The sequence below is a fragment of the Actinoplanes awajinensis subsp. mycoplanecinus genome, assembly GCF_001509495.1.
GTDB classification, from domain to species: Bacteria; Actinomycetota; Actinomycetes; order Mycobacteriales; family Micromonosporaceae; genus Actinoplanes; species Actinoplanes palleronii.
The window spans coordinates 230686-287520 of the sequence record NZ_LLZH01000085.1; the positions used below are offsets into that span (position 1 = coordinate 230686).

The 56835-nt window shown below is 70.2% G+C and carries 51 protein-coding genes, 1 tRNA gene and 1 other RNA gene (2 of these 53 cut by a window edge); 32 read left to right on the forward strand and 21 right to left on the reverse strand.

What is annotated here, in order from left to right:
* The 9 genes from ADL15_RS12895 to hpf form a co-directional block, all read left to right on the forward strand.
* Positions 1-412, forward strand: partial view of a cation diffusion facilitator family transporter gene (locus tag ADL15_RS12895; protein WP_067688928.1) — the 3' end only. 551 nt of this gene lie to the left of the window's left edge; only the last 412 of its 963 coding nucleotides appear in the window; its start codon lies beyond the left edge, outside the window; its stop codon occupies positions 410-412.
* 27 nt (positions 413-439) lie between these two features.
* Positions 440-1618: a mannose-6-phosphate isomerase, class I gene (gene manA / locus ADL15_RS12900; protein ID WP_157441343.1), complete on the forward strand. Its 1179-nt coding sequence runs from the start codon at positions 440-442 to the stop codon at positions 1616-1618.
* A gap of 1459 nt (positions 1619-3077) precedes the next feature.
* Positions 3078-3929 carry a helix-turn-helix domain-containing protein gene (locus tag ADL15_RS12905; RefSeq protein WP_067688935.1) on the forward strand — a complete coding sequence of 284 codons (852 nt, stop codon included), beginning with the start codon at positions 3078-3080 and terminating at the stop codon, positions 3927-3929.
* Positions 3930-3981: 52 nt separating this feature from the next.
* Positions 3982-4185: a DUF397 domain-containing protein gene (locus ADL15_RS12910; protein WP_067689107.1), complete on the forward strand. Its 204-nt coding sequence runs from the start codon at positions 3982-3984 to the stop codon at positions 4183-4185.
* Between the two features lie 184 nt (positions 4186-4369).
* The gene (gene mtrA / locus ADL15_RS12915) at positions 4370-5059 is read left to right on the forward strand and encodes an MtrAB system response regulator MtrA (protein ID WP_067688939.1); all 690 of its coding nucleotides are present in this window, start codon (positions 4370-4372) and stop codon (positions 5057-5059) included.
* 29 nt (positions 5060-5088) lie between these two features.
* Entirely contained in the window at positions 5089-6747 is a 1659-nt protein-coding gene (mtrB, locus tag ADL15_RS12920) for an MtrAB system histidine kinase MtrB (RefSeq protein ID WP_083971192.1), read from the forward strand.
* Entirely contained in the window at positions 6747-8585 is a 1839-nt protein-coding gene (locus ADL15_RS12925) for an LpqB family beta-propeller domain-containing protein (RefSeq protein ID WP_067688942.1), read from the forward strand. Before mtrB ends, ADL15_RS12925 begins: the two co-directional genes overlap by 1 nt.
* A 22-nt stretch (positions 8586-8607) precedes the next feature.
* Positions 8608-9327, forward strand: coding sequence for a ComF family protein (locus tag ADL15_RS12930; RefSeq protein ID WP_067688945.1), 720 nt, complete (start codon positions 8608-8610; stop codon positions 9325-9327).
* Between the two features lie 291 nt (positions 9328-9618).
* Positions 9619-10239 (forward strand): ribosome hibernation-promoting factor, HPF/YfiA family, encoded by a 621-nt coding sequence (gene hpf / locus ADL15_RS12935; protein WP_067688948.1) that lies wholly within the window; start codon positions 9619-9621, stop codon positions 10237-10239.
* Here the strand turns inward: hpf and ADL15_RS12940 are convergent.
* Positions 10223-11314 carry a GNAT family N-acetyltransferase gene (locus ADL15_RS12940; RefSeq protein ID WP_067688951.1) on the reverse strand — a complete coding sequence of 364 codons (1092 nt, stop codon included), beginning with the start codon at positions 11312-11314 and terminating at the stop codon, positions 10223-10225. The two genes, hpf and ADL15_RS12940, sit on opposite strands and share 17 nt — an antisense overlap.
* Before the next feature lie 184 nt (positions 11315-11498).
* On the opposite strand from ADL15_RS12940, the gene secA reads away from it, so the two are divergent.
* Positions 11499-14387 (forward strand): preprotein translocase subunit SecA, encoded by a 2889-nt coding sequence (gene secA / locus ADL15_RS12945; protein WP_067688954.1) that lies wholly within the window; start codon positions 11499-11501, stop codon positions 14385-14387.
* Between the two features lie 437 nt (positions 14388-14824).
* Here the strand turns inward: secA and ADL15_RS12950 are convergent, their stop codons facing one another.
* Together ADL15_RS12950 and ADL15_RS12955 are read right to left on the reverse strand one after the other, a co-directional pair.
* Entirely contained in the window at positions 14825-15658 is an 834-nt protein-coding gene (locus tag ADL15_RS12950) for an Rv3235 family protein (protein WP_338025531.1), read from the reverse strand.
* 21 nt (positions 15659-15679) lie between these two features.
* On the reverse strand, positions 15680-15907 hold the full coding sequence (locus tag ADL15_RS12955) for a helix-turn-helix domain-containing protein (protein WP_067689115.1): 228 nt from the start codon (positions 15905-15907) through the stop codon (positions 15680-15682).
* Between the two features lie 173 nt (positions 15908-16080).
* On the opposite strand from ADL15_RS12955, the gene ADL15_RS12960 reads away from it, so the two are divergent.
* Complete coding sequence (locus tag ADL15_RS12960; protein WP_198170747.1) at positions 16081-16611, forward strand: DUF6912 family protein; 531 nt, start codon at positions 16081-16083, stop codon at positions 16609-16611.
* A 150-nt stretch (positions 16612-16761) separates the two neighbouring features.
* On the opposite strand, the gene ADL15_RS12965 is transcribed toward ADL15_RS12960, so the two are convergent.
* Positions 16762-17760 (reverse strand): hypothetical protein, encoded by a 999-nt coding sequence (locus ADL15_RS12965; RefSeq protein ID WP_067688957.1) that lies wholly within the window; start codon positions 17758-17760, stop codon positions 16762-16764.
* Between the two features lie 418 nt (positions 17761-18178).
* On the opposite strand from ADL15_RS12965, the gene ADL15_RS12970 reads away from it, so the two are divergent.
* The 8 genes from ADL15_RS12970 (at position 18179) to ssrA (ending at position 24722) form a co-directional block, all read left to right on the forward strand.
* On the forward strand, positions 18179-18703 hold the full coding sequence (locus ADL15_RS12970) for a PadR family transcriptional regulator (protein WP_067688960.1): 525 nt from the start codon (positions 18179-18181) through the stop codon (positions 18701-18703).
* A gap of 55 nt (positions 18704-18758) precedes the next feature.
* Positions 18759-19871: a peptide chain release factor 2 gene (prfB, locus tag ADL15_RS12975; RefSeq protein WP_067688962.1), complete on the forward strand. Its 1113-nt coding sequence runs from the start codon at positions 18759-18761 to the stop codon at positions 19869-19871.
* A gap of 140 nt (positions 19872-20011) precedes the next feature.
* On the forward strand, positions 20012-20692 hold the full coding sequence (ftsE, locus tag ADL15_RS12980) for a cell division ATP-binding protein FtsE (RefSeq protein WP_014688049.1): 681 nt from the start codon (positions 20012-20014) through the stop codon (positions 20690-20692).
* A 66-nt stretch (positions 20693-20758) separates the two neighbouring features.
* Positions 20759-21634 (forward strand): permease-like cell division protein FtsX, encoded by an 876-nt coding sequence (ftsX, locus tag ADL15_RS12985; protein WP_067688971.1) that lies wholly within the window; start codon positions 20759-20761, stop codon positions 21632-21634.
* A 114-nt stretch (positions 21635-21748) separates the two neighbouring features.
* Positions 21749-22993, forward strand: coding sequence for a M23 family metallopeptidase (locus ADL15_RS12990; protein WP_067688974.1), 1245 nt, complete (start codon positions 21749-21751; stop codon positions 22991-22993).
* 69 nt (positions 22994-23062) lie between these two features.
* Positions 23063-23539 (forward strand): SsrA-binding protein SmpB, encoded by a 477-nt coding sequence (gene smpB / locus ADL15_RS12995; RefSeq protein WP_067688976.1) that lies wholly within the window; start codon positions 23063-23065, stop codon positions 23537-23539.
* 74 nt (positions 23540-23613) lie between these two features.
* The gene (locus ADL15_RS13000; protein ID WP_067688978.1) at positions 23614-24315 is read left to right on the forward strand and encodes a cellulose binding domain-containing protein; all 702 of its coding nucleotides are present in this window, start codon (positions 23614-23616) and stop codon (positions 24313-24315) included.
* Between the two features lie 25 nt (positions 24316-24340).
* Positions 24341-24722, forward strand: a transfer-messenger RNA (tmRNA) gene (ssrA, locus tag ADL15_RS13005).
* Positions 24723-24904: 182 nt separating this feature from the next.
* Here ssrA and ADL15_RS13010 read toward each other — a convergent pair.
* Positions 24905-27754 carry a M36 family metallopeptidase gene (locus tag ADL15_RS13010; protein WP_067688980.1) on the reverse strand — a complete coding sequence of 950 codons (2850 nt, stop codon included), beginning with the start codon at positions 27752-27754 and terminating at the stop codon, positions 24905-24907.
* Between the two features lie 602 nt (positions 27755-28356).
* Here ADL15_RS13010 and ADL15_RS13015 point away from each other — a divergent pair.
* A complete protein-coding gene (locus tag ADL15_RS13015; protein WP_067688983.1) occupies positions 28357-29886 on the forward strand; it encodes a Re/Si-specific NAD(P)(+) transhydrogenase subunit alpha in 1530 nt (509 codons plus the stop codon).
* Positions 29887-29892: 6 nt separating this feature from the next.
* Positions 29893-31311, forward strand: coding sequence for a Re/Si-specific NAD(P)(+) transhydrogenase subunit beta (pntB, locus tag ADL15_RS13020; RefSeq protein ID WP_067688985.1), 1419 nt, complete (start codon positions 29893-29895; stop codon positions 31309-31311).
* A gap of 12 nt (positions 31312-31323) precedes the next feature.
* Here the strand turns inward: pntB and ADL15_RS13025 are convergent, their stop codons facing one another.
* Complete coding sequence (locus tag ADL15_RS13025) at positions 31324-32154, reverse strand: metallophosphoesterase family protein (protein ID WP_067688987.1); 831 nt, start codon at positions 32152-32154, stop codon at positions 31324-31326.
* Positions 32155-32239: 85 nt separating this feature from the next.
* Between ADL15_RS13025 and ADL15_RS13030 the strand changes: the two genes are divergently transcribed.
* Positions 32240-33073 carry a hypothetical protein gene (locus ADL15_RS13030; RefSeq protein ID WP_157441339.1) on the forward strand — a complete coding sequence of 278 codons (834 nt, stop codon included), beginning with the start codon at positions 32240-32242 and terminating at the stop codon, positions 33071-33073.
* Between the two features lie 36 nt (positions 33074-33109).
* Here ADL15_RS13030 and ADL15_RS13035 read toward each other — a convergent pair whose 3' ends face one another.
* Positions 33110-33916, reverse strand: a complete 807-nt coding sequence (locus tag ADL15_RS13035; RefSeq protein ID WP_067688992.1) for an S-methyl-5'-thioadenosine phosphorylase — start codon at positions 33914-33916, stop codon at positions 33110-33112.
* A 127-nt stretch (positions 33917-34043) separates the two neighbouring features.
* Here ADL15_RS13035 and ADL15_RS13040 point away from each other — a divergent pair, with 127 nt between their 5' ends.
* From ADL15_RS13040 to hemC, 5 genes are all read left to right on the forward strand, one after another.
* Complete coding sequence (locus ADL15_RS13040) at positions 34044-34592, forward strand: YqgE/AlgH family protein (RefSeq protein WP_067688995.1); 549 nt, start codon at positions 34044-34046, stop codon at positions 34590-34592.
* 85 nt (positions 34593-34677) lie between these two features.
* Positions 34678-34750, forward strand: a tRNA-Ala gene (locus tag ADL15_RS13045).
* 109 nt (positions 34751-34859) lie between these two features.
* Positions 34860-35906: a type IV toxin-antitoxin system AbiEi family antitoxin gene (locus ADL15_RS13050; protein ID WP_232344050.1), complete on the forward strand. Its 1047-nt coding sequence runs from the start codon at positions 34860-34862 to the stop codon at positions 35904-35906.
* The gene (locus ADL15_RS13055) at positions 35884-36720 is read left to right on the forward strand and encodes a hypothetical protein (RefSeq protein ID WP_067688998.1); all 837 of its coding nucleotides are present in this window, start codon (positions 35884-35886) and stop codon (positions 36718-36720) included. The genes ADL15_RS13050 and ADL15_RS13055 overlap by 23 nt, the downstream gene beginning before the upstream one ends.
* Positions 36721-36837: 117 nt before the next feature.
* Complete coding sequence (hemC, locus tag ADL15_RS13060) at positions 36838-37755, forward strand: hydroxymethylbilane synthase (RefSeq protein ID WP_083971195.1); 918 nt, start codon at positions 36838-36840, stop codon at positions 37753-37755.
* Positions 37756-37868: 113 nt separating this feature from the next.
* Here hemC and ADL15_RS13065 read toward each other — a convergent pair whose 3' ends face one another.
* A complete protein-coding gene (locus ADL15_RS13065) occupies positions 37869-38339 on the reverse strand; it encodes a response regulator (RefSeq protein ID WP_232344051.1) in 471 nt (156 codons plus the stop codon).
* A 48-nt stretch (positions 38340-38387) separates the two neighbouring features.
* On the opposite strand from ADL15_RS13065, the gene ADL15_RS13070 reads away from it, so the two are divergent.
* The gene (locus tag ADL15_RS13070) at positions 38388-39230 is read left to right on the forward strand and encodes an LLM class flavin-dependent oxidoreductase (protein ID WP_067689003.1); all 843 of its coding nucleotides are present in this window, start codon (positions 38388-38390) and stop codon (positions 39228-39230) included.
* Between the two features lie 40 nt (positions 39231-39270).
* Here ADL15_RS13070 and pilO read toward each other — a convergent pair whose 3' ends face one another.
* From pilO to ADL15_RS13115, 9 genes are all read right to left on the reverse strand, one after another.
* The gene (pilO, locus tag ADL15_RS13075) at positions 39271-39864 is read right to left on the reverse strand and encodes a type 4a pilus biogenesis protein PilO (RefSeq protein ID WP_067689006.1); all 594 of its coding nucleotides are present in this window, start codon (positions 39862-39864) and stop codon (positions 39271-39273) included.
* Entirely contained in the window at positions 39864-40568 is a 705-nt protein-coding gene (locus tag ADL15_RS13080; RefSeq protein ID WP_067689008.1) for a hypothetical protein, read from the reverse strand. Before ADL15_RS13080 ends, pilO begins: the two co-directional genes overlap by 1 nt.
* Positions 40565-41590, reverse strand: coding sequence for a type IV pilus assembly protein PilM (gene pilM / locus ADL15_RS13085; RefSeq protein ID WP_067689011.1), 1026 nt, complete (start codon positions 41588-41590; stop codon positions 40565-40567). Before pilM ends, ADL15_RS13080 begins: the two co-directional genes overlap by 4 nt.
* Before the next feature lie 40 nt (positions 41591-41630).
* A complete protein-coding gene (locus tag ADL15_RS13090; RefSeq protein ID WP_083971196.1) occupies positions 41631-42416 on the reverse strand; it encodes a prepilin peptidase in 786 nt (261 codons plus the stop codon).
* Positions 42417-42489: 73 nt separating this feature from the next.
* Complete coding sequence (locus ADL15_RS13095) at positions 42490-43014, reverse strand: prepilin-type N-terminal cleavage/methylation domain-containing protein (RefSeq protein ID WP_067689012.1); 525 nt, start codon at positions 43012-43014, stop codon at positions 42490-42492.
* Positions 43015-43144: 130 nt separating this feature from the next.
* Positions 43145-44377 (reverse strand): type II secretion system F family protein, encoded by a 1233-nt coding sequence (locus ADL15_RS13100; protein WP_067689013.1) that lies wholly within the window; start codon positions 44375-44377, stop codon positions 43145-43147.
* A 2-nt stretch (positions 44378-44379) separates the two neighbouring features.
* Positions 44380-45498, reverse strand: a complete 1119-nt coding sequence (locus ADL15_RS13105; protein WP_067689016.1) for a type IV pilus twitching motility protein PilT — start codon at positions 45496-45498, stop codon at positions 44380-44382.
* A gap of 81 nt (positions 45499-45579) precedes the next feature.
* Entirely contained in the window at positions 45580-47247 is a 1668-nt protein-coding gene (locus ADL15_RS13110) for a GspE/PulE family protein (RefSeq protein WP_067689019.1), read from the reverse strand.
* A 69-nt stretch (positions 47248-47316) separates the two neighbouring features.
* Positions 47317-48300 carry a GlxA family transcriptional regulator gene (locus ADL15_RS13115; RefSeq protein ID WP_067689025.1) on the reverse strand — a complete coding sequence of 328 codons (984 nt, stop codon included), beginning with the start codon at positions 48298-48300 and terminating at the stop codon, positions 47317-47319.
* A gap of 47 nt (positions 48301-48347) precedes the next feature.
* On the opposite strand from ADL15_RS13115, the gene ADL15_RS13120 reads away from it, so the two are divergent.
* Positions 48348-49637 (forward strand): MFS transporter, encoded by a 1290-nt coding sequence (locus ADL15_RS13120; RefSeq protein ID WP_067689027.1) that lies wholly within the window; start codon positions 48348-48350, stop codon positions 49635-49637.
* Between the two features lie 188 nt (positions 49638-49825).
* On the opposite strand, the gene ADL15_RS13125 is transcribed toward ADL15_RS13120, so the two are convergent.
* The gene (locus ADL15_RS13125; RefSeq protein WP_232344053.1) at positions 49826-50128 is read right to left on the reverse strand and encodes an STAS domain-containing protein; all 303 of its coding nucleotides are present in this window, start codon (positions 50126-50128) and stop codon (positions 49826-49828) included.
* A gap of 108 nt (positions 50129-50236) precedes the next feature.
* On the opposite strand from ADL15_RS13125, the gene fxsT reads away from it, so the two are divergent.
* The gene (fxsT, locus tag ADL15_RS13130) at positions 50237-52657 is read left to right on the forward strand and encodes an FxSxx-COOH system tetratricopeptide repeat protein (protein ID WP_067689033.1); all 2421 of its coding nucleotides are present in this window, start codon (positions 50237-50239) and stop codon (positions 52655-52657) included.
* A gap of 51 nt (positions 52658-52708) precedes the next feature.
* Here the strand turns inward: fxsT and ADL15_RS13135 are convergent, their stop codons facing one another.
* The 3 genes from ADL15_RS13135 to fxsA all read right to left on the reverse strand — a co-directional run bounded on the left by ADL15_RS13135 (position 52709) and on the right by fxsA (position 56189).
* A complete protein-coding gene (locus ADL15_RS13135; protein WP_067689036.1) occupies positions 52709-54388 on the reverse strand; it encodes a putative bifunctional diguanylate cyclase/phosphodiesterase in 1680 nt (559 codons plus the stop codon).
* Between the two features lie 164 nt (positions 54389-54552).
* On the reverse strand, positions 54553-55986 hold the full coding sequence (locus ADL15_RS13140) for an aKG-HExxH-type peptide beta-hydroxylase (protein WP_067689039.1): 1434 nt from the start codon (positions 55984-55986) through the stop codon (positions 54553-54555).
* Positions 55987-56000: 14 nt separating this feature from the next.
* On the reverse strand, positions 56001-56189 hold the full coding sequence (gene fxsA / locus ADL15_RS13145) for an FxSxx-COOH cyclophane-containing RiPP peptide (RefSeq protein ID WP_067689041.1): 189 nt from the start codon (positions 56187-56189) through the stop codon (positions 56001-56003).
* Positions 56190-56350: 161 nt separating this feature from the next.
* On the opposite strand from fxsA, the gene ADL15_RS13150 reads away from it, so the two are divergent.
* Both ADL15_RS13150 and ADL15_RS13155 read left to right on the forward strand, forming a co-directional pair.
* Positions 56351-56536 carry a hypothetical protein gene (locus tag ADL15_RS13150; RefSeq protein ID WP_067689045.1) on the forward strand — a complete coding sequence of 62 codons (186 nt, stop codon included), beginning with the start codon at positions 56351-56353 and terminating at the stop codon, positions 56534-56536.
* A protein-coding gene (locus tag ADL15_RS13155) for a hypothetical protein (RefSeq protein WP_232344054.1) crosses the window boundary here: on the forward strand, positions 56526-56835 show its 5' portion. 89 nt of this gene lie beyond the right edge of the window; 310 of the gene's 399 nt are visible here — the first part of the coding sequence; it begins with the start codon at positions 56526-56528; its stop codon lies off the right edge, out of view. The genes ADL15_RS13150 and ADL15_RS13155 overlap by 11 nt, the downstream gene beginning before the upstream one ends.

Below are 56835 nucleotides of genomic sequence, written 5' to 3' on the forward strand. Positions count from 1 at the left end.
GATCACCGGCAACGGTGTCTGGGACGGCATCGGCACCGGTGCGATCGGTGTCCTGCTGGTGGCGATCGCGGCCATCCTCGCGGTGGAGACCAAGAGCCTGCTGCTCGGTGAGGGCGCCAACCCGGAGACCGTCACCCAGATCGAGCGGGCCGTGCTCGCCGGCGACGGCATCGAGCGGATCATCCACATGAAGACGCTGCACCTCGGCCCGGAGGAGCTGCTCGTCGCCGTGAAGATCGCGGTGCCGCGGTCGGAGAACGCCGAAGAGGTGGCCCGGCACATCGACGAGACCGAGTCGAGGATCCGCGAGGCGGTCCCGATCGCCCGGGTGATCTACATCGAACCGGACATCTTCCGCACCCAGCGGACGTCGGACGAAGCGGTAACCGCAGCGCCACCCGCCACCACCTGACCAGCTGCTAATTTGCCGGGTATGACCGTGTACCCGCTGACCGGAGTGATCCGCCCGTACGCCTGGGGATCCCGGACCGCGATCGCCGAGCTGCAGGGCCGCCCCACCCCCGCCGAGGGGCCGGAGGCGGAACTGTGGCTCGGCGCGCATCCGGGTGACCCGTCCACTGTGCCGGGCCCGGACGGCCCGGTCACCCTGACCACTCTGATCGACGGCGACCCGGCCGCTCAGCTCGGCGCCGGTGTCGCGGAACGTTTCGGCGACCGCCTGCCGTACCTGATGAAGGTCCTGGCCGCCGGCGCCCCGCTCTCCCTGCAGGCGCACCCCGACCTGAAGTACGCCGGTGAGGCGTTCGCCCGCCAGGTCGCCGACCCGTCGCTGCCGAAGAACTACACGGACGCCAACCACAAGCCCGAGATGCTTGTCGCGCTGACCCCGTTCGACGCGCTCTGCGGTTTCCGCCCGGCCGAGGTCTCCGCCCTGGTGCTCACGGAGCTGAACCTGCCGCAGCTCGCCCCGGTGATCACCGTGCTGCGCTCCGGCGACCTCTCCGAAGCGGTCCGGCTGCTGCTCACCTGGCCGGCCGACGACCGCACCCCGCTGATCGACGCCGTGACGGCCGCGGCCGCCGCGATCCCGGTCGGCCACCAGCACGAGGAGTCCTTCCGGCTCGCGATCGACCTGGCCGGTCACTACCCCGGCGACCCCGGTGTGCTGGTCGCACTGCTGCTGAACCTGGTGCACCTGGCCCCCGGCGAGGCGATCTGGATGCCGGCCGGCAACCTGCACGCCTACCTGCACGGCCTGGGCGTCGAGTTGATGGCGGCCAGCGACAACGTGCTGCGCGGCGGGCTCACCCCGAAACGGGTCGACGTCGACGAGCTGCTCAAGGTGCTGCGCTTCGAGACGCTGGAAGACCCGCTGCTGCACGGCGCCGAGGTCGCGCCGGGCGTGACGTCGTGGCGGGTGCCGGTCCGGGACTTCGAGATGTACCGGGTGGAGCTCACCTCGAGCCGCCCGCCGGTGAAACTCCCCGGCACCGGCCCCCGGATCATCCTGGGCGTGTCCGGAGACGTTCACATCGGCGAGGAGCACGGCATCCCGGTGACCCTGTCTCCGGGGACGGCGGCCTACGCCCCGGCCGCTGGCGGCCCGCTGACCGCCGCGGGACTGGGCACCCTGTTCATCGCCGCAGTCCCCGACTGACCACTCCACCGAGGCGCGGACCGTCCCAACCCGGCCGGCCCGCGCCTCCCCCCGCCGCGTGCGTGTGAAGTCGCCGCCCGCTCCCCACCAAAAGCCCCCACGCAGCCCCCGCCGGGCCGTGTGTGAAGTTGCGGTCCGCTCCGCACCGAAAGTCCCCACGCAGTCTCTGCCGCGGCCGTGTGTGTGAAGTTGTGGTGCGGTGCGCGCCGAAAGTCCCCACGCAGTGTGTGCTGCGGCCGTGTGTGTGAAGTTGTGGTGCGGTGCGCGCCGAAAGTCCCCAGCAGTGTCTGCCGCGGCCGTGTGTGTGAAGTTGTGGTGGGCTGCGCACCGGAAGTGCCCACCGCGGCGGCGCGATGGGGTGGGCTGGGTGGTGTTCGGGAGGGTTCTGGACGCTCAGTGACACCAAGGTGAACGCAAAGTGCCCGAAATTTCGTGAAATGCCTTGACATGGGATGTGCGGAGTGTGAATCTATAACCACGCAGCGTCATTGGTGATCGGGGGGTCCCACGGACGCGCGCGGTACCAAACCGGGGGGATGAACGGGGCGGCGGGCTTAGGCCTGTCGCCCCGTTCGCTATCCGCGCCCAGTTCGAGCCGAGCCGAGCCGCGCAACGAGGACGCGCCGCACGACGCCACCCCGCCCCGCCGCGCCGCACGACGCGACGCCACGCCACGCCGCCGTGCGACGCCGCGCCGTGCGACGCCGGGCCGCGCCACCCCGCGCCGGCCTTCGCTCGACTCCCGCGAACGCCCATGCCGCTCCTGCTGATCCGTGCCGCAACCAGGTCGCTCGCTGTTCGATGGATCGGTGTCGTCGCCATTTCGGCCGGGATTGCATCGGGCTCGGCGGATGGGTTCGATAGCCGCCGAGAATCCGCGCCCCACCGTCACCGCCGGCCAATCCCGAAACGTGACTACCGGGCTGCCCACCCGTACCGAAGCGGTTGGTTGTGAATTGATTCCTGGCGGCCTCGCCGCCCTTTCCCGGAGCCTCCGGAAACTCCCGGCGCCGGGGCAGTGACCGCGACCACACCGCGGACCCGCCGCGAGACCGCGATCGTGGCCCCGGACCGCCGCCCGGTTCCAGAACCGCCATGAACCGGGCCTACCGGATCAACCTCGCCACCCGCCCGCCGGAGTCGGCTTTCGGGGCGGTGACCCGGCGGAGTCGGGCGGTCACCTATACGTGTGACTACTCCGACACTGGATCATCCCGCGACCGACCCTCGCCGCCCCCGGCGACATTCGGTCAGAAGTCGCGCCCGACGACCGCCCGCGAGCCCCCCACCTGCACCGATATTGCGGAAAGGCGGCGCCCGTCACCTCGGAACGAGGACGGTCGTCACCGCGGAAACACGTGTGGCTGCGGAAGAGCCGGAACGGACAAGTCGAGTGCTTTCCTTACCGATCCGCGTTGCAAGTTGCAATCGGCCATTGATACGCCGATATGGTGGCTCCGTGGCGAGGCCGACATCGACAGCACGCCGGGAACTCGGCGGCGAATTGCGCCGGCTCCGTGGCGAGCGCCGTGCGGTGGATGTGGCCACCGCACTGGGCTGGTCCGAGTCGAAGCTGAGCCGGATCGAGACGGCGCACACCGGGATCACCGAGGCGGACCTGGACCGCCTGCTCACCCTGTACGGGGTCCGCGTCGAGGAACGCGGCCGCCTGCGCGACCTGGCCCACCAGGGCCGGGCCCGGGCCTGGTGGGCCCCTTACCGGTCATCCGTGCCGGACCCCTACGACGAATACCTGGCGCTGGAGGCGGACGCCACCCTGATCTCCGAGTGGGAGGCCCAGGTGATGCCGGGTCTGCTGCAGACCGACGAGTACGCCCGTGCGGTGATCGAGACCGGAGCGGACATCGGCGACCGCGACGTCATCCAGCGGCGGCTCAGCGTGCGGACCGGGCGCCGGGAGCGGTTCTTCCTCAAGGACCCGGAGCCCCGCCTGGACATCGTCCTGGACCAGGGCGTCCTGTTGCGCGAGGTGGGTGGCCGGCAGGTGCTGATCCGGCAGCTGGAGCGGCTGCTCGACGGCGCCGAGCTGCCGGGCGTGGAAGTGCTGATCCTGCCGTTCGCGGCGGGGGCGCACGCCGGTCTGACTGAATCGTTTCTGGTGCTGGAGTTCGCGGAGGGTACCCGGAACCCGGTGGTCCACTCGGAAGGGCTGACCGGTGGTCACTTCCGAGTGAAGCCGGAGGAGCTCGAGGTATACCAAGACGCCTTCGATGACCTGCGGGAACGCGCTTTGTCGAAAGAAGCGAGCCGAACGGTCATCGCTGAGACGAGGGATCGATTGGCTCGGTGAGCCTCTGCTGTGGGGTCCAATGGTGATGCGAATTCCATTGGAAGGAGAAACCATGCAGGACGCCACGATCACTTGGCGTAAGAGCAGCCGGAGTGGCGCTGCTGGGCATTGTGTCGAGGTCGCCAACGCGCCGGCAGCGGTGCTGGTGCGCGACTCGAAGGACGCCACCGGACCCGTGCTCAGCTTCGACACGCGGGACTGGACCGGATTCATCGCCGGAGTTCGAGCAGGAGAGTTCGACCTGCCCAGCGCGTAACACCGGGTTGTCGCATGTGCGCGCCACGGGCGGTCCCGGACCGGGACCGCCCGTTTTCATGTCCTCACCGAGGGTTTTCCGGTCGTGACACCTTCTGGGTGGAGTGCCTTTTCGCGTAGGCTGCCGGGCAAGATCGCCCCCCGGGTGGCGCGGGGGCCGGGAGGACAGTGCAATATTGGACCGCATGAGAGCCCGGGTACTGGTCGTCGACGACGATCCCGCGTTGGCCGAGATGCTCGGCATCGTCCTGCGCAGTGAGGGATTCCTGCCCTCGTTCGTCGCGGACGGCGAACGCGCGCTCGCCGCTTTCCGGGAGAGCCGCCCGGACATCGTCCTGCTGGATCTGATGCTCCCAGGGATGAGCGGCATCGACGTCGCGCGCGCGATTCGCGCCGAGTCGGGGATTCCGATCGTCATGCTCACCGCGAAGAGCGACACCGTCGACGTGGTGCTGGGCCTGGAGTCCGGCGCCGACGACTACGTGGTCAAGCCGTTCAAGCCCAAGGAGCTGGTCGCCCGGATGCGGGCCCGCCTGCGCCGGGGCGAGGACGCCGCGCCGGAGACGCTCACCATCGGGCCGCCCGGCAACCAGATCAACATCGACGTGCCGGCGCACACCGTGTCCCGGGACGGCGAAGAGGTCAAGCTCACGCCGCTGGAGTTCGACCTGCTGGTGGCCCTGGCCCGCAAGCCGCGCCAGGTGTTCACCCGCGAGGTTCTGCTCGAGCAGGTCTGGGGTTACCGGCACGCCGCGGACACCCGGCTGGTCAACGTGCACGTCCAGCGACTGCGCGCGAAGATCGAGCCGGACCCGGAGCGACCGGAGATCATCCTGACGGTTCGTGGTGTCGGCTACAAGGCGGGCACCGGCTAGTCGCCGCCAGCGGCTAATGTTGCCGCGTTATGCGTGCTCCGGCTTGGCTTCCCCTGCCCGTGCGCCGCGCCCTGCGGGTGGTGCGGCGCTACTGGCGCGTGGTCGCGTTCCGGTTGGGGAAACACACCTCGCCGGTGCGCCGCTCCTGGCGCCGCTCGCTGCAGGTCCGGGTGGTGACGCTGACCCTCATCGCGTCCAGCCTGCTGGTCGGCACGTTCGGCTGGTTCATCGCCTGGCGCAGCGCCGACATCCTGCTGAACCGCGCGGAGGCCGAGGTCGCGGCGTCCCTGGAACGCAAGGTGGTCTGGGCGTCGCAGCAGCTCACGCTGTACCCGCAGGCGTACGACCCGCAGCTGCCCGGCACGATCAGCGAGACCATCAACGAGCTCTACGACGGTGACCAGGCCGGCGACGGCGGCACCCTGGTGTCGATGCGCGCCGAGCACTACGCCGCGCAGTACCCCGAGCTCGCCCCGCAGACCGTGCCCGCTGTCGACACCCGGCAGCTGATCACCCCGGAGCTGATCCACGAGGTCGCCGACAACGCGCGGGTGGCCCAGCAGATCCGGACCGCCGACATCGGTGGCACCACGGCGAAATACCTGGTCTACGGCTCGCCGGTGCCGTCCAAGTTCGGGCACGTCGAGCTCTACTACATGGTTCCGCTGACCACCGAGGTCAGCGCGGCCAACCAGATCCGGACCACCGTGCTGATCACCGGCTCGGCCCTGGTGATCCTGCTCGGCGTGGTGGCCGGGCTGGTCACCCGGCTGGTGGTCACCCCGGTCCGGGTGGCCGCGCGGACCGCCCAGCGGCTCTCGGCCGGTCTGCTGGACCAGCGGATGAAGGTGGAGGGCGAGGACGACCTGGCCCTGCTCGCCGCGGCGTTCAACCAGATGGCGGCGAACCTGCAGCGGCAGATCGTCCGGCTGGAGGAGATGTCCCGGCTGCAGCGGCGGTTCACCTCGGACGTCTCGCACGAGCTGCGCACCCCGCTGACCACGGTCCGGATGGCCGCCGACCTGATCTTCTCGGAGCGCGAGGACTTCGACCCGGCGGTGGCGCGCAGCGCCGAGCTGCTGCAGGCCGAGCTGGACCGGTTCGAGGACCTGCTCACCGACCTGCTGGAGATCAGCCGGTTCGACGCCGGGTTCGCCGCGCTGGACTCCGAGCACACCGACCTGGTCCCGATCGTGCAGCGGGTCGCCGAGCGGCTCACCGGGCTGGCCGAGCGGGTCGGCGTCACGCTCGAGCTGCGCCTGCCGGACTCGCCGGTGATCGCCGAGGTGGATCCGCGCCGGGTCGAGCGGGTGCTGCGCAACCTGGTCGGCAACGCGGTCGAGCACGGCGAGGCCAAGCCGGTGCAGATCACCATGACCACTGACGACGCCGCGGTCGCGATCACCGTGCGGGACCACGGCATCGGCCTCAAGCCCGGCGAGGAACGCCTGGTCTTCAACCGGTTCTGGCGGGCAGACCCGTCCCGGGCCCGGCAGACCGGCGGCACCGGCCTGGGCCTGTCGATCAGCGCGGAGGACGCCCGGCTGCACGGTGGCTGGCTGGAAGCGTGGGGCGCGCCCGGGGAGGGTGCCCAGTTCCGCCTCACCCTGCCGGTCCGGGCCGGTGACCGGCTGGTCGCCGCTCCGCTGCCGCTGATCCCCCGGGACCGTACTGCGGAGGTGAGCTGATGCGCCTACGGACCACCGGCCCGATCACACTGCCGGCCGTCGTCGCGCTGGTGGCGTTGCTGACCGCGGGCTGCGGGATACCGGACGCCACCGGGGTGAAGGACGTCGGGCCCGGCCCGTCGACCGGGATAAGTTCCGGTGACGACCGCGCACCGGGCGAGGTCAGCCGGGAGGACGTCCTCAACGACCGGGCGCTGTTCGTCGAGAACTATCTGAAGGCCGCGGCCGGGGATCCGGAGTCCGCGCTGGCCCGGGCCCGCAAGTTCATGACTCCCGAGGCGGCCCGCGCGTTCAAGCCCACCGGGACCGCGCTGCGGGTGATCCGCCTGGTGGAGACCCCGCTGAACACCCCGGGGCAGGACGTCGTCGGTCTGACCTACGAGCAGGTCGGCACGCTGGACAAGTTCGGCCTGCTGGAGCCGGCCACCGAGATCCGCCGGGACACCTACGAGATCCGGGTCGGCACGATGCCCGGCAAGGACGGCTACTTCATCACCGAGGCGCCGCCGGCCCTGTTGATCAGCGATGCCGCACTGGACCGCTTCTACGAGCAGCAGGCCATCTACTTCTGGAACACCGACTACACGGCGCTGGTGCCGGACGTGCGGTACATGCCGAAGGCGGTGCCGCCCGAGCAGCGGCCGAACGCGATCCTGACCTGGCTGCTGAACGGCCCGGCGCCCTGGCTGTCGGTCTCCGACCTGCCCGAGGGCACCGCGCTGAACGGCAAGGTGCCGGCGGTCAGCGAGAACCGGCTCCAGGTCAACCTGAGCGGGCCGCTGCCGTCCACCGACGCCGCGCTGGCCCTGGACCGGCTGCGCCGGCAGCTGCAGTGGTCGTTGCGGCCGCTGCTGCCCGGCGAGCTGGACCTGAAGATCGGCCACCAGGACTCCCAGGCGTATTCCGGCAACGACTACCTGTCGAGCAACCCCGCGGACCGGCTGGTCGCCGATCCGGAACGCTTCGTGATCTACGGCGGCAAGATCCGCCGGATCACCGGTACGCCCAAGTCGGTCGAGGCCGTGCCGGTGCTGGACCCGGACGAGAACAAGGACATCCAGTCCGCCGGGATCAGCACCTCGGCGCAGTACGCGTTCGCCGCCGTGGTCGTCAAGGACGGCAAGAACCAGGCGCTGCGGGTGGCCGGCGGCCCGCTCGGCCAGCAGGTCCCGCTGCAGCCGATCACCGGCCTGTCCGGCTCGCTCGGCCCGCCGACCTGGGCGATCACCGGGGACGCGGCGGACGACGCGATCGGGCTGATCGCCGCGAACGGCCACCTGTACTCGTTCCCGAGCGGCAAGGGCGCCGCGCAGCAGATCCCCTGGACCGGACCCGGCACCAAGATCACTTCGGTCGCGGTGGCGCCGGACGGCCGCCGGATGGCCCTGGTGGTCGACGGCAAGCTGTACCGCGCGTCGCTCAGCACCAGCGGGGACACCCCGGCGCTGGGCACACCGCAGCAGATCCGGCCGGCCGACCTGTCGTCGGTGACCGCTGTCGCCTTCAACAGCGAGGGCTGGCTGACCGTGGCCGGCCTGCGTTCCAAGGATCTCCGGGTGACGATCGTGGACGTGTCGATCGACGGCGCGCTGCAGTCGCCCCGGCTGTCCGACCTCGGCGACAAGCCGGTGACCGCGCTGAGCGTCTACCCGGCCAACCCGAAGGACGCGAGCCCGCTGACCGGGCGGGCGTTCTCCCTTGCGATCTCGTACACCGCCGAGGACAAGGCGTGGGAGGTGCTGTCGACGGCCGGACCGATCGGTGTCGACAAGCTGGCCGGGCCACCCGGCAACCAGCCCGCCGGGATGGTGCCGACCGCGCCCTTCTATCTGGAATGACGCCGGGAATGACCGGATCGGCATGACCAGTGTGTTCGGTGACCTCGCCGACCTGGTGCTGCCGGGCGCCTGCGTGGGCTGCGGCGCGGACCGGGTCCGGCTGCGCAACGGCGCCTGCCCGGCCTGCGTGGCCGAGCTGGAGGGCCTGCGACCGCACCGGGCGGCGCCGAGCCCGCCGCCGCCCGGGTTCCCGCCCTGCGTGGCGGTGGGCCCGTACGCGGGGGCGCTGCGCGGTGCGCTGCTCGCGTACAAGGAAAAGGGCCGGCATCGACTCGCGCGGCCTCTCGGCGCGTTGCTGGCCGGTGCGGTCGCGGCCCTCGCGCCGCCCGGCCGTCCGGTTCTGATCGTCCCGGTCCCGTCCACCCGCGCGGCCCGCCGGGAGCGGTACGGCGACCACATGACCCGACTGACCACCCACGCGGTCCAGCGGCTGCGCGCGGCCGGTTGGACGGCCTGGGCGGACCAGCCGTTGCGGGCGCTGCCGAGGCCTGACTCAACGTCACTGGACGCTGCCGCAAGGTCTACGGCGGCTGTCAATTCACTGCGAATCAATCCGGCTCGAATCAGCGTTCTGCGGCGCGGCGGCGCGCCGAGGAGCACGCTGGTGATAGCGGACGACATCGTCACCACGGGGGCCACGTTGGCCGCTGCGGTACGTCGTCTAGAGGAGGCGGACATGCAGGTCACCGGCGCCGCAGTCTTGGCAGCGACACAACTGCGCCGCATCTGTCCGGGGATTTGACTTCATGTCACCCCGGGACTGCCGATAGAGGCGAACGTCAGCCATCCGGGTTCCCCAACGAGGGGTGACGTGCAGGGATCTGCGGGTTAGCGTCTAGGTGACGAGGGTAGGGTTCATCAACTTACCCGCCACATCTGGTGATCGGGCTAGCGCTTTCCGCCGCACCGGAAAGGAGTCGTCTCACTACGTCTGTCGCGCCGTCCGTTCAGGGGCGCGGCGTCCTTCTCAAGCAGCACGATGCGCCGGCTAACCGGTGCCCCACCATGTTTGTCACGTTGGGGGAGGTCACGAGTGGACATTGTCGTCAAGGGCCGCAACGTAGAGGTTCCCGACCACTATCGCGAGCATGTCGCAGAGAAACTGAGCAAGGTCGAGCGGTACGACCAGAAGCTGATGAGGGTCGACGTAGAGCTGTTCCACGAACGGAACCCGCGTCAAGCAGACACCTGCCAGCGAGTCGAGATCACCGTCAGCACCAAGGGCCCGGTGGTCCGCGCCGAAGCTCAGGCACAGGATTTCTACGCAGCTCTGGACTGCGCCATAAACAAGCTGGACGCCCGGTTGCGCCGTTCCGCCGACCGGCGCCGCGTCCATCGAGGACGGCACGCACCGATCTCGGTCGCCGCCGCCACCGCGAACCTCCCCACCGACCTGACCAGGGGTGGAACCGCCACGCTGACCGCCGAGCCAGAGGTCGAGGAAAACCTGGCCGAGCACGATGAGAATCAGCCATGGGCCATCGTCCGCGAGAAGGAGCACTCCGGCGAGCCGATGACCGTCGACGACGCGCTCTTCCAGATGGAACTCGTGGGGCACGACTTCTACCTGTTCCAGGACAAGGAGAGCGGCCGCCCCAGCGTCGTCTACCGCCGTCGAGGCTACGACTACGGCATTCTCAGCCTGGCTGGGTGAGTTCCCCGCCGGAGGCCTGCGCGAGCAGGTCTTCGGCGAGCAACACGTACTGCAGGTCGTCGTGACGGGTGCCGGCCGCGCCGGGCAGCCGGGAGCGCAGCAATGCCTCCTGGTGGAAACCGGCCTTCTCCAGCACCCGTTGCGAGCCCAGGTTGTCCGGGAACGTGCCGGCGATCAACCGGGCGATGCCGGTCTCCGCGAAGGCCCACAGGCCGATCAGCTGCGCGGCCCGGGTCATCAGCCCGCGCCCGCGGTGTTCCGGCAGCATGCTGTACCCGATCATGGCCTGCCCGGTCGGCGGCTCCTGGTAGTACAGCGAGATCTCGCCGAGCGGCGCGCCGGTCACCGCGTCCGCCACGATCATGTCGGCCCGGCTGCCGGCCAGCCAGTGCGACGCCGCCCAGAAGCAGCGCCGGCGCACCTCCGCCGGGTGCGGCGGGGTGGGCGGCACGGCGGAGGCCATCACATCCGGCACATTGTGCAACTCGGTGTAGAACGGCACGTCGTCCTCGCCGAGCGGGCGCAGCGTCACCACGCCGTCGGTGAGCTCGCCGCCGGGCAGGTCGGGCAGCAGCCGTTCGGCCGGCTCGCCGGAGTCACCGGCCAGCCGGGAGTAGACCAGCACGTCGTCGAATCCGCCGGTCAGGTTCGGCAGCGCGCCACGCCGGTCGCCCTCCCGGGTGAAACCGGCGGCCAGCGCGACCCGCTGCGCCACCGGGTTGTCCCGGTGGATCAACAACTCGAGCCGCTGCAGCCGGGGCGTCCCGGGCGCGCCGGTGAAGACCCGCTCGCTCAGGGTGCGCAGCGCGGCGGTCGCGATCCCGCGGCGCCGATCCCGCGGGCCGACCCAGAACCGGGCCTCGGCAGTGCCACGACCAGGCAGAAGGTGGTCCAGATCGATGCCTCCGACCGGGTCGCCGGCGCCTCCGGCGACTATGGCGTACGCATAATCGCTGCTCGCGGCAGTCAGACGCGGCAGGAACCGGCGCCCGCGCTGATCGTCGCGTGCCGCGTCCACGATCGCCTCGTCCCGCGAGCCGCGGGCGCGCAGTGTCACCCCGTTGTCCTGTTCCACGGGAACATCCTTCCGCAGACTCGCCCGGGCGCGAAACGTGATTCGCGCGCCCGGGTGCTGCGCTGTCAGCGAACTTCCTGCACCGTTTCGAGTCTTTTGCGAGGTTCACGGGAGGCTCGGGTCACAGGCTCCGGGAGAAGGTGCCTACGATGGTTCGGCAGACTGTCTAGGGGAGCGCTGACCCGTGTCGATATTTGAAAAGATCCTCCGTGCCGGCGAAGGTCGCATGGTCCGCCGGCTCAAGGCGATCGCTGACGCGGTCAACTCGATCGAGAACGACTACGTCGATCTCACCGACGACGAGTTGCGCGAGTGCACCGAGCAGTTCAAGGAGCGTTATCAGGAGGGCGAGACACTCGACTCGCTGCTCCCCGAGGCGTTCGCGGTGGCCCGCGAGGGCGCGAAGCGCGTGCTCGGTCAGCGGGCGTACGACGTCCAGCTGATGGGCGGCGCCGCGCTGCACTTCGGCAACATCCCGGAGATGAAGACCGGTGAGGGCAAGACCCTGACCGGCGTGTTCCCCGCCTACCTCAACGCGTTGAGCGGCGAGGGCGTGCACATCATCACGGTGAACGACTACCTCGCCCAGCGTGACGCCGAGTGGGTGGGCCGGGTGCACGGCTTCCTCGGCCTGAGCGTGGGCGTGATCCTGCCGAACCGGCCGGCCGCCGAGCACCGCGCGGCCTACCAGTGCGACATCACGTACGGGACGAACAACGAGTTCGGCTTCGACTACCTGCGCGACAACATGGCGTGGTCGAGGGACGAGCTGGTGCAGCGCGGTCACAACTTCGCGATCGTCGACGAGGTGGACTCGATCCTCATCGACGAGGCACGGACCCCGCTGATCATCTCCGGCCCGGCCGAGCACTCCGCCCGGTGGTACGGCGAGTTCGCCGCGATCGTCAACCGCCTGCAGAAGGGCAAGGACGGCGAGGGCGACTACGAGGTCGACGAGGCCAAGCGCACCATCGCGATCAACGAGCGCGGTGTCAGCAAGGTCGAGGACCGGATCGGCATCGACAACCTGTACGAGTCGGTGAACACTCCGCTGGTCGGCTACCTGAACAACGCCGTCAAGGCCAAGGAGCTGTACAAGCGCGACAAGGACTACATCGTCAGCCCCGAGGGCGAAGTCCTGATCGTCGACGAGTTCACCGGCCGCATCCTGCACGGCCGGCGCTACAACGAGGGCATGCACCAGGCCATCGAGGCGAAGGAGGGCGTGGAGGTCAAGCAGGAGAACCAGACCCTGGCCACGGTCACCCTGCAGAACTTCTTCCGCCTGTACAAGAAGCTCGGCGGCATGACCGGTACGGCGCAGACCGAGGCCGGCGAGTTCAACAGCGTCTACAAGGTCGGCGTCGTGTCCATCCCGACGCACCGCCCGATGATCCGCATCGACCACCCGGACGTGATCTACAAGACCGAGAAGGCCAAGTTCGAGGCGGTCATCGAGGACATCGCCGAGCGGCACGCCACCGGCCAGCCGGTGCTGGTCGGCACGGTCTCGGTGGAGAACTCGGAGATCCTCTCCACCCTGCTGCGCCGCCGCGGCATCCCGCACAGCGTGCTGAACGCGAAGTTCCACGCGCAGGAAGCCACGATCATCGCGCAGGCCGGCCGCAAGGGCGGCGTCACGGTGGCCACCAACATGGCCGGCCGTGGCACCGACATCCTGCTCGGCGGCAACCCGGACTTCCTCGCCGCCTCCGAGCTGACCCAGCGCGGTCTCGACCCGGCGGAAAACCCGGAGGAGTACGCGAAGGCCCTCGAGGAGGTCATGCCGACCGTCAAGGAGGCCTGCGAGGCGGAAGCCGCCGAGGTGACGGCCGCCGGCGGTCTCTACGTCCTGGGCACCGAGCGGCACGACTCCCGCCGGATCGACAACCAGCTCCGCGGCCGGTCCGGCCGGCAGGGTGACCCGGGCGAGTCCCGGTTCTACCTCTCGCTGCAGGACGACCTGATGAAGCGGTTCCGCGCCGGTGCGGTCGAGGCGGTCATGGAGCGCTTCAACATCCCGGACGACGTGCCGATCGAGTCGAAGATGGTCAGCCGGCAGATCCGCAGCGCGCAGACCCAGATCGAGGCACAGAACGCCGAGATCCGGAAGAACGTGCTGAAGTACGACGAGGTGATGAACAAGCAGCGGCAGGTCGTCTACGCCGAGCGCAAGCGCGTGCTCGACGGGGAGGACATGCACGAGCAGGTCACCCACATGATCGACGACACGATCACGGACATCGTCACGGTCGCCACCGCCGACGGGTACGCCGAGGAGTGGGACCTCGAGCAGCTCTGGACCAACCTGAAGCGTCTCTTCCCGGTCACCCTGACCATCGAGGACGTGATCGAGGAGTCCGGCGGCGAGCGCAACGCGATCGACCAGGAATACCTCGTCGAGCAGCTCAAGAAGGACGCGCAGGCCGCCTACGCCTCCCGCGAGGAGGAGCTGGGCACCGAGGCGGTCCGGGAGCTGGAGCGGCAGGTGCTGCTCGCGGTGATCGACCGTAAGTGGCGCGAGCACCTCTACGAGATGGACTACCTGCAGGAGGGCATCAGCCTGCGGGCGTACGCGCAGCGCGACCCGGTGGTCGAGTACCAGCGCGAGGGCTTCGACATGTTCAACCAGATGATGGACGGCATCAAGGAGGAGGCCGTCGGCTTCGTCTTCAACCTGGAGGTTCAGGTCGAGGAGCAGCCCACCATCACCGTCGACCCGTCGCAGGCCTACGCGCTGCCCAAGGCCGACGAGGACGACGAGCCGCACGAGCACGTCGAGGTACGCGCCAAGGGCCTCGGTGGCGGCAACCGTCCGCAGAACCTGCAGTACACCGCGCCGGCCATCGACGGCGACGCGGGCGACGGCCCGGCGGTCCAGCAGCGTCCGGAGCCCCCGGTCGCGTTCGGCCCCGGCGGCACGCCGGTCCCGGCGAACCCGGCGCACACCAGCGCCGGCCGTGGCGCGTCGAGCCACGCCGCCGAGTCGAACGGCCCGTCCCGCAACGCGCCGTGCTACTGCGGCTCGGGCAAGAAGTACAAGCGCTGCCACGGCGCGCCCGGCACTCCCTGACCGTCAGCGGTCCTCACCGCCGCCCAGCCCACGGCCCAGCAATGGCCCGCGGCGCTGGGCGGCGCTGTTTCCCCGGCCGGCGCTGTTTCCCCGACCGGCGTGATGCCGTGCCGGCCCCGCCGGACCGCGGCACGGCACGGTCCCGTCGGGCCACGGCACGGTCCCGTCGGGCCACGGCACGGTCCCGCTGAGCCGCGACCGTGCCGTGCCCGCCGGGCCGCGATGGCCGGTGCCGACCGGGACGGGTGGAACCCAGGACGGCCACCGCCTGCGTTGCTCAGTGGACGCCCCGGGGCCGGCCCTGCGATCAGATGACACTGGGGTCAGGCTTCAGGCCCGTCTCCAGACCCTGGCCCCGGGTCAGGCTTCGGGCCGGGTCTCGGTCCGGCTTCGGGCCGGGCTTCGGGCCGGGCTTCGGTCCGGCTTCGGGCCGGGGTTCAGATCAGCCGGAGCGTGGTGGCGCACCAGGTGTCCTGATGCAACTCCAGGCGCAGCGCCATTGCCCAGGTGCGCTCCCCGGTGACCAGGGCGACCGCGACCTCGACCGCTCCGGATCGTGGCTCGCAGAGATACACCCGGCGCACGGCGACCGGCGTGGTGTGTTTGGGCCGCCGGTCACCGGGCCGGCGCGGGCGCCGCAGCTCGGCGATCCGGCGTGCGCCGACGAGCCCCTGGGCCACCACCTCGGCGGCGTCGGCCGGCCGTGCCAGCCGCCGCAGGTGCGCGGGCGGCCGATAGCCGTTGAACACCTCGACGCACAGGCGCAGGAACCGCTTCACCGCCAGCCTCGCGTCCCCGGAAGCCCCCGCCACCACCGGCGCCACAGCAGGCCCCGGGCCAGAAGCGCCGCCCGGCCTGCCGACCGAGCCGGACAAAGCAGCCGAGCCGGACAAAGTAGCCGAGCCGGCCGCGCCAGGCGCGCCGCCTCCGCCAGGTGGCGGGCCGCCACCCGGCAACCCCGGACCGCCCCGCCCCGCCGGAGAGCCCACCGGAGGGCCCGCTGGAGGGCCCGCTGACGGCTTCCGCACCGGCCGTGGCCACTCCAGGGCCAACTGCTGCTCCGGTGACCACAGCTGAGGCGTCAGCTCGTCGTCGAACGGAGGTTCATACCCGGGGATCGGCCGCAGGTGAATCGCCGGCCGGGACCCGGTGGGTGCACTGTCGACCGCCGATCGCATCTCCACCGCCAATCCTTGCGTTTGGCTTCGTTTGCCTTCGATAGCCTCAGTCTGGCTCCGCCCGCGGCCGGCGGTCAATCCCGATCGGAGCATCCGAGAAGAGGCACAAAAGGCTCACTCCGGCTCCCGCTCCGCGAGCGGGTTTTCCCGCACCCACGCGGCGGTCTCGGTGTACTTCCCCTGGATGTATTCCTCCAGCTTGGCCCGCTCGACCCGCCACTGACCGCGCCCGCCGATCTTGATTGCGGGCAGCTCGCCGCTGCGCACCATGTGATAGACCTGCGAGTCCGAGACGTTCAGCTCGGCCGCCACGTCGGACAGCAACAGGAACCTGGCCTCCACCGTCGCCACCCACTCTCGTTGATTACGGCAGCCTGAGTTTGCCACCGTTTGCCCCCGAAAGCCGAGCCCGGCACCACGAAAGCCCGGCCCGACGTAAGCCCGGCCCCACCCGATCCGGAGACGCCTGGTGGAATGGGCTTTTCCCGGGCCGCGGCGGCGGTGTACTGACCGGGATGGCAAAGCTGGAGGAAGACGTGCCGATCACCGACCTGGTCCGGGTATACGTGCCGGCCACCGTGCCGATGCTGGCGGACCTGCGGGCGAAGGGCCGGCTCGGTGACGAGGCGACGGCCGCGCACGCGGTGACCCCCGCGCTCCGCGAGTGGTATGCCGAGGGCGACGAGGAGGAGCTGGAGTACGTGGCCTTCACCCGGGCCGCCCAGGGCGCTCTGCGGCTGCTCCGGCAGGACGCCGAGGCGCCCCGCCGCCGGGTGGTGGTCTCCGCCGACGTGCCGGCGTCCGCGCTGGTCCGGGAGGACGTGGAGCTCGGTTCGAGCACGGTCCGGTTGCCCGAGCCGGTGCAGTTGTCGCAGGTGGCGAGCATCCACGTGGACGGCACCTCGGTCGCCGAGGAGATCGCGGCGGCGGCCGACGTGGTCGAGGAGGCGCTGGCCGGCGACCCGGACGCGCAGTTCACCGTCGACGGCGCGGAGGACCACGAACTCGAGTGGTACGCGGTCACCGAACTCGACGAACTTCTTTAAAATCAAAATCTAGATGTCGTGCGTCCGCCGGGGTGCGGATCGTCGCTCCCGCCGGGACCCCTGCGGGCTTCGCTGGCCGCTACGCGTCCAGAACGCGAAGCCCTCCGGGGCGACGTCCGCGGGTGGGCGCGGTCAGAGCAACGGCAAGACCTAGCTCGTCCGCTCCCCGGTCACGGGCTCCTCGGCGCCCGATAAGGAAGCCGGGGCCTCGTCCTCGTCCTCGTCGTCCGCGGCGGGGGAGAGGGTCCGTCCGACCGCGACCATCGCCGCGAACGCGCCGATGAAGAGCACGATCAGCGCGCTGTTGAGCCGGTTGGTGCTGAGGATCTGCTGCACCGACGTCTCCAGCTCGCTGACCTTGCCGGCCAGTTCGAGCACCTGGGCGCCGGCCGTCCGGGTCAGGATCTCGGAGATCACCAGCATGATGCCCGGCCCGGCCCCGGCGATCAGGTAGAACGGCCACCGCAGGCCCGGCCCGCCGTCGCCGTCGGCCGCCCGGCGCCCGGCCTGCCGTAGGACCGCGAAGGCGATCAGACCGGCGGCGAGCCCGCTGAGCGCCGACTGTCCGTACGAAAACATCTGGTTGGCATTGGCGGCCGCCTCGGTGGAACCGTTGCCGAGGAGGTCGAGCACCGGGCTCTGGACGTGCTTGTTGTTCAGCACGAAGCCGACCAGGAACGTGCCGAGCGTCGCCCAGCCGGCCGCGGCGACCACCGGTGGGATCCGGAAGCCGGCCAGCGCGCCGCCGATGGTGGCGGCCGCGGCCACCGTGCCACCGACCGCCGCGTAGATCGTGCCCTCGGTGTTGATCGTGACGATCGGCACCGCGCAGAGCACGCCGACCAGCAGGCCGCTGGCGGTGGCGACGGCGAACCGGACGGTCGCGCCGACCACCCGCCACCCGCTGAGCAGGGTGAGCGCCAGCAGGGCCACCACCGCGCCGGCCACCATGGCGGCGGAGACCGCACCGGGCATCGCGTACGCCGTGGACGTGACCTCCATCGCGACGTCCGCCCGGCCGGTGATGCTGGCCCGGGCCGACTGGAGCATCGCGGCCGTCCACGCGAGCGCGGCGACGGCCAGCAAGATCACGGTGAGCCGCGAGACCTCGCGGGTCTCCGGCGCGGACTGGCGCTCGGGGTCGGTCATGGCGTCAGGGTAACCGGCGAACCTGCGGGCCCCTGACCTGCCGTCGGTGGAGTGTGACGATGGACGGACGGGTGTTTCGGCACCACCGTGGAGTCGTCCGGCGGCGTCACCGGGTCACTCCACGCACGATCGAGGGGCGGGCCCCTGCCCCGGAAATGGGCCGCTGGGGTGGTTGTACGTGAATGTCCGAATACGCGTGGCGACTCGCCCAGTAATGGGCGTTTCCTGCCTCCGCCTGCCTGTCTGACCGATTGAGTGCTCCATTTTAGCTGGTCAACTACGTCGCGGGGCGCGAATCGCCCGAGCTGCGCGCTCGTTGTCGGACTGTCTGTGCGGGACAGTCGTTTGTGGAGGCGCAAACTGGACGGATCGTGCGAAATCCTGGACGCCGGACCGACAAAGTGGCAGCTTAGAAGGCATGCCCGACTTGCAAATCAATCCGACGGCTGCCGCCTTGCTCGGCCTGCTTCACGAGGGGCCGATGACCGGCGGACAGCTCATGGCGGCTGCCGAACGCCGCCTCGGGCCCTACTGGTCGATGACGCGGAGCCAGGTTTACCGCGAATTGCCGGTTCTGGCCGAGATGGGGTTCGTGCGCCTCGGGAAGCCGGGCCCGCGGTCCAGCCAGCCCTACGCGATCACCGCCTCCGGGAAGCGGGCCTTCAGTCGCTGGCTCACCGAGACGCCCGGTCGCGATGCGCTGCGTAATCCCGTCGCGCTGCGAGTCGCCTTCGGCCAGCAGCACAACCCGGACCAGTTGCAGACGCTCTACACCAACGCCAGCCAGTACCACGCGGAGGCGCTGGCAATGGTGAAGGAGCAGGCCAAGGAGGCTAAGAAGAACGACGACCCGTACGGCGCGGCCGCGCTGGAGTTCGCCGTGGCGTATCACAAGGCGGCGCTCAGCTGGCTGAAGACCGTCCCGGCCGAAGCGGCCAGATGACCAACTGTGACCTGCCCGGCCAGTATTCTGGCCGGGCGGCGTACTGTTGAGTGTCGTGACCGCTGCCGACTTCCCTGAGCAACTCAAAGCGCTCGACGCCACCCTTCGCAACATCGAGAATGTCCTGGACGTCGACAAGCTGCGCCGCGACAAGGCGGATCTCGAGGAGCAGGCTTCCGCTCCCGACCTCTGGGACGACCAGGCGCGGGCGCAGGACGTCAACAGCCGGTTGTCGTACGCCGCCGGTGAGATCTCCAAGATGGAACGCCTGCGCTCCCGGATCGACGACGCCGGCCTGCTGCTGGAGATGGCCGAGGCCGAAGGCGACGAGGGTTCGGTCGCCGAGGTCGCTGCCGAGATCGTCGCGCTCGGCAAGGCGATCGAGGAGGTCGAGGTCCGCACCCTGCTCTCCGGTGAGTACGACTCCCGTGAGGCGCTGGTGGCGATCCGGGCCGGCGCCGGTGGTGTGGACGCCGCCGACTTCGCCGAGATGCTGATGCGGATGTATTTGCGCTGGGCCGAGCGCCACGGATACCCCACCGAGGTCTACGACACGTCGTACGCCGAGGAGGCCGGGCTCAAGTCCACCACCTTCGCGGTCAAGGTGCCTTACGCGTACGGCACCTTGAGCGTCGAGTCGGGCACCCACCGGCTGGTCCGGATCAGCCCGTTCGACAACCAGGGCCGCCGGCAGACCAGCTTCGCCGGTGTCGAGGTGATGCCGGTCGTGGAGGCCATCGATCACATCGAGATTCCGGACAACGAGCTCAAGACCGACGTGTACCGGTCGTCCGGCCCGGGCGGGCAGAGCGTCAACACCACCGACTCGGCGGTGCGGCTCACCCACATCCCGACCGGCATCGTGGTGACGTGTCAGAACGAGAAGTCCCAGCTGCAGAACAAGGCGTCTGCGCTGCGGGTGCTCCAGGCCCGGCTGCTCGAGCGCCGGCGCCAGGAGGAGCGGACCAAGATGGCCGGTTTGAAGCAGGACACCACCGGTTCGTGGGGCGACCAGATGCGTTCGTACGTCCTGCACCCGTACCAAATGGTGAAGGATTTGCGCACTGAGTTCGAGGTGGGCAACCCGACGTCGGTCTTCGACGGCGATGTGGACGCCTTCATCGAGGCCGGTATCCGCTGGCGCAAGCAGAATCAGGTCTCGGCCTAGGCATATTCATCACGGTGAGCGACCCTGTCTGAACGCTCGGTCAGGCTCGGGTCGCTCCTTTTTGCCGTTCCCGCAGGTAGTCAAGATTCACGACCCCGGCGGGCTTGGCGTTTTCGTTACACCGCGTAGACTCCAGTCCCGTGATTCAGCTCGAGAACGTGACGAAGACGTATCCGAAGGCGTCTCGGCCGTCGTTGGACAATGTCAGCGTCGGGATCGAGAAGGGTGAGTTCGTCTTCTTCATCGGCCCCTCCGGTTCCGGTAAGTCGACGATCATCAAGCTGCTGTTGAAGGAGGTCCAGGCGACTCGCGGCAAAGTGGTCGTGAACGCCAAGGACGTCACCTCGCTGCGCTCGTGGAAGATCCCGCACTTCCGCCGCTCGATCGGTTGCGTCTTCCAGGACTTCCGCCTGCTGCCCAACCGCACCGCGTACGAGAACGTCGCGTTCGCTCTCGAGGTGATCGGCAAGACCAAGGCCGTCGCCCGGCGCGTCGTTCCCGAGGTGCTGGAGCTGGTCGGCCTCGGCGGCAAGGAACACCGTTACCCGCATGAGCTGTCGGGTGGTGAGCAGCAGCGTGTCGCAGTGGCCCGGGCCTTCGTGAACCGCCCGCTGATCCTGCTCGCCGACGAGCCCACCGGTAACCTCGACCCGGACACCTCGATCGAGATCATGCGACTGCTGGACCGGATCAACCGGACCGGCACGACCGTCGTGATGGTCACGCACGACTCCAACATCGTCAACCAGATGCGCCGCCGGGTCATCGAGATCGAAAGCGGACGAATCGTCCGTGACCAGGCCCGTGGTGTCTACGGCTGAGACTGGCTCCGCCCACCCGAGCAACGCTGAACCAGTGACACGCGGAGTCCCGGAAGGATCCCCCCGATGCGCGTGAAGTACGTCCTCAACGAGGTCCTGGTGGGCCTGTGGCGAAACGTCACGATGACGGTCGCCATGATCATCACCATGTCGGTCTCGTTGACCATGCTGGGCGCCAGCGTGCTGATGTACATGCAGGTCGACCGTATGAAGAACTTCTACTACGGAGAGATCGAGGTCTCGATCTTCCTGGCTGACAACGTCACTGACGGGCAGCGCCAGGCGATCAAGGCGAAGATTGACGAGAGCCCGCTGGTCAAGGAGAGCTCGTACGAGACGAAGGAGCAGGCTCTCGAGCGCTTCAAGGTGCTCTACGCCGACTCCCCGGACTTCGTGGCCGCGGTCAACGTGAGCAGCCTGCCGGAGTCGTACCGGGTGAAGCTGACGAATCCCGAGGATTACGACAAGTTCGCCAAGCAGATCGAGGGCGAGCCGGGAATCCAGCGGATCATCGACCAGCGCGAGTTGTTGCAGAAGGTCTTCAACATCTTCAACTCGGTCCAGTTGATGTCCCTGGTGGTCGCGGCGGTGATGGCCTTCGCCGCGTTGCTGCTGGTCGGCAACACCATCCAGGTGGCCGCGTACAGCAAGCGCCGAGAAGTCGCGGTGATGAAGCTGGTCGGCGCCTCGAACTGGTTCATCCAGGCACCATTCGTGCTGGAGGCGGTGGTCGCCGGCCTGATCGGCGCGCTGCTCGGGTTCGTCGCGCTGTTCATCGGGAAGATCGTCCTGCTGGACAACAAGCTGCAAGCCCTGACCGCGATCCTGACACCCGTGCCGACCGGCAACGTCTGGTTGATGTTGCCGCTGCTGGCCGGGGTCGGAGCACTCGTCAGCGCCGGAACCGCCTGGGTCACCCTGCGGTTCTACCTCAAGGTCTGACGCACTCCGAGACCTTTTCGTACCGTTGGCCGCGACCCTGCCGGGTCGCGGCCTTCGCTGCCTTCGGGCGGTTTACGGCTTTGAGGGCGTTTAGTCAGAGTACGGTGACTCCCCGTGAGGTACCGCCGACCGAACTCGCTGCTGTCCGCCTGTCTCTGTCTGCTCAGCGTCGCCGGGCTCGTCCTGGTCGCGCCGGCGCCGGCGACGGCCGACCGGAACGACGCCGCACGGGCCGCCGCAGCGGTACGCCGGGCCGAGGCGCTGCTGGAGAACGCCGGTGCCACCGCCAAGGCCGCTGCCCGCCGGCTCGCCCTGGCCTCGGCCGCCCTGCCGACCGCACAGCACCGGGTGGCCGCCGCCCGCGGCACCGTGATCGCCACCCGGGTCGAGGCGAGTTCCGCCCGCAGCCGGGCCGAGGCCGCCCGGCAGAGCTATCAGCGGATCTCCACGGACTGGGCGGCCGCCGAGGAACGGGTGGCCGGCGCCCGGCAGCGCGTCGAGGAGATCGCCCGCACCAGCTACATGGGCAGCCCGGTGACCCGCTTCAACCTGCTGGTCTCGGCGAGCGGCCCGGTCGACCTGATGGACCGGATGAGCCTGGTCGACGAGATGGTCCGGCAGGAGAACGACGACGTACGCCAGCTGATCGGCGCCCGGCGGACGGCCCGGATCGCGCAGGACCGGGCCGGTGTGGCGAAACGGTCCGCCGAGCTGGCCGAGGCCGAGGCGGCAGCCAAGCTCCAGGCCGCGCAGACCGCCCAGGTGGACGCGGTCCGGGCCCGCCGGGACGTCTACCAGCTGGTGCTGGCCCGGCGGACGGCGCTGAGCGCGGCGAACGCGCAACGAGCCACCGTGCTGGCCCAGTACCGGGTGGCGCTCATGGCCGAGCGCAAGACCCGTACCGTGCTGCGGACCCGGGAGACCCGGTCCGGCTACACCGGGCGGTACCACGGCCAGCTGCTGATGCCGGTGCACGGCTGGAAGAGCAGCGACTACGGCAACCGTTACGACCCGTACTACCGGGTCTGGCAGCTGCACGCCGGCACCGACTTCGCCGCCGGGTCGGGCACCCCGATCCGGGCCGCCGCGTCCGGGCGGGTGATCCAGGCCGGCTGGCGGGGTGGCTACGGCAACTACACCTGCGTCAGCCACGGGCGGGTCATGGGTACCAGCTTCTCCACCTGTTACGGCCATCAGTCCCGGATCTACGTCCACGTCGGCGAGTACGTCCGGCAGGGCGACATCATCGGTCTGGTCGGCAGCACCGGGGCCTCGACCGGTGCGCACCTGCACTTCGAGACCCGGTTCGCCGGCGCGCCGCGGAACCCGCTGAACTACCTGCCGCCCTGCCTCTGCTGAGCCTTTGCTCGGCGGGGGGATAGGATCGACCGGTCCCACCGCCCGGATCGTTGAAGGAGACCGCTGGTTATGCCACGCGAACAGGGGCGCAAGCTCGTCGCCTCGAACCGCAAGGCGTACCACGACTACGCGATCACGGACACCTACGAGGCAGGCATGGTGCTCACCGGCACCGAGGTCAAGTCGCTGCGCGCCGGGCGCTCCTCGCTGGTCGACGCTTTCGGCCACGAGAACAACGGCGAGATCTTCCTGCACGGCATGCACATCCCGGAGTACACGCAGGGCACCTGGACCAACCACGAGCCCCGCCGGGTCCGCAAGCTGCTGCTGAAGCGCGACGAGATCGCCAAGGTGATGGGCAAGCTGCGCGACGACGGCGTCACGCTCGTCCCGCTCTCGGTCTACTTCCACAACGGGTATGCGAAGGTCGAGCTCGGCGTCGCCAAGGGCAAGAAGAGCTACGACAAGCGCCAGGACCTGGCCGAGCGGGACGCCAAGCGGGAGATCAATCGCGCCATGGGCCGTCGCGCCAAAGGCATGGGCTGACGGGGTATCCTGCGCCGCCAAGCTTGTTGATCACTTCGCTTTCGCGCGACCTCTGCCCCCGAGGAGACCGGCCGTTGTCCAAGCACAGAGACCGCCAGTTCTTCATCGCCCGATCGGTGTTCGGCCTGGCCGCCGCGTTCCTGGTCGGCCTGGTGATGTGGATCGCGATCCGGGCCGGCGGTCCGGCCTCGGCTGACGAGAACCCGGTGATGGTGCAGCCCTCGGCCGGCCTGCGCGCCGCCGAGTCCACCACGCTGCCACTGGTCACCGGTCCGCCGTCGGCCGTCGCGTCGCCGTCGTCCTCGGTCTCGGTGTCACCCTCCGCGTCGCCGTCCACCTCGCCCTCGGCCTCCGCGGCGGCCTCGGCCACGCCGTCGAAGAGCGCCTCGCCGACCCCGTCCAAGACCTCGAAGAGCGCCTCGCCGACCCCGGCCCGGACCAGCCCCTCGCCGGCCGCCCCGAAGGATCTCAGTGCCACCTACGGCACCAGCGCCTCCTGGGCCGACGGCTTCATCGCCACGGTGAAGGTCACCAACACCGGCACGACGGCCCACGACTTCACCGTGACCCTGAGCTACCCGTCCGGCGCCGGCGTCAGCGTCCGCGGCGCCTGGAACGGTTCGGCCAGCGGCAGCGGCAACCAGATCACCTTGCGCGGAAACTCGCTGGCCCCCGGCCGCAGCATCACCGTAGGCTTCCAGGCCAGCAAGGGAGCAAAAGACCAGGTCAAGCCAAGTGGGTGCACGGTCGGTGGCGGAAGCTGCCAGGTGAGCTAAGATTGCCGAGCTGTCCACATATCCCGGGGGTGACTGGTTTCGACTTCGTACGTGGAGACAGGGGAAGCGAGCCGAGGAAGCCGACGTCGTCTCGAGAATCGGTCGTCGGAAACTTATAAGCGCCAACTCTAAGTTTGACGCTGACCAGTACGCTCTCGCCGCCTGAGGCGAGTAGCGTGGTCTGTCGGTCTGGGAGCGCCTCCGTCCCAGCTGCCGGCATCAGCTAGGAGGCTGGCCAACCGGTCCCGGTCGCGGGGACCGCACGGCGAGATTAATCTGCGACTGGGCCCATCGTCCGGACTTGCTCACGTGAGCCGGAGGGCCGAGTAGGGATGTAGTGAGCTGCGCTCGGAGAAGCCCTGACAAAGCAACGAAGGACCCGGGTTCGATTCCCGGCACCTCCACTGGTGTGACGGCCCCCGGTTCGCGGAGACGCGAACCGGGGGCCGTTTCGGTTTTCGGCCTGAGGGCGGAGGCACCCAGACCCCGCGTTACACGGGGCGCGGTCCGGAGACCGCCGAATTGCAGTTTTCCGGTAGAGAGCGACGGTGCCGGCTGCCCACCACGGGGCAACCGGCACCATCACTGGTCAGGCTGCTGGTCCGTAGACCGCCAGCTCGGTGGAGTCCATGAACCGGCAACCGTTCGCGGTGGCCGGCTGGCCGGCCGCGCAGAGCCCGGCATCCTGCGCCTGCGTGGTCAGCATCGTGTACCGAACGTACTCGATGGCGTCGCCGGTGCCCGCCGCGAGCGCGACCGTGGTGGACGAGACGGTGCCGGCCGGGAAGTCCCCGCTTGCGGCGAGGGTCCAGGTGGTGCCGTCCTTGGACGTCTCGATCCGGTAGCCGCCGGTCGAGGCCGTCGCGTCGTCACCACAGGTGGCTGACGGGTTGACTGCCAGCTGCGTGACGTTGACGACGCCGGACAGGTGGATCACGGCGTTCTGGCCTTCGGCCGCGACGTCGGAACCCCAGCCGGAGATCTGCGACTGGTCGAGCAGCTGACCCGGGCCACAGCCGTAGGCCGTGTAGTCCGGACCGGTGGCGCTGATGATGCCCGCGCCGCCGGAGGAAGCCGCCCAGTCGTAGCGGACCGCCCAGTTCTCCGCCTTGGTGCCCGAGCTGATCGACACCGTCCTGACGATCTGGTCGTAGCCGGCGCCCCGCGCGTACACCTTGGCGTACGTCCCCGGGATGATCCCGGAGATCTTGTAGGTGCCGTCCGCGGCGGTCGTGGCGCGGTAGTCACCGGCGAAGCCGGAGGCGTGCCCGCCGAAGGCGACGGTGAGGCCGGACACCGGGGCCTTGGTGTCCTGGTCGGTCACCTTGCCGGTGAGCGTGCCGCGCGGGGTGCTCGCGGCCGGCGGCGTCGAGAAGTCCTCGACCGGCTGGGCGTCGTCGCCGTCGATGGCGGCGGCGAAGTAGCCCATGCCCCGCTTGGCGAAGACCTTCCAGATGCTCTTGGCGTTCTTGCCCCGGTTGACCACCAGGTCGGCCGCGATGATGGAGTTCCGCATGTCCAGGAAGGACGGGTTGTCCGGTGACAGTTCCATGCCGCGGGTGACGATCGACTCGGCCTTCTTGCTGCCGATGGCGCGGCGCAGGTCCCACAGCGTCTGGGCCCAGATCTCGCCGTCCGCGTGCACCTCGGGGCCGCGCGACGAGACCTTGCCGAAGTCGCCGTACGTGTAACCGCCGGGGCCGGCCGCCGCGGTGCCGGGACAGGTCGGTGCGACGATACCGACGGTGCAGTCGAGACCCTCGCTGCGGATCGTGCCGCCGGCCGTCCAGTACTTGCCGATCAGCACGTCACCGGGCTTCGCGGTGTCCTTCTCGAGCCCCTTGGCGTGCAGGTAGTCCTCGGCGTACCAGTCGCTCCAGGCCTCGCCCATCGCGCCGCCCTGGATGTTGCTCAGGGTGGAGTTCCCGGCGGCGTCGATGACGAGCCGGTTCGACAGGCCGTGCGTGTACTCGTGGAACACGACGTCGGACTCGTCACCGGTGTTCGCGGCGACCGCGTCCGGGGCCGGGTTCAGCAGGTACATCTGCATGACCGGCGGGATGCCGTCCGGCGGGGTGTTCATGTTGGCGTTGTCGGTGTGGTCACCGTCGGGCAGACCGTTCAGGGTGTTGGCGCCGTCCATGGCCTGGCCCTGCACCGCGTCGCCGTCCTGCGCCTCGAAGTTGCCCGCCGCCCGGGTGAAGCCGATCGGCGAGGACTTGAGGTGGTCGTGGAAGGTGCCGAGGAACGTGAAGAGCTGCACCGCGTTCTGCTTGCGGTTGACCTGCCACGAGTTCGCCGTCTTCGGGTCCCACGAGCAGGGGTACGCGTCCGAGCAGAGGCCGCCCACCGTGTCGTTGAAGTCGACGAACGGGTAGTCCCACCGGTGCACGCCGCTCGGGCCGACCTCCTCGGTCGGGTCGGCCAGATTGTTGTCGTTCACGTCCGAGTAGACGTGCGCGACGTTGCCGGACAGCTGGCGCGCGTTGTTCGGCAGCCAGCCCTTGGCGGTCAGGTCGACCTTCTGCTGGACGCCGCCCTTGGGCGCGCCCGGATAGTTCTTCCACGCCTCGGCGCTGTCGTTCGCGATCGTGCTGTGGCGGTAGAGCACCTCGCCGCTGGCCGCGTCGATCACGTGCACGTAGCCCTCGTCGACAACGATCGTCTGCCAGGCCAGGCGCGGGCCCGAGACGGTCTGGAACCAGACCTTCTTGGCCGTGCCGTTGTCGCTGAAGGTGGTCGTGCCGGCCGCGGTCTTGGTGACCTTGGCGGGGGACGTGCCGAAGACGTCCTTGACCGCCGCGGCACGGGCGGCGGTGGCGGTCACCTTGGCGGCGCCCGCCGCGGAAGGCAGCGACTTGAGCGGCGACCCGTCCACCTGCACGAGGCGGCCGTCCTTGGTGACGTGCGCCTTCAGGCCGTTGCCGAACACCGGCACGCCGTCGGCCACCTGTACCCAGCTGAGGTGGTGGGTGCCCGCCACGTCGACATAGTCGCGGCGCAGCTCGAGCGTGGCGAGGTCGGCCGCGTCCAAGCCGAAGATCTCGGGGTGGGCCTTGATGTAGCCGAGCGCGACCGTGGTCGGCTTCTTGCGGCTCGGGCCGGTCAGGAAGCCGTCCAGCTTGGCCACCCGGCGTGGGGTGCCGGTCGCCCGATCGATGTCGACGATGCCCTGCACACCGAGCTGGTTGCGCATGGTCTGCACCGCCGAGGCCGACGGCGCGGGCGCGATGGCGCGGCTCGATGCGGCACTCTTCGGTGCGGCTGCCGGCGCTTGTGCTTCAGTTGCGGCGACCAGGTTCGCGCGGGAGTCGTAATCGGCTCGCCGCTGCGCCTTGCTGTCGGTGTCCGCGGTCACGGCGCCCGGTAGCGGCGCGGCCTGTGCCTGCTGCGGCAGTAACGCCGCGAGCAGAACGACACCGGCGGCTGCCGCTCCCACCCGCCGGGTTGCGGACGGTACGGATAACGGTCTCAATTCAGCCCCTCTCGACCGGGCTAAGTTGCGACCCGACTCCGGGGTAAACCGGCGCCGGCTCGCACCTCACTGGTGTGGCCCGTCGATGGGTGATGCTCTTGTCCATCGGTACACATAACTAGAGGTGCATTTGGATCTTTACCAATTCGAGATCACGTCGCGGAGAAAATCGGACACATATGCCGCCCCGTTCGCAGAAACGCGAACGGGAGGAAGTTTCGGTTTTCCGGCTTCCGGCGCCAAGTCCCGCCCACGGTGGATCTGGCGACGGCCGCTGATCGGATCGAAGGATTTCGGTACGTGTGACGTGTCCGAGCGGGTCGGACGGCTCCTGTGGGGTGGCGGCCCGGGCGGCAGGCTGGGTGGATGACGGATGATGGGGTTGTGGTCACTGAGGGTGATGTGACGTGATGGGGTGTGACAGGGGTCATGCCGAACGTTAAGCTACCGGCGAGTAACAAGCTCATTCCTTGAACGCGTTCATGGTCGGCATCCGTGAAGACACTCACCTTCACGTTTCCGCCGTAGGTCCGGCAACGTCGCTTGAACTGCTGGGGAGTCGATTAATGATCATTGGTGTCCTGGGGGAGTCCGGTTCAGGGGAAACGCGGGTGGCAGCCACGCCCGCGACCGTGGGCCAGTTGCTCAAACTCGGTTATGACGTAGTGGTGGAGCCCGGCGCCGGGCAGCGGTCGTCGTTCACCGACGAGGCGTACGCGGATGCCGGGGCGACCCTCGGCGATCCGTACCGGGCCGACGTGGTGTTCACGATCAACGCGCCGGAACCGGCTCGGCTCGATCGGCTCGCCGCCGGGGCGACCCTGATCGGCGTCTTCAACCCGCGGCTCAGCGCGGAACTCGTCGAGGAGTTCGCGCGCCGGCCGATCACCGTGCTGTCGATGGACGCGGTGCCGCGGATCTCGCGGGCGCAGTCCCTGGACGTGCTCTCCTCGATGGCGAACATCGCCGGATACCGTGCGGTCGTCGAGGCGGCGCACGCGTTCGGCCGGTTCTTCACCGGGCAGGTCACCGCGGCCGGCAAGGTCCCGCCGGCGAAGGTGCTGGTGGCCGGCGTCGGCGTGGCCGGGCTCGCGGCGATCGGCGCGGCCGGCAGCCTGGGCGCGATCGTCCGGGCCACCGACCCGCGGCCCGAGGTCGCCGACCAGGTCAAGTCGCTCGGCGGGGAGTACCTCGCGGTGCAGGCCGCGGACGTCGAGGTCTCGGCCACCGGGTACGCCAAGGAGATGTCCGACGACTACACCGAGCGGGCCGCCCGGCTCTATGCCGAGCAGGCCACCGATGTCGACATCGTGATCACCACGGCGCTGATCCCGGGACGGCCGGCGCCCCGGCTGATCACCGCGAAGATGGTGGCGAGCATGAAGCCGGGCAGCGTGATCGTCGACATGGCGGCCGCGAACGGCGGGAACGTCGAGGGCACCGTCGCCGGCGAGGTGGTCACCACGGCGAACGGGGTGACCATCATCGGCTACACCGATCTGGCCGGCCGGCTGCCCGCGCAGGCCTCCCAGTTGTACGCCACCAACCTGGTCAACCTGATGAAGCTGATGACGCCGGAACGCGACGGGCGGCTCGTGCTCGACTTCGAGGACGTCGTCCAGAGGTCGATCACCGTCGTACGCAATGGTGAACTGACCTGGCCGCCGCCTCCCGTGTCGGTGTCCGCGGCACCGGCCACAGCGGCGCCGGTGAATGTCGCGCCGCAGGCCGCGGCCCAGCCGCAGGCCGCGAAGAAGAACCGCGGCCTCGTCCTGACCGGTACCGGAGCGGGCGCGTTGTTCCTGCTCGCGGCGTTCGCGCCGCCCGCGCTGCGCGGACACCTGACGGTCTTCGCGCTGGCCATCGTGATCGGCTACTACGTGATCGGGCACGTGCACCACGCCCTGCACACGCCGCTGATGTCGGTGACCAACGCGATCTCCGGGATCATCGTGGTCGGTGCGCTGCTCCAGCTCGGACACGGCGGCGTCGCGGTGACCACGCTGTCGTTCATCGCCGTCCTGCTGGCCAGTATCAACGTCTTCGGTGGCTTCGCGGTGACCCGCCGCATGCTCGCCATGTTCACCAGGAGCTGACCGAAGATGACCATCGAAACGGCGGCCCAGTCGGCGTATCTCGTCGCGGCCCTGCTCTTCATCCTGGCGCTGGCCGGACTGTCCCGGCACGAGAGCGCGCGGTTCGGCAACTACTTCGGCATCGCCGGCATGGCCCTCGCGTTGGTCGCGACGGTCGCGCTGGCCCTGGTCGGCGACCTGAGCGGCACCGGGCTGGTGCTGCTGCTGGTGGCGACCGGCATCGGCGCGACGATCGGCCTGTACCGGGCCGCCAAGGTCGAGATGACCGGCATGCCGGAACTGATCGCGCTGCTGCACAGCTTCGTCGGCCTGGCCGCGGTGCTCGTCGGCTGGAACGGATACCTGCACGTCGAGGGTGACCCGGACGGCGCCGAGGCGGCCCTGCTGGGCGCGCAGGACCTGCTCGGGATCCACAGCGCCGAGGTGTTCATCGGCGTCTTCATCGGCGCGGTCACCTTCACCGGGTCGATCGTGGCCTTCCTGAAACTGTCCGCCCGGATGCCGTCGCGTCCGCTGATGCTTCCCGGCAAGAACCTGCTCAACGTGGGCGCGCTCGTCGCGTTCGTGCTGCTGACCGTGTGGTTCGTGATCGACCCGCACCTCTGGTTGCTGATCGTGGTGACCGCGGTGGCGCTGCTGCTGGGCTGGCACCTGGTCGCCTCGATCGGTGGCGGCGACATGCCGGTCGTGGTGTCCATGCTGAACAGCTACTCCGGCTGGGCGGCGGCGGCCTCCGGCTTCCTGCTCTCCAACGACCTGCTGATCGTCACCGGGGCGCTGGTCGGGTCGTCGGGTGCCTACCTGTCGTACATCATGTGCAAGGCGATGAACCGGTCGTTCCTGTCGGTGATCGCCGGTGGGTTCGGTGTCGAGGCCGGGCCGTCCGGCGACACCGACTACGGCGAGCACCGCGAGGTCCAGGCGGACGCGGTCGCGGAGCTGCTCAAGTCGGCCGAGTCGGTGATCATCACGCCGGGGTACGGGATGGCCGTCGCGCAGGCCCAGTACGGCGTCGCCGAGCTGACCCGCAAACTCCGTGACAAGGGCATCGACGTGCGGTTCGGCATCCACCCGGTGGCCGGCCGGCTGCCCGGGCACATGAACGTGCTGCTCGCCGAGGCGAAGGTGCCGTACGACGTGGTCCTCGAGATGGATGAGATCAACGACGACTTCGCGCGCACCTCGGTGGTGCTGGTGATCGGCGCCAACGACACGGTCAACCCGGCCGCCATGGACGACCCGTCCAGCCCGATCGCCGGCATGCCGGTCCTCAAGGTCTGGGAGGCGGCCGAAGTGATCGTGTTCAAACGCTCGATGGCCTCGGGGTACGCCGGCGTGCAGAACCCGCTGTTCTTCCGGGAGAACAGCGCGATGCTCTTCGGCGACGCCAAGGAGCGGGTGAACGACATCCTGCGAGCGTTCTGACGCGCCGGTCGGTCAGCCGGAGGATGGGAGAGAAGGTTCGAGCAGGATCGCCCGGGCGTCGACGTTCAGCACGTGACCGTCGCCGAGCCGGGCGACCGGCTGGTCCCAGTGCACGTGCCCGCACACGGTCAGGCCCGGCGGGCGGGACTCGAGCAGCTCGCGGATCAGCGGGTTGCCGCGCTGGGCCGGATCCGTACCGGTCGGGCCCTCGTGGAGCAGCAGCACGGCGGGCGGCGTCGCGGTGACCGCGCGGATCAGGCCGAGGAAATCCGGCTCGGGCCTGCGCATCGGCCGTTGCGGGTCGCCGGCCACCCCGCTCACCCCGGCGACCGTGCACCCGCCCCAGCCGGAGCGGTCGCCGTCGAGCAGGGTGACGGCCGGGCCGTACCCGGCGACCTCGGCGGCGTCCACCTCGTCGTGGTTGCCGGCCACCCCGGCCACGAACGGGCAGCCGGCCGCGGCGAAGGCCCGCCAGACCTCGGCGACCGGGCCGGAGGCGCCACGCTGATCGGCGCCCGGTGCGGAGAACAGGTCACCGGCGAGCAGCACGCCGAGCCGGTCCGGAGCGGGAAGCAGCTCCGACTGCGCCCAGATCTCCAGCTGTTCGGCGAACGCCTGGCCGAGCAGCACCGTCGCCCCGCTGAGCGGCGAGACCGCCACCCCCTGGAGGTCGCTGACGACGAGCACCGCGTCGCACCCGTCCGGCACCCGGTTCACCCGGAGCCGGTCGACCGGCAGCCGCAGGTGTTCGCTGCCGCCGCCGCGCCGCGCCGACCGATAGCCGAGCGAGGTGACCGGCTCGGTCTCCGTGCCGAGCAGGCGAAGCCAGGATTCCGTCGTCAACCGCCACCTCGTTCGAGTCGTGGTGCTTCTCGATACCACACCCGGACCAGCCCGGCGGGTTGCCGCAGGTCGGCACACTGAATGGATGTCGATCGATGCTAGGCGGCGATGGCGCCCGGTGGCCGGGGTGGTGGCGATCGCCGCGGTGCTCGTGACGGTCCTGATGGTCAACGGCGGGTACTTCGACCCGCAGTCAGGGGTGTGGACGTCCGTCGGGGTCGACGACCCGGCGTACGACTCCCGGACGGACGGCTCGCGGACGGTCGTCACGGTCGAGGCGATCACCACGCTGCGGCTGCCGGCGGGCCGGGCGGTCCCGTTCGCGCGTCAGGCCGCGAAGATCGCCTGGCGGGACTATCGCGGGCAGATCGACGTGCTCGAGGTGACCAGCGGGACGAAGGGCTCGCCGCCCACGCGGCAGAGCTGGCGGCGGGACGAGCTGGAACGGGCCTTCGGGTGGCGGCCGGACGGGCTCGACGAGGGGCGGGAGCCGCCGGGGCCGCCGACCGGCGCGGGCGGCGGGATGTACCGGAACACCACGGTGACGACCGTCCGGGAGGCCGAGGAACGGCTGCGGGAGCTGTTCACCGGGCTCGGGGAGGACGAACTCCAGATGGCCACGGTGACGCCGCAGGTCAAGGGTCGGTCGCCGTGCGACGGAGGAGCCTTCGACGCGTACGTCGTGCTCGACCTCACCCTGCCCGGGACCCGGGACGCGGAGGCGGCGCTGCCCGGTGTCGCGGAGTACCTGGCCGCCGCGGGACTGGACGTCGCCACCGGCGAACTCGACGCCGGGCTGCCGTCGGTGAGCGCGTCGTTCACCGACGGCGCGGTGGTGTCGGTGGTCGCGGCGGGCGGGGGCGAGCCGGATCCGCAGCATCTCCACTTCGGTGCCACCAGTGGGTGCCTCGGGGCGTGACTCAGGTCGTACCGAAAAAGGATTTTGACCTGGAGCTCACGGCAGGTCGAAGGGGAGCTTGATGCCCTGAAGGGCATCCTTGCAGCCGCAGGTGCGCGCGGCGGGCAGTTCGGTCACTGCTTTCAGGAGTACGTCGCGGAGCCGGGCGGTGTTCTCGCCGAAGACCCGGAACACCTCCTCGTGGGTGACGGCCTCGCCACCCTCGACACCGGCGTCCAGATCGGTCACCAACGCGATCGAGGTGTAGCAGAGGGCCAGCTCGCGAGCGAGCACCGCTTCCGGGTGACCGGTCATGTTCACGATCGTGCCGCCGATCGCGGTGAACCAGCGGGACTCGGCGCGGGTGGAGAACCGCGGTCCCTCCACGACGACCATGGTGCCGCCGTCGACCGCGTTCACCCCTGCGGCGGAATTCAGCACCGAGGCGCGCCCGGCCGGACAGTACGGATCGGCGAACGAGACGTGCACCGCGCCGGAGTCGTAATACGTCTGCTCGCGGCCGCTGGTCCGGTCGATCAGCTGGTCCGGCACCACGAACGTGCCCGGTCCCAGCTCCGGTCGCAGGCCACCGACCGCGCACGGCGCGATGATCTGGCGCACCCCCAGCGAGCGCAGCGCCCACAGATTCGCCCGGTAGGGGATCTTGTGGGGCGGGAACCGGTGGTCCCGGCCGTGCCGGGGCAGGAACGCCACCCGGCGGCCACCGACGGAGGCCACAGTGATCTTGTCGGATGGCAGACCGTACGGCGTCTCCACCTCGTGTTCAATGGCGCCGTCGAGTAGTGCGTACAGGCCGGATCCGCCGATGACGCCGATCTCTGCTGCCGGGGGTGACGGGTTCATGTGCAGACCTTATCCGCGGCCTGAATCGCAGGCTAATGTGCTGGCATGGCGTTGACGTCGGACGGGCGGCAGGCATCTCGTGTTCGGTGAGGGACAGCAGCGAATCGGAGGCCGGTCAGTGGAATCGATGACCGGTCAGCTGCTGGTCGCCACGCCCACCCTCAAAGATCCCAACTTCGACCGTACGGTCGTGCTGGTCGTCGCGCACGAGCAGGGCGGCGCCCTGGGCGTCGTGCTCAACCGGGCCACCGAGGTGCCGGTCGCCGAGGTGCTCGGCAACTGGGGCGAGCTGGCCGGCGACCCCGCCGTGCTCTTCGAGGGCGGCCCGGTGCAGCCCGAGTCGGCGATCTGCCTGGCACGCACCCGCCCCGAGGTGAAGAAGCGCGTGACCGGTTTTCATCCTGTCTCCGGTTCCCTCGGCACCCTCGACCTCTCCGCCGACCCGGAACGCCTCCGGGAGAACGTGGCCGGCATCCGGGTCTTCGCCGGTTATTCCGGCTGGTCCGCCGGACAGCTCGAGGAGGAGATCGCCTCCGGCTCCTGGTTCGTCTTCGACGCGCTGCCCGGCGACCCGTTCGTCGAACGACCAGACGACCTGTGGGCCATGGTCCTGCGCCGGCAGGGCGACATCCTCGCTGCTGTCGCCCACTTCCCTCCGGACGTGTCGCTGAACTGAGGGGGGTGCTGCGGGGTCCTCGCGGGGGTGTGTAATATTTCCAGCGTGCCCGGGGGAAACGCCGGGGACGCAAGCAGTACGGCAAGGGGCTGTGGCGCAGCTGGTAGCGCACCACACTGGCAGTGTGGGGGTCAGGGGTTCGAGTCCCCTCAGCTCCACCCTTGCGAAACGCCTGGACTCCGGTCCAGGCGTTTTTTGTTTGCCCGGGTTACCTGACTCGACGAACTTCTGTTCAGTTTTCGAGTGTGTTCAAATATGCTGAACAGCGTGCAACTTCGAACGTCGTCGGCGTCGGGAGACGTGGATCGCATCCTGGAGCTCGCCCGGCAGCGACTTCACGAGTTCGGCGTGGCTGTCGAGACTGAGCCGTCCGACCCGGACAGCGGCATCGACGCGACCATCGTCATGTCCCGGGGTGGCGTCCGGGCCGCCTACTCGGCACAGGTGAAGGCATCGATGACGCTGGCCTCCGCGGCCCGGATCGAACAGCCCGCCGGGTCGCCTCCGATGCTGCTCGTCGGCCGCCAGATCAACTCGCGGAGCGCTGCCGCGTTCCGCGACGCGCAGATCCAGTTCATCGACACCCTGGGAAACGCATACCTCAGCTTCGGCGAGGTCCTGATCGACGTACGGGGACGGACCGCGCCGGTCGGCGAGCAGCAGCCGCCGGTCCCGGCCGGGACCGGCCAGCGCCGGCCAGCCAACCTCTTCAGCCCCGGCCGGGCACAGGTCATCCTCGCCCTCCTCGCCTGGCCGGAACTCGTCGGTGAGAAGGTCCGGCAGGTCGCGAGCACTGCCGGAGTCTCGGTCGGCCAGGCCCACGACGCTCTGGGGCAACTCACCGAGGCCGGATTCCTGGTCCCCGGTTCATGGGGGCCGGTCAGGTTCGAGGAGCTCCTCGACTACTGGACCGCGGCCTATCCGACCGGCCTTGGCCGACGGCTCGAGGCAGCGCGATTCCACGGCGATCCGGCCCGGCCGATCAGCAGTGAACGTCCGGTCTATCTCAGCGGCGAGTCGGCGCAGGGCCTCGATATCGCACGACCCTCGACGCTCACTGTCTACCTCGCCTCGGTGGATTCCCGGCTGCCCGTGGCGAATCGCTGGAGCACGAACCCGGACCGTGCTCGCAATGTGTTCGTACGCCGGAAGTTCTGGGTCTCGCCGCGCCCGGATGAGGAGGATCCCGCGGTGCCAACGCAGAACGCCCCCTGGCCACTGGTCTACGCCGACCTGCTGGCCACCGGCGACGCCCGCCTCGCCGAGGTGGCCAGGACCTGGAAGGCAGGCCGTGTTCGACCTGACGAGAGCTGACCCGTCGCTGCTCCACCTGGTCGACGAGGTGGTTGCCGAACTCCTGGCGCGGTCGAGCCGGCTCTTACCGGACGAGGTGTTGCTGGTCGGCGCTCACTGCCGTGACATCTTGCAGAGCGCCTTCGGGCACGATTTCCTATTGCGCGTCACGTCCGACATCGACCTCGGCCTGGCGATGGCGAACTGGGCTGCCTACGACGAACTCGCCATGGCGTTCCCGTCGGCGGGCAATACCGGGATCCGTTTCCGGGTCGCGGACGTGACCGCCGACCTGCTGCCGTTCGGCCCGGTAGAGGATCCTCCCGGGACGGTCACCCCGGCATCTCGCCGGGAACCGATGAGCGTCTGGGGCTTCACCGAGGTCTTCGCTGCAGCGCCCTCGCTCAGGCTCCCCTCCGCCGGGACCATCCGGATGCCGACCGCGGCCGGGTACGCCGCACTGAAGCTGGCCGCGTGGCTGGACCGGAGCACCTACGGCGAGTACAAGGACGCTGCGGACATCGGCGCCGTCCTCTACTGGTACTCGAAGTCCCTCGACATCGAGAACCGCATCTACGAGACGAGTCGCGGTCAGGAACTCCTGGTCCAGGAGAAACTGGACAACGCCGCCGCGGCAGCCCGTGCACTCGGGAACGACATCGTGACCGTCATCGGCACGGACCGTCTGGCCGAGATCGCTGGGCGGTGGCTGACCTCGCCCAAACATCTCCTCGCGTACCACATGACGGTCTCGAACGCCCTGGACTGGCCCCATTCTCATGATCGCCGACTTGCGTTGATCTTGGCTTTGGAACGCGGCCTGGCCCTCAGCTGATCACGCACATGGCTGTCACCGGCTTGGCTGCTTGGCGGACCTTCGATCGTGCGGGGTCTTTCCGAAAGCGGGAAGGGAGGCGGCGGACGGGCGGGGCGCAGGGATACGCTGGCCGTCATGTCCGGATTCCGTAGCCTGCGTGTTGGCACACGCAACTCGCCGATGGCGCTCGCTCAAGTCGAACGTGTGCGGAAGATGCTGGCTGACCGGCATCCGCAGGTTTCTGTCGAGGTCGTGTCGATGACCACCTCCGGGGACCGGTGGCAGGGGCGGCTCGCCGACCTCGGCGGCAAGGGCGCGTTCACCAAGGAGGTCGACGCGGCGCTGCTCGCCGGGGACGTCGACGTGGTGGTGCACTGCGTGAAGGACGTGCCCGGTGACCGGCCGACGCCGGCCGGCACGGTGATGGCCGCCTACCTGCGGCGCGACGACGTCCGGGACTGCCTGGTGCATCCGGCCGGCACCCGGGTCGAGGAGCTGCCGCCCGGTGCCCGGATCGGCACCTCGGCGGTGCGCCGGGTCGCCCAGCTCGCGCTGCACTGGCCGGAGCTGACGCCGGTGCCGATCCGCGGCAACGCCAACACCCGGCTGGCCAAGCTCGACGCGGGGGAGTACGACGCGCTGATGCTGGCGGTCTCCGGGCTGGGCCGGATCGGTCAGCCACACCGGATCACGCAGATGTTCGACGTGGACGTCATGGTGCCGGCGGTCGGCTCGGGCACGCTGGTCCTGCAGTGCCGTGAGGACGACGTGGAGATCCGGGACCTGGTCGCCACGCTCGGCGACGACGCGGCCCGGCGGGAGACGCTCGCCGAGCGGACCATGCTGCACATCCTGCAGGGTTCCTGCGACTCGCCGATCGGCGGCTACGCGCGGACCGAACCGGACGGCCGGATCAGCCTGCGCGCCCGGGTCGCGTCGCTGGACGGCAAGACCGTGCTCGACGTGCACGAGTGGGCGACCGACCCGACGACTCTGGGCACCTCGGTGGCGGCCGCGCTGATGCGCCAGGGAGCCCTCGACCTGCTCCGCTGACGCGGCGAAGGAACGACGCGGCGAAGGAACGACGCGGCGAAGGAACGACGCGGGCGAAAGAGCGACGCGGGCGAAAGAGCGACGCGGGCGAAAGAGCGACGCGCGCGACAGAGCTAGGAGCGGATCCCCAGATGGCGGCGGCTGATCAGGGCCTGCAGCTCGGCGACCAGGGTGGTCGGGGTGAGTGGCTTGGTCAGGTAGCCGTCCGCGCCGGAGATCAGGCCGGCGTCCACGTCGTAGGCGTGGCCGTTGCCGGAGACCATCAGTATCGCCATGTCCCGGGTCGCCGGGGTGCTCCGGGCCAGCTGGCACAGCTCCATGCCGTTCATGGCCGGCATCCGGACGTCGGTGATCATGCCGATCGGCTGGGCCCGGGTGAGGATGCGGGCCGCGGCCTGGCCGTCCTTCGCGCCGAGCGCGCGGTATCCGGCTGACTCCAGACTGACCGTGAGCAGGTCCCGGACGTCGGCGTCGTCGTCGGCGATCAGGATCAGGTTCTGGTTCATGTAGGTCCTGATCGGCAAGTGTTTGCCGTGCAGCAGATATCTTCGGTTGCGGTCCGGTTGCGGGCCGCGGTCTGCCATCGGCAGAAGAATGCGGCGTACGACCGGACGGCTCGGCAGAATCCGCCCATGGCCACCTTCTCCCTGCAGGCACAGCCCACCGACGCCGCCGACTGGCTCGATCTGGCCCGGCGTGCCGAGGCCGCCGGCTTCCACACCCTCTACGTCGCCGACCACCCGGGCAGCTGCGCGGCGCCGTTCGTGGCGCTGGCCGCGGCCGCCGCCGTCACGAGCACGATCCGGCTCGGGTCGTACGTGGTGAACGCCGGCGTCCGGGAACCGATCCTGATCGCCGCGGACGTCGCCACCCTGGACGTGGTCTCCGATGGCCGGGCCGTGCTCGGGATCGGCGCCGGGCACACCCCGGCCGAGTGGACCGCCGTCGGGCGGGTGCGCCCCGGCGTGGCCGCGCGGGTGGACCACTGCATCGCGGTGGCCGAGGCGACCGTACGGATGCTGGCCGGTGACGGGCTGGCGAAGCCGCGCCCGGTGCAGGAGAAGGTGCCGCTGCTGTTCGGCGGCGGGAACACCCGGCTGCTGCGCTGGGCGGCCGGGCACGCCGACCTGATCGGGCTGTCCGGGCTGGGCCGCACCCTTGAGGACGGGCACATGCACACCGCGCGGTTCCGGCCGGACCAGGTGGACGCGCAGGTCGAGCTGGCCGGCGGGACTCCGGTGGAAGCGCTGGTGCACTACGTGGAGGTGACCGACGACGCCGGGGCGACGTACCAGAAATGGGCCGAAAGCGCGGAGATCAGTGAGGCGGAGATGGCCGCGACCCCCTATGCCCTGGCCGGGACGGAGAGTGAGATCCGGGCGAAGCTGGACCAGAGCGAACGCCGGTGGGGCCTGACCCGGTACGCGATCCGCCGCCCGGCCTTCGAGGCGTGCCCGGCGCTGCTCGCGATGTGAGGCCGGCCGGGCCGCCCCGTGGCGGCCCGGCCGCGCCGGTCTAGTTGGTGGTGGTCACCGCGGTGGTCGTGGTGGCGACGTTGCGGAAGACGGTCAGCGCGAGGGACAGCTCGCTGCCGGCAAACCCGTCCGCCTTGACACCGTTGACCGTCAGCGTCGCCGAGTTGATCAGCGCCGCCCGAGGTTGCGTGTTCTGCAGTTGCTTCACGAGCTTGCTGATGTTGTCGACCTCGCCGGTCGCGCTGAGCGCGATCGACAGCTCCTCGACTGTGGCCACTGCCTTGGACGTGCTCCGGCCCGAGGCCGTGTACGCGTTGACGTCGACGTGCAGCTCGGTGCCCATGGACTGCAGCTGCCGGAGGAACGCGGGAATGCTGTCGCTGGTCGGCAGCGCCTTGTTGTAGGTGTCCAGCGTCGCCTTGTAGTCGGGCAGGTTGGCGTTGTCCGCCTTCAGGTCGGCCAGCTGCTTCTTGAGCTTGGAGAGCTGGGTGGTGGTGTCCTCGGCCTGGCTGCGCACGTCGGACGCCTCGGCGTACTTCGGGTTGATCATCAGGAACCAGCCGGAGACGACCAGGAGCGCGATCAGGGCCAGGCCGCCGAACAGCCAGATACGGTCGGAGCGCAGCGCGCCCATCAGTTACCTCCGGCCGAGCACTTGATCTTGCTGAACTTGCCGCAGAGTGCCTTGTCGGTGATCGAGACGGTCAGCTCGAAGCTGACCGTGGACTTTCCGGACTCGTCCTCGGCGCTGTCGGTACCGGAGACGGAGGTGACGAACGGGTCGGCGATCCCGTCAGCCTTGAGCTTGGCGAGCAGCTCGATGTATTTGGCGACCGCCTTCTTGTCCGGCGCGTTGCCGCTGATGGAGAGGGTGCCGATCTCGTCGCCGCCGGTCGGGGTGGTCGACATCTCGCCGCCGATCTCGGTGGTCTGCGCCTCGGCCTCGGCCCCGGTCGAGCGCACCAGGTCGAGCAGGATCTGCCAGGAAAGATCGTTCGCCATCAGTTTGGCCAGCTGACCCGACATCACCGTGTTGCTGTTCTTCGTGGTGGTCAGGTTGGTGTACTGGTTCTGCTGCCGCTGCACCGCGGCCACCTGCCGGGTGGCGTCCTCGAACTCCGACTCGGCGTCCCGCTTCGTCGTTGTCGCGTTCCAGTACCAGCCACCGAGCATGGCCAGGACCAGAACGACCGCGATCAGCACGACGGTCCGGGTGCGCCGGGCCCGCCGGCCGTCGCTGATGTCGCGGGGCAGCAGGTTGGCCCGGATGGGCAGGATGCGGTTGGCATGCTGCGGTGAGGCCGCCGGGTCCACCGGCATCAGCGCGGTCGTGGTCATCGGGCGGCTCCCAGGGTCAGGCCGATCGATACGGCCGCCGACGGTACGAAACTGTCGAACCCGCGCTCCCGGGCCCGGCGGGTGTCGCGCAGCCGGGAGGTGCTGTCCGCGTACATCACCCCGATGCCGAGCTGCTCCTGCAGGTGCTCGGCGAGGCCGGGCATGAGCGCGCCGCCGCCGGACAGCGCCAGGCGGGTGACCTGCTTCTGCCGCTCGCCGGAGGCCAGGTAGGTGAACGAGCTGCGCAGTTCGCTGGCGAGCGGGCGGACCGCGTCGGCGATCGCGGCCACGCTGTCCGGGTTGCCGTCGCCGTGCAGGCCGTACCGGCACTTGAGCTCCTCGGCCTCGTTGGCCGGGACGCCGAGCCGGGTGGCGATGCTGTCGGTGATCTCCGAGCCGCCGCGCGGCAGGGTCCGGACGAACAGCGGCTCACCGTCGGCGTGCACCACCACGCTGGTGATGTCCGCCCCGATGTCGACGATCGCCTCGACCTGGGCGTCCAGCCGGGAGGCGGCGCGCAGCAGGGCGAACGACGCCAGGTCGACGCCGGTCACGTGCAGGCCGGCCTTCTCCACCGCCTGGACCAGGCCGAGCACCGCGTCCTTGGGCATGGCGATCAGCAGACCCCGGACGTTCGGGTTGTCGCCGGGCTGTTCCAGCGGGTAGAAGTCCAGCAGCGAGCGTTCGACCGCGAGCGGGAGCGCGTCCTTGACCTGGAACGGCAGGGCCTGGCGCATCTGGCTGGGCGGCAGGTTCGCGATCGACATCTCCCGGACCACCAGCTGCGGGTTGGTCACGCCGAGGGTGACCCGCTTGGTGCCGAACCGGGAGGCGGCCCAGAGCTGCTTGAGCGCGCTCGTCACGGCCGCCTGGTCCTGCACCACGCCGCCGTGCACAGTGCCCGGCTCGAGCGGGATCTGGCCGAAGTTGATCAGCGAGTAGTCGTCCTTGGTGCGACGGACCTCGACAGCCCGGATCGAGGACGAGCCGATGTCCAGCCCGATCGGTGTTGCGCCAGCCATCGGTTTCCCTTCGTGCCGCGGTTCTTACGGGGGCTATCGGTCAGTACGAGGAGGCGCTGAGCAACGTGCCGTACCAGTCACTGATCGGCACCGCGGCGAAGACCGCGAGGAAAGCGCCGGCCAGCATGTACGGCCCGAACGGGATCCGGCTCTTTCGCCCGGCGGACCGGGTGAGCAGCAGGACCGCGCCGGCCAGGCCACCGAGCAGGAAGCCGGCGAACGCGCCGATCGCCACCGCGCCCCAGCCGAGCCAGCCGAGGTAGAAGCCGAGCAGCGGGGCGAGTTTCACGTCGCCGCCGCCCATGCCCCACGCGCCGAGAAGGCGATAGAGCAGGTAGAGCAGGACCGCCGCGACCGCGCCGCGGAGCAACGCGCCCGGATCGCCGGTGAGCAGCGCGGCCGGGACGAGCAGGGCGACGGCCACCGGGTACGAGGGGAGGACGATCTTGTTCGGGAGCCGCATCACGTCCAGGTCGATCAGCGCCAGGGCGATCGCGATGGCCGCGAGGTAGAGGTAACCGGGCAGTTCCCAGGACCAGCCGAACCGGGCTGCCACCGCGACGAACAACACGGCGGTGCCGGCCTCCACCAGGGGATACCGGGCGCTGATCGGCGTTGTGCAGTCCGCGCACCGGCCGCGCAGCAGCAGCCAGCCGAGCACCGGGACGTTGTGCCGGTTGCGGATCGTGTGGCCGCAGTTCGGGCAGTGCGAGCCGGGGTGGACGAGTGACTCGTCCCGCGGCACCCGGTGGATCACGACGTTCAGGAACGAGCCGATCGCGAGACCGAGCACTCCGGCGATGACCAGCAGCGGGGCCAGTGGCATCTCGTGCTCCTCTCCGGCGGACGTGGGCGGGTGACGCCACCGTGGTGGCGCCACCCGGTCACTGCTGGGTGGATCAGGCGCCGGTGCAGGCGGTCTGGGCGACGGTGACGCCGCTGGCGGTCTTGACCGAGCCGCCGTTGACGCTCTTGTACACGTAGACCTTGCCGCTGCCGCCGGCGTTGGTCGCGCAGAGCACGTAGCTGCCGTCAGCAGTGATGTAGACGTAGGTCAGCTGGGTCTTGTCGGAGACCGTGATGGTGCCGACCACCGTGGTGCCGACCTTGAGGTCGACCTTGGTGTCGGTCACCGCGCTGGTGCCCGAGCCGCTGGTGATGCTGCTGAGCGTGCCGGCCGGGTACGCGTTGCCGTTGCTGGTGTAGTACTGCTCGATCGCACTGATGGCGCCACGCACGTCGGACTGGGCCGACTTGTCCGCCGCACCCTGGCGGTAGTTCAGGTACACCGGCACGGCGATCGCGACCAGGACGCCGATGATGACCACGACGACCAGGAGCTCGATGAGGGTGAAGCCCTCGTCGTCCTTCTTGGCGCGGAGCTCGGCCTGCTTGGCGTTCATGCGGTCGATGACGTTGTGCATGGTGGGGTGCCTCCATGGGCGAAGAGGGGTGGAGCGGGGAAGGGAGTGTCGGGCTCGGGTGCCCGGGGCGGTGCCTCCGGCCGTCGGGAGCGGCCGGGTATTTCCTCGCGTGCTTCTTCGCACGCCGGGGTCAGCTCGACTGGATGTTCTGGTAGATCGTGAACATCGGCAGGTAGAGGCAGACGACCATGCCGCCGACCACGGCGCCCATCACGAGCACCATGATCGGTTCGATCGATGCGGCCAGCGACTCGGCGGCGCTGTCGACTTCTCTGTCGTAGAAGTCGGCAACCTTGTCGAGCATCTGACTGATCTGACCGCTTTCTTCCCCTACTTCGATCATTTGCGTGACCATCGCGGGGAAAACCTTGTGATTGCGCATCGCCGAGGACATCGGCTGGCCGTTGCGCACGGTGCCCTGGATGTCCTGCATGGCGATGTTGATCACCTCGTTGCCGGTGGTCTCGCCGACCACGGCGAGGGCCTGCATGACCGGCACGCCGACGTTCAGCAGCAGGCCGAGGTTCCGGGCGTACCGGCTCATGGCGAGCTTCTGGAAGAGCTGGCCGAAGACCGGCATGCGGAGCTTGAGCTTGTCCACCTTCAGCCGGAAGTCGGCGCTGGCCCGCAGCTGCCGCTTGTAGGCGATCGCCGTGCCGAACCCGATGCTCAGCGCCAGCGGCCCGATCCACCACATGTTGTGGCTGGTCGTGACGAGGAACTGGGTGATCGCCGGCAGTTCGCCGCCGAGATTCTTGAACATGCCTTCGAAGATCGGGACGATGAAGATCAACATCGCCGCGATCAGTACGAACGTGAAGCCCAGCACGATCGCCGGATAGGTCAGCGCGCTCTTGATCTTGCCGCGGAGCGCGGTGTCCTTCTCCAGGCTGTCGGCGATCTGTTCGAGCGCCTTGTCGATCATGCCGCCGGTCTCGCCGGCCCGGATCATCGCGATCATCAGGCGCGGGAAGATCCGGTCGTGCTTGGCCATCGACGTGGAGAGCCCGTTGCCGGCCGACACGTCCGCGCCGACCTCGGCGATCGCCTTCTTCAGCGCCGGCGACGAGGTCTGCTCTTCCATGATCGACAGCGAGCGCAGCAGCGACATGCCGGACGAGGTCATGGTGGCGAACTGCCGGGCGAAGACCGCCAGTTCCTTGAGCTTGACCTTGGTGCCGAACCCGGGGATCTTCAGCTCGCGCTGCAGCCCCTGCCCGGCCTCGACCAGGCCGAGCGGCGTCTCGCCACGCTGCTTGAGCATGTGGGTGGCCGCCGCCTCGTTGGGGGCCTCGATGGTCCCCTTGGCCTTCTTGCCCGAGGCGTCGACGGTGTTGTACGCGAACGTCTTGTTGTTGGCCATCGTCAGCTCCGCCCGACGAGCCGTTTGAGCTCCTCCGGCGAGTGGCTGATCTCGGTGGCGGTCTGCATGGTGATGACGCCCTCCCGAACCTTCTCGGCCAGGTGCTGATCGAAGGCGAGCATGCCCTCGTTGCTGCCGGCCTGCATGAAGGACGGGATCTGGTGCGACTTGCCCTCCCGGATCAGACTCCGGATGGCCGGCGTCGCGGTCAGGATCTCGCAGATCACCGTCCGGCCCTTGCCGTCCGCCTTCGGCGCCAGCGCCTGGGTGATCACACCCTGGAGACTGGCCGCCAGCTGCGCTCGGATCTGCAGCTGCTGGTGCGGCGGAAAGATGTCGATCACCCGGTCGATGGTCTGGGTGGCGCTCTGCGTGTGCAGCGTCGCCAGCACCAGGTGGCCGGTCTCGGCCGCGGTCAGCGCGGTCGACGTGGTGGTCAGGTCCCGCAGCTCGCCGACCAGGATGATGTCCGGGTCCTGCCGCAGCGCGTGCTTGAGCGCGCTGGCGAAGGTCTCGGTGTCCGAGCCCACCTCGCGCTGGTTCACGATGCTGCGCTTGTGCGGGTGGAGGAACTCGATCGGGTCCTCGATGGTGATGATGTGGTCGGCGCGGCTGCGGTTGGCCAGGTCGAGGATCGAGGCCAGCGTGGTGGTCTTGCCGGACCCGGTCGGGCCGGTGACCAGCACCAGGCCGCGCGGCAGGTGGGCGAAGCGGCCCACCGACTCCGGCATGCCCAGCTCGTCCAGTGGCTTGATCTTGTGGGGGATGGCCCGGAAGACCGCGCCGCACGAGGTGCGCTGCTTGTAGAGGTTGCCGCGGAAGCGGGAGACCCCGACGATGCTGTGCGCGAAGTCCATCTCCTGCTCGCGCTGGAACGTCTCCCACTGGGCCGGGCTGACCGCGGCGTGTGCCAGCAACTCGGTGTCGGCGGCGTTCAGCTTGCCGTACCCGGGGATCGGTCCGAGCGCGCCGTCCACCCGCATCATCGGCGGTGAACCGACGGTCAGGTGCAGGTCCGAGCCGCGCGCTTCGACCAGCGTGACCAGCATCTGGTCGAGCACGGCGAGGTCGTCCGCGTTGGCGCCCGTCTCCGGTCGCACCTCGTGCTCGATCGTGTTCACTGTTCCCGCCCTTTCGTTCACGTTCCGACGCTTGTTGAATCGGCACCGAACGGACCCGGTTTAGTAGCGGATCGGGTGCCGTCAGACTGCTATTCGGGATACCTCCCGCACCGAGGTCAGACCGCCGGTCGCTTTGGCCAGGCCGTCGGCGCGCAGGTCGTACATGCCCTGGGCGACCGCCACCTCGCGGATCTCACCGGACGACGCGCGCCGGATGGTCAGCGATTCGATCTCCGGGCTGATCGGCATCACCTCGTGGATCGCGATCCGGCCCTTGTACCCGGTGTTGGCGCAGTTCCGGCAGCCCACCGGCCCGTACAGCACCTCCGGGACGGCGAGGTCCGCCAGCGGCCAGTGGGCGCCGAGCACCTCCTGCTCGGTCGGCGTGTACGCCTCCTTGCACCAGTCGCAGAGCCGTCGCGCCAGCCGCTGGGCCAGCACGCAGTCCAGCGACGAGCCGACCAGGAACGGCTCGATGCCCATCTCGGTGAGCCGGGTGACCGCGCCGGGCGCGTCGTTGGTGTGCAGCGTGGAGAGCACCAGGTGACCGGTGAGCGACGCCTCGACGGCGATCTGCGCGGTGTTGCCGTCCCGGATCTCACCGATCAGCACGACGTCCGGGTCGGACCGCAGGATGGCCGGCAGCACCGCCGCGAAGGTCAGTCCGGCCTTCGCGTTCACCTGGACCTGGTTGACGCCGCGCAGGCGGTACTCGACCGGGTCCTCGACGGTGATCACGTTGACCTCGGGCTTGCTGATCCGGCCCAGGGTGGAGTAGAGCGTCGTCGACTTGCCGGACCCGGTCGGTCCGGTGACCAGCACCATCCCGTGCGGCTTGGTGAACGACGCGGAGAACCGGTCCAGGTTGTGCTGGGTGAAGCCGAGCTTCGCGATGTCCAGGTCGATGCCGCCGGTGTCCAGCACCCGGAGCACGATCTTCTCGCCCCAGACCGTCGGCAGCGTGGCGGTACGCAGGTCGACGGTGCGGTCCCGGATCAGCGCGGTGATCCGGCCGTTCTGCGGTATCCGCTTCTCGGTGATGTCGACGCCCGACATGATCTTGATACGGGAGGTCAGCGCCGCCGTCACACCCCGCGGCACGATATCCACCTCGTGCAGCACGCCGTCGATCCGGTAACGCACCCGCATGTCGTCCTCGGTGGGCTCGAGGTGCAGGTCGGAGGCCCGGTTCATGACGGCCTGCTCGATCAGGCTGTTCACGTACCGGACGATCGGGGCGTCGTCCGCGCTGTTCTGCTGCGTGGCCATGCCGGCCGACTCGTTCAGCCCGGCGTCGGCCAGGTCGCCGAGGTCGCTGTCCTCACGCTGCAGCTTCTCGATGATCCGGCGGACCTCGCTGCGGGCCACCACGACCGGGCGGACCGTCATGCCGGTCGCCGCCCGGACGTCGTCGAGCGCCACCACGTCGGCCGGGTCGGTCACGCCGACCACCAGCTCGCCGTCGTTGATCGCCAGGCCGAGCACCCGGTGGCGCAGCACCACCGGCAGCGGGATGCGCTTGAGCGCGGTCGGGTCCGGGGTGAAGCCGACCAGGTCCAGGGTGTTGATCCCGAACGCGGCCGCCGCGGCCAGGGTCAGCTGCTCCTCGGTGACCACCTGGTCATTGATCAGAACCGCGCGTACCGGCCGGCCGCTGCGCTGTGCCTCCTCAGCCGCCGCGTCGATCGCGTGCGGATCGATGCCGATTTGCTTCAGCGCATCGAGCAGCGGTCGGAAGGTCTGATCCATGGAATCCTCAAGCGCGGCGGCACAGGCTATACACCCCTCCATCGGACATCCCGCCGCAAAACTGAGCCGCTACCCCGCGTGCCGGAACGTCCGTCGATATGCCGACGGCGCCACCCCGATCGTGGCGTGCAGGTGCTGCCGCAGCGCGGTGGCACTGCCCAGCCCGGCGCGCCGGGCCACCACGTCCACACCGAGGTCGGTCGACTCCAGCAGCAGGCGGGCGTGCTCGACCCGCTGGCGCAGCAGCCACTGCCGGGGGCTCGAGCCGGTCTCGTCGCGGAACCGGCGGGTGAACGTGCGCACGCTCATCCGGGCGTGCGCGGCCATCGCCTCCAGGGTGACCGGCTCGCTCAGCCGGTCCAGCACCCAGGCCCGGGTCGGCTCGGTGCCGGCGCCGGCCGCGGGTGGCACCGGACGTTCGATGTACTGCGCCTGGCCGCCGTCGCGCCACGGCGGCACCACGCACCGCCGGGCCGCCGCGTTGGCCACCTCGGCGCCGTGGTCGCCGCGCACGATGTGCAGGCAGAGGTCCACCCCGGCGCCCACCCCGGCCGAGGTGAGCACGTCGCCGTCGTCGACGAACAGCACGTCGAAGTCCCAGTCGACCTGCGGGTAGAGCCCGCCGATCCGTTTCGCCCAGGCCCAGTGGGTGGCGGCCGGGCGCCCGTCCAGCAGGCCGGCCGCGGCCAGCACCGAGGCGCCGGTGCAGATCGACACGATCCGGGCGCCGCGCGCGACCGCGGACAGCAGCGTGGCCCGGACCGCCTCGGGCAGGGTGCCGTCGGTGACCGGGCCGCCGGCATGGATGCCCGGGATCAGGATGGTGTCGGCCCGCTCGGCGGCGCTCAGCGGATGGTCCGGGGTGACCGAGAAGCCCGCCTCGGTGCGGACCGTGCCCTCGCCGCAGTAGAGCAGCTCGTAGAGGCGGGTGCGCTCAGGCCCGGTACGTGACGAGCCGAAGACCTGTGCGGGGACACCGAGGTCGAACGGGACCACGCCGTCCATGACCAGGATGGCGATCACATGCGGAGTCATGGCTCGATTCTTGCGCATGATGGCCTTCCGGCCACTCGTGCGGACGTGCCGAGATCAGCAGAATCATGATCGTGAGACTTCGCCTGCATCCCGCCTGGTCGGTAGCCGCGGTCGCGTTCATCGCGCTGATCGGCGCGGCCGGCTTCCGGTCCACGCCGTCCGTCATGCTCGAGCCGTTGCACAACGAGTTCGGCTGGTCCCTCGGCACGATTTCCGCCGCCGTCTCGGTGAACCTGCTGCTCTACGGCCTGACCGCGCCGTTCGCCGCGGCCCTGATGGCCAAGTTCGGCATCCGCCGGGTGGCCGCCGTCGCCCTCGGCCTGGTCGCGCTCGGCTCCGGGCTGACCGTGTGGATGAACTCCAGCTGGCAACTGCTGCTCTGCTGGGGTGTGCTGGTCGGGCTGGGCACCGGCTCGCTCGCGCTGGGCTTCGTGGCCACCATCACCGGCCGCTGGTTCGTCAAGCACCGTGGCCTGGTCACCGGCGTGCTCACGGCGGGCGGCGCCACCGGCAACCTGATCTTCCTGCCGGTGCTGTCCCGGATCGTCGAGTCGAACGGCTGGCGGACCGCGGCGATCACCGTGTCGGTGGTCGCGCTCCTGGTCGTACCGTTGATTCTCTGGCGCCTTCGGGACCACCCGGTGGACCTGGGGGTGACCGCTCTCGGCGGGGTCACCGAGGTGCCGGCCAAGCCGACCGGCAACGCCGCCCGCACCGCGCTGACCGCGCTCCGCGACGCTGCCAAGACGCGGGCGTTCTGGCTGCTCGCGGGCGGGTTCGCGATCTGCGGGGCGACCACCAACGGCCTGGTCGGCACGCACTTCATCCCGGCCGCGCACGACCACGGCATGCCGAACACCACCGCGGCGAGCCTGCTGGCCCTGGTCGGCGTCTTCGACATCGTCGGCACGATCGCCTCCGGCTGGCTCACCGACCGGGTCGACAGCCGGATCCTGCTCGGCGGCTACTACGCGCTGCGCGGCCTGTCGCTGCTGGTCCTGCCGTCGATCCTGGCCGCCACGGCGCACCCCAGCATGCTGGTCTTCATCCTGTTCTACGGCCTGGACTGGGTCGCCACCGTGCCCCCGACGGTCACCCTCTGCCGCGAGTACTTCGGCGCCGCCGGCCCGGTCGTCTTCGGCTGGGTCTTCGCCTCGCACCAGTTCGGCGCGGCGATCGCCGCCACCGCGGCGGGCCTGGTCCGCGACCAGCTCGGCACCTACACCTGGGCCTGGTACGGCGCCGGCGCCCTGGCCCTGCTCGCCTCCCTGCTGAGCCTGATGCTCTTCGCCGGCAAACACCTCAAACCGATCGCTCCGGGTCTAGGCCTGGCGATCCCCGCAGCGAAGGCCTGATCCTCACGGTCCGCCATATTCGGTACGAATACCGAGCGCCCGCCCGCAGGCTACAAGCCGAGTCCCGTGATGGTCCCGCGCGACGTCCGCGCAGCGAGCGACCGAAGCGCGCCGCAAGGTCCCGGCTGTGCCTCAGGGGTGTCTCCGCGGTGCGGAGACACCCCTGAGAGCCAGCCACAATCCGGAGGCTACGGGGTGACCTGGACCACTTCCATCAGGCCGCTGAGGACCAGGATCTGGCGGACGTTGCTGGTCGGGCGGGCCAGCTGGAAGGCGATGGCCTGGTCGCGGGCCCGTTGGAAGCCGGAGATCAGCGCGCCCAGCCCGGTCGAGTCGATGAACGCGACGTCGGCCATGTCCACCACGATCTGCTGGGGCCGGCCGGCCACCGCCTCGCTCAGCGCCACCCGCACCTGTTCGACGGTGAGCACGTCTATCTCGCCACGCAGCGAAACGGTGGTGGTGCCACCGTCGGCATCCAGGCTCGTCACTTGTTCGATCACCGGGGGGCCTTCCGTCTCGCCGGGCGCGTGCCCGCTTTGCTGTTGCGGGGGTTCCACGTACGGTAATCGGCATCACCAACACGTGAGGAGCACGGTGTGCCGATCCGTGGCGGTCTGCCGCCGCGCAATCCCCGCTTCGTAGGCCGTGAGGAACTCCTGACCCGCGTGCGTGGCCTGCTCGGCAACGGTCCGGTGGTGTTGCTGCCCAGTCCTGACCATCAACTGGGTGGTACGGGACGTACCCAGTTGGCGGTCGAGTATGCCTACCGGCACGCCGACAGCTATGACCTGGTCTGGTGGATCCCGGCCGAGCAGAACGCCGGGATGCGCGCCGCGCTCGCCGGGCTGGCCCAGAAACTCGGGCTGCCCGAGGCGCGCGACCTCAACCGCACCCTGGGCGCGGTCCGCGACGCGCTGAGCCGGGGCGAGCCCTATCGGCACTGGCTGGTCGTCTTCGAGAACGCGAACCGGCCCGAGGACATCATGCCGTACCTGCCCTCCGGCGCCGGGCACGTTCTGGTGACCAGCCGCAACCCGCGCTGGACGGCCGAGGTGGCGCAGGCCCTGCCGGTGCCGGTGTTCGACCGGGCGGACGCGCTCGACCTGCTCGGCAGCCGGGCGCCGGAGCTCTCCACCGACGACGCCGACCGGCTGGCCGAGCGGCTGGGCGACGTGCCGATCGCGCTCGACCTGGCCGCCGCGGTTCGTTCCGCGACCGGCTGGCCGGTCAGTGAATATCTGGACCGGTTCGACAGGCACTCCGCCGAGCTCGCCTTCCCCACCCCGATCCGGGTCGCCTGGGGGCTGGCCGCCGGCGCGCTCGGCGAGGCCGCACCGGCCGATCGGGTGCTGCTCGAGCTGTGCACGTTCCTGGCCAGCGCCCCGATCTCCTGGCAGCTGCTCTGGGCGGCGCGCACCCTGCCGCTGGAGCCGGAGGTGGCCCGCACCGTCCGGGTGGAGCGCCGGCTGCGGACCGCGATGCGGCGGATCGCCCGGTTCGGTCTGGCCGGGCTGGACCCGTCCGGTGAGCGGCTCACCGTGCACCCGCTGATCCGCGGCATGTCCGGCCAGGAGCTCAGCTCGGAACGGCACGCGGAGCTGCTGCGGACCGTACGCGGGATGCTCGCCGCGGCGGACCCGGGCGACCCGGACAACCCGGCCGGCTGGTACCGGTACGCCGAGCTGGCCCCGCACCTGATCCACTCCGACCTGCTCGGTGGCGACGCCGAGGAGATCCGCCAGCTGGTGATCAACTGCATCCGGTTCCACTTCGCCCGCGGCGACTACGACTCCAGCCGTGAGCTGGCCGCCTCCGCGGTGGCCCGCTGGCGCGACGCGCTGGGCGAGTCCGCCGAGCAGACCCTGCTCGCCTCGTTCCACCTGGCCAACGCGCTGCGGGCGGTGGGCCGCGCGGCCGATGCCCGCAACCTCAACCTGCAGACCCTGCGCACCCAGCGGGAGGTGTTCGGCGCCGACGACGAGGCCACCCTGGCCACTGCGAACAGCGTCGGCGGAGACCTGCGGATGCAGGGCCACTTCGGCCAGGCCCGGCAGCTCGACGCGGACAACCTGGTGCGCTACCGCAGGCTCTTCGGCGAGAGTTTCCCGACCGCGCTGCGCTGTGCCAACAACCTGGGCATCGACCTGCGGCTGATCGGCGACTTCCGGGGTGCCCGGGCGCTGGACGAGCAGACCCTGCGGCACCGGCAGGCGATCTTCGTGGACGGCCACCCGGAGACCCTGGCGTCCCGGGCCGCGCTCGCCTACGACCTGTTCGGCCTGGGCGACTACGCCGGGGTCGGCGGGGTGCTGGCCGGGCACGCCGAGCAGGTCGCGCAGGACCATCCGTTCGCGCTCTGGGCCGGGCGGCTGACCGCGATGGCGGCGCACCGGCGCGGTGATCCGGCGGCCCGGGAGCTGGCCACCGCCAATCTGGCCGCCTGCCGGCAGCGGTTCGGTGACCTGAACGTCGACACGCTGGCCACCGCGGTGTCGCTGGCCAACTGCGCCCGGGCGGCCGGTGACCTGGACGACGCGCACGAGCTGCTGGAACGCGCGGTGATCCGGTTCCACGCGGTGCTCGGCGACGAGCACCCGTTCACCCTGGCCGCCTCCGCCGGGCTGGCCGGGGTGGTGCGCGCGTCCGGCCGGTTCGCCGAGGCCCGCACCATCGACGAGGAGGTGCTCGGTGGGCTGCGGCGCAGCGTCGGCGCCGACCACCCGTTCACTTTGAGCTGCGCGAACGGTCTGGCCGGCGACCTGTTCGCGGCCGGCGAGGCGCAGCCGGCCCGGGAGCTGGCCGCGGACACCCTGCGCCGGTCGCGGGTGGTCCGCGGCGCCGACCACCCGGACACGGTGGCCTGCGCGTGGAACCTGGCGCTCGCCGACGACGACGAGGCGGCCCAGCAGCAGGCGCTGGGCGCCCTGGCCAAGGCGTACGGCGACGGCCACCCGGTGTTCCGGGTGACCGCCGCCGGCCATCGTCTGGAGACCGATATCGATCTGCCGCCGCTCTAAAAGCCATCGCCTCAGAAGCCGCCGTTCTGAAGCCGCCGCTCGGGAAGCGGATCAGCCGGCCAGCGGGATCTCCTTGTCGGCCTGCTTGTCGAGCAGCTCGGTGACGCCCAGGGCGGGCATCGGCCGGGCGAAGTGGTAGCCCTGCGCCCGGCTGCACGCCAGGTCCCGCAGCCACTCGGCCTGCGCGGCGTCCTCGACACCCTCGGCCACCGGCGCGAGGTTGAAGGTCCGCGCGATGTGCAGCACCGCCTCGGCCACCGACGCCCCGCCGCTCTCCGGCATCGCCTGCACGAACGACCGGTCGATCTTGACGACGTCCACCGGCAGCGCGCTCAGGTGACTGAGCGAGGAGAAGCCGGTGCCGAAGTCGTCGAGGGCGATCCGCACGCCGAGCGACTTCAGGTCGGTGAGCACCCGCGCCGACTCGACCAGGTCGGTTAGCGCGACCGATTCGGTCAGCTCCAGCACCAGGTGCTCCGGCTCCAGGCCGGTGCGCTCCAGCACGCCGCGGACCTCGGCGACGAGGTTCGGGTTGCTGAGCTGTGACGCGGACAGGTTGACGTTCATCTCGAAGCCGGGGAACTGCCGCTGCCAGCGGACCGCCTGCAGGCAGGCCTCCTCCAGCACCCAGCCGCCGAGCCGGGGCAGCAGGCCGAGCGACTCGGCCATCTCCAGGAACGCGATCGGCGCGACCAGGCCGCGTTCCGGGTGCTGCCAGCGGACCAGCGCCTCGACGCCGACGGTCTGCTCGCCGTCCAGGTCGACGATCGGCTGGTAGTGCACCTCGAACTGGCCCTCGTCCAGGGCACGGATGATGTCGCCCTCGGCCTTGCGGCGCTGCTCCTCCAGGGCGAACAGCGCCGGGTCGAACCGCCGGGCCGCGCCGCCGCCGTCCAGCTTGGCGCGGTGCAGGGCCTGGTCGGCCTCGCGCAGCACCAGGTCGATCCCGTCGCCGCCGGGGGTGATCGCCACGCCGGCGCTGGCCCGGACGTGCATGGTGATGCCGTCCACCTCCAGCGGCCGGTGCAGTTCGAGCAGCACCCGTTCGGCCACCGCGACCGCGGCCTGCTCGTCCTCCAGGCCGGGCAGCAGCACCACGAACTCGTCGCCGTCGAGGCGGGCCACGGTGTCGTTGGCGCGGACGTTCGCGGCGAGCCGCTCGGCCGCGGCGCGCAGCAGGTTGTCGCCGACCTCGTGACCGTGCAGGTCGTTCAGCTCGCGGAAGCCGTCCAGGTCGACCACGATCACCGCGGTCATCGTCCGGCTCGCCTCGGCCAGCACGTGCTCGGCCCGCTCCAGGAACATCTTGCGGTTGCCGACCCCGGTCAGCGGGTCGCGGAAGGCCTGCCGGGCCAGCAGCGCGCGCTGCGCGGTCAGATCGTGGATGATCGCGACGTCGGTGCCGGCCCCGGACCAGCGGCGGACCAGCACGGCCACGGCCATCCCGAGGAGCAGCCAGATCGCGCCCGGCGCCAGTTCGCCCTGGACGTGCCGGATGCCGCTCACGGTCAGCGCCGCGGCGGTCGGCGCGAAGCGCACCAGCGGCCGATCCGGCGCCACCAGCAGCATGGCCAAGCCGAGGCAGAGGGCCGCGGCCAGTGGCACCAGCCGAGCCGTCAGCGTCGGGTCCGCAGCGTTCGCCGCGGGCCACACCAGCAGTACCAGCGAAGCCAAGACAACGACGTCGTCGACGACGCGCCGCATCCGGTCCAACAGTGCTCTGCGAGCCACGATCCACCTCCGGCCGCTCAGATCGGTCCGGTCGCGGCGGGGTTGAGTGATAGGACCCGGGTTTCGGTCCCGCAACCTGCCTCAAAGCAGCAGGTCAACCGACTTGCAACCGGACATCGACGATGCGCGTTCCGCTGCACGTGCACACGGCGTCCGCGGTCCGCTCAGGCCGAGAGCCAGGCCGCCAGGGCCGCGAGGTCCGCTTCGGGCACGGCCAGCGACGCGGCCCGGACCAGCTCCGGCCGGCGGCGCAGGGCGAGATGCGGCGAGACGAGGGCCAGGCCGCTCCAGACCGTCTCCCCATCAAGATCCAGACCTGTTTCGTACGATCGGAGCGCGCTCGTCCACCGCCCGTCCAGGCAGGCCAGCTCACCGTCCGGCGCGTCGGCCGGCCGGTCGCCGCGCAACACCGCCCGGATCAGGCGCAGCCGGGCGCTCGGCCGGGCCGCCGGCGCGGTCGCGGTCACCGTGGAGTCCACCGCGGGCGCCGGGTGCCCGGCCCGCCACGCCCCGGCCAGGGCGGTGACGTCGTCCGGGGCGACGGCCAGGTTCCGCAGTCGCCAGCGGGCCCGGTGATCGGCCCGGGCCAGGCCGGCGAGGCGCACCACCTCGGTGTCGACCGGCTCGGTCAGCCAGGGTTCGACCTCGTCCCGCAGCGCGGTCACCAGCCGGGCCCCGGCCGGGGTCAGCGCGCCGCCGGCGAGCAACTCCCCGGCGGTCTCGTACACGGCCACCCGCCAGCGGGCGAACTCGAACGCCGCCTCGGTCCCGCCGGCGCCCCGGGCGAGTTCGGCGCGCCAGAACCGGGTCACGGCCAGGAACGCGTAGACCCCGTGCAGAACGCCGTAGGCGGGTCGGGGGTCCTCGCGCCACGGCGAGTACCGCAGCCCCGCACCCGGCTCGACCAGCTCGAACAGGCCGTGCACCGCGTTCAGGACGCTGTGCTGGGTCTCGTGCAGCAGGGCCACCGCGAGCCCGGCACCGGTGACCGGCGCGGACATCGCGATCGCGCCGAACGCCTCCGCCGACGTCGCGCTCACCCCCTCGGCGAGCGGATCCGGCCGGGCCGGGACGATCACCCGCAGCACCTCGGTGAGCAGGCCGGCCGCCGCCGGGTGCCGGGTGACCAGGATCCGCCAGGCCGCGTCCAGGCCGGCCCGCCAGTGCGCGACCTCGCCGGGGGCGAGCGGGCCGGTCGGCGCCAGGCCGAGCAGGTGCCGGAACGGGGTGCTGTCGTCCAGGCGGACCGCCAGCGCGCGCCCGGCGTGCGTGACGGTGAGTGGGTGCCCGGCCGGTGCCGGGAGGTCACCGAGCGCGTTCGCCCAGCCGGGTGCACGCTCGGAGGACACGGTGGCCAGGACGCGGGCCGCCCACAGGCCGGTCATCGGGTCGGCAGCGCGCGTACCGAAGGCGGCCGCGGTCATCGTGCCGGACCGTACGTACCAAACAGGGTTGTCAGGAACCGCGCGCCGCAGCTGCAGCAAGAGGAGCAGATGGCGGCTCAGCTGCGCTCTGCGCAGCAGGCCGAGAGTGCCGGACGAGGGCCGGCCGGCGCCGAGGTCGGCGAGGTCGGCGTCGGCGATCCGGAACGGGCGCAACGGGAACCGGCCGGTCAGAGCGCCGAGTTGAAGCCGGCGATCTGCTCGCTCGGGCCGGCCAGGTCGTCGGCGAGGCGGCGCAAGCAGTGGGTCAGCGCGGAGTCGTCGCGGGCGACCAGCTCGGCGAGGGTGGAGTCGGAGACGTCGATCATCGCGGATCGCCACTCCGGCGTGGGTCCGTCGTCCGGCTGACTCGTCTCCACGGCACCCCCTCGATCGTGGTCGTCGATGCGTTGCCTGAAGGTTACGACGGTCGTCGGGTCGAGTGAGCGCCGGGAGTCGCTACGGTGGGTGCTCGCGAGAGTGGCGTGGCCGTGATCTCATGGGACGTCAACATCGCAAGTCGGTAACGGAGGGCTAAAACGTGCTGGGTGGAGATCTGGACGCCGGTGGGGCGGCGGATGCGGTCGAGGCGGCCGAGTTGGCCGAAGCCGAGGCTCCGGTGATGCCGGCGGCACCGCCGTTCCCGTCCTTCGCGGCCGTTCCCACGCTGTCGCACCAGGTGCCGGGCAACGGCTTCGAGAGTGGGAGGGACAGCCGTGCACGCTGAACCGGGCCCCCGGCCACGCCTGCCGCAGCGCGGGCCTGCGCCGCTGGTCGAGCAGATGGACAACGCCGAGCTGGCCCGGATGGTCGAGGCCGAGCACCCCTATCGCGGCCGGGCGCTCTTCGAGCTCAACGACCGGGTGGCGACCGACGACGACGCGGTCACCAAGGTGGCGATGCTGACCCGGCTCACCTCGCTGCGCCGGGCGCGGCTCTTCGACCGGGTGTCGCTGGCCTGGTCGGCGATCATCGCGCTGCTGGCCGCGGAGACGACAAACGCCCGGACCGAGGCGTATGCCGCCT

What these genes read in the sequence shown, in the direction of transcription:
- ADL15_RS12910 (WP_067689107.1), top strand. Translation starts at nt 3,982, where the DNA reads ATGCAGGACGCCACGATCACTTGGCGTAAGAGCAGCCGGAGTGGCGCT.
- ADL15_RS13015 (WP_067688983.1), top strand. Translation starts at nt 28,357, where the DNA reads ATGATCATTGGTGTCCTGGGGGAGTCCGGTTCAGGGGAAACGCGGGTG.
- ftsX (WP_067688971.1), top strand. Translation starts at nt 20,759, where the DNA reads ATGCGCGTGAAGTACGTCCTCAACGAGGTCCTGGTGGGCCTGTGGCGA.
- ADL15_RS12930 (WP_067688945.1), top strand. Translation starts at nt 8,608, where the DNA reads ATGACCAGTGTGTTCGGTGACCTCGCCGACCTGGTGCTGCCGGGCGCC.
- pntB (WP_067688985.1), top strand. Translation starts at nt 29,893, where the DNA reads ATGACCATCGAAACGGCGGCCCAGTCGGCGTATCTCGTCGCGGCCCTG.
- ADL15_RS13035 (WP_067688992.1), bottom strand. Translation starts at nt 33,916, where the DNA reads ATGAACCCGTCACCCCCGGCAGCAGAGATCGGCGTCATCGGCGGATCC.
- mtrB (WP_083971192.1), top strand. Translation starts at nt 5,089, where the DNA reads ATGCGTGCTCCGGCTTGGCTTCCCCTGCCCGTGCGCCGCGCCCTGCGG.
- ADL15_RS13100 (WP_067689013.1), bottom strand. Translation starts at nt 44,377, where the DNA reads ATGGCCAACAACAAGACGTTCGCGTACAACACCGTCGACGCCTCGGGC.
- pilM (WP_067689011.1), bottom strand. Translation starts at nt 41,590, where the DNA reads ATGGCTGGCGCAACACCGATCGGGCTGGACATCGGCTCGTCCTCGATC.
- ADL15_RS13115 (WP_067689025.1), bottom strand. Translation starts at nt 48,300, where the DNA reads ATGCGCAAGAATCGAGCCATGACTCCGCATGTGATCGCCATCCTGGTC.
- ADL15_RS13080 (WP_067689008.1), bottom strand. Translation starts at nt 40,568, where the DNA reads ATGACCACGACCGCGCTGATGCCGGTGGACCCGGCGGCCTCACCGCAG.
- ADL15_RS12925 (WP_067688942.1), top strand. Translation starts at nt 6,747, where the DNA reads ATGCGCCTACGGACCACCGGCCCGATCACACTGCCGGCCGTCGTCGCG.
- mtrA (WP_067688939.1), top strand. Translation starts at nt 4,370, where the DNA reads ATGAGAGCCCGGGTACTGGTCGTCGACGACGATCCCGCGTTGGCCGAG.
- ADL15_RS13095 (WP_067689012.1), bottom strand. Translation starts at nt 43,014, where the DNA reads ATGCACAACGTCATCGACCGCATGAACGCCAAGCAGGCCGAGCTCCGC.
- ADL15_RS13040 (WP_067688995.1), top strand. Translation starts at nt 34,044, where the DNA reads ATGACCGGTCAGCTGCTGGTCGCCACGCCCACCCTCAAAGATCCCAAC.
- ADL15_RS13110 (WP_067689019.1), bottom strand. Translation starts at nt 47,247, where the DNA reads ATGGATCAGACCTTCCGACCGCTGCTCGATGCGCTGAAGCAAATCGGC.
- ADL15_RS13090 (WP_083971196.1), bottom strand. Translation starts at nt 42,416, where the DNA reads ATGCCACTGGCCCCGCTGCTGGTCATCGCCGGAGTGCTCGGTCTCGCG.
- ADL15_RS12960 (WP_198170747.1), top strand. Translation starts at nt 16,081, where the DNA reads ATGGCAAAGCTGGAGGAAGACGTGCCGATCACCGACCTGGTCCGGGTA.
- ADL15_RS13030 (WP_157441339.1), top strand. Translation starts at nt 32,240, where the DNA reads ATGTCGATCGATGCTAGGCGGCGATGGCGCCCGGTGGCCGGGGTGGTG.
- ADL15_RS13120 (WP_067689027.1), top strand. Translation starts at nt 48,348, where the DNA reads ATGATCGTGAGACTTCGCCTGCATCCCGCCTGGTCGGTAGCCGCGGTC.
- ADL15_RS12965 (WP_067688957.1), bottom strand. Translation starts at nt 17,760, where the DNA reads ATGACCGACCCCGAGCGCCAGTCCGCGCCGGAGACCCGCGAGGTCTCG.
- ADL15_RS12970 (WP_067688960.1), top strand. Translation starts at nt 18,179, where the DNA reads ATGCCCGACTTGCAAATCAATCCGACGGCTGCCGCCTTGCTCGGCCTG.
- ADL15_RS13065 (WP_232344051.1), bottom strand. Translation starts at nt 38,339, where the DNA reads ATGGCAGACCGCGGCCCGCAACCGGACCGCAACCGAAGATATCTGCTG.
- pilO (WP_067689006.1), bottom strand. Translation starts at nt 39,864, where the DNA reads ATGGGCGCGCTGCGCTCCGACCGTATCTGGCTGTTCGGCGGCCTGGCC.
- ADL15_RS13070 (WP_067689003.1), top strand. Translation starts at nt 38,388, where the DNA reads ATGGCCACCTTCTCCCTGCAGGCACAGCCCACCGACGCCGCCGACTGG.
- ADL15_RS12950 (WP_338025531.1), bottom strand. Translation starts at nt 15,658, where the DNA reads ATGCTCCGATCGGGATTGACCGCCGGCCGCGGGCGGAGCCAGACTGAG.
- hemC (WP_083971195.1), top strand. Translation starts at nt 36,838, where the DNA reads ATGTCCGGATTCCGTAGCCTGCGTGTTGGCACACGCAACTCGCCGATG.
- smpB (WP_067688976.1), top strand. Translation starts at nt 23,063, where the DNA reads ATGCCACGCGAACAGGGGCGCAAGCTCGTCGCCTCGAACCGCAAGGCG.